Below are 57387 nucleotides of genomic sequence, written 5' to 3'. Positions count from 1 at the left end.
TTTTTTCCAAATCATCTAAGAAATCGTTTCGCCAATGGGTAAGATCAGATGTTGATAAACCCTCTATCAATTGTTGATAACGATTAATACGCTCAGCTTTAGACATTTCTAAAGCCATTTTTAAAGTATCAATCATGGCTGCTCTATCTTGCGGGTCAACAATCAGGGCCTGAGTCATCTGCTCGGCAGCACCAGCATATTTAGATAGAATAAGTACACCAGGATTCTCTGGATTTTGAGCTGCAATATATTCTTTAGCGACTAGATTCATACCATCACGTAGTGAACTAATCCAACAAATATCAGAGTGACGATAAATATGCATGAGATGATTGTGCTGAACTGGGTCATAGCAACAATCTACCGGTCTCCAATCTTCATGTGCAAATTCTTCATTAATCAATTCCAACTTGGTTTTAAAACGTTGATATAAACGTTGATACGCTGCAATATCCGTACGTGACGGTGTCGCAACTTGCAAATGTCGAACTAAACCATGATATTCGGGATTGGTTTCTAAGAAGGTGGCAAATGCATTAAAACGCTCAAGTAAACCTTTTGAATAATCAATCCGGTCTACCCCAATAATCGTTTTTTGACGAGGTATGTCTTCAAAATTAAACACGCAAGGGCTTGGGGCATCTTGTTGGGCTTGTTTTTGAATAATTTCTGGTTGAACGCCAATAGGGTACGATTTAATAAGTATTTGACGTTTTTTATAGCTAATACTGTCGCGGTGAATTTTCTGAGCTTCGAGTAAACTTAAACATGTTTGCATACACGCATTTTGATCAATCTGGGTTTGCAAGCCAATCACGTCATACTGGCTCAAGTCTTGAATTAACTCTCGAGCTACAGGAATTTTGTGCCAGATATTCAGACTAGCAAAAGGAATATGGAGAAAGAAACCAATTTTATTTTGCATGCCTAATTCACGGCAGTAACGGGCAACACTAAAAAAGTGATAATCGTGTACCCAAATGAGATCTTCAGGCTGAGCAAGCTGTTTTAACTTTTCAGCAAATAATCGATTGACCTTTTGATAGGTACTATATTCTTGGGCATCATATTCAATAAGATCTTCTCGGGCATGCATTGCTGGCCACAGAACCTTGTTGGCAAAACCACAATAATATTGCGCATATTGCTGATGAGTGAGAGGGCAGGTAATGTAGTCAATACCCTGAGAATAAGCCTGTTCAAATTCTGGTGCTTCGCTATCGGTAATCTGCTGGCCATTCCAGCCTAACCAAATACCATTGCTATCATTCAAAGCATCTTGTACAGCTACAGCAAGACCACCAGCTGAAGCTTTACCTGAAGGCATACTTATTCGATTTGATAATACGATTAATTTAGACATATTTTTTCTCCATTCTGATTTTGACTATTTTTGACATATAAGCTTTTTATTTTGTTTTGAAATAAAAAAAGAAAATTAGCGACGTTATCGATATCTTTTAATCTATATTTGGCTTGTGTTTCACCAGAACCCACTTTAATAGTGAGACCAGACTGCTGATTAATAAAAATAAAACCAGATTCATCTGTTAAATCATCTCCTATAAAAATAGGGAATACTGAAGGTAAATTAAGATGATTTAATATGGTTTGAATTGCTTTGCCCTTATCGGCTTGGTTTGGAATTAATTCAACAACAAACTTGCCTTTATTTGTTTTTAATTGGGGATAATCAGTTTTGATTTTTTGCATAATATGAATAGCGTGACTTTCTAAGTTGGGGTTTTCACGATAATGTAAAGCAATAGAATATTCTTTATCCTCAATTAGTAATTCAGGATATTTTTCACAAGATTTTATAATATCTTGTTTTAATTTTTTAAAATTAATCTGACTTAAATCTGGTCGAATATAATGATCTGAACCAAAATAAATATCTAAACCATGCAACCCAGCAATAGGAACTTCAATAGGATACAGTAGCTTACTAGCTGTCACTACATTACGGCCTGTAACAGCAATAACAGGTATATTTAATTTAATTATTTCTTTTATAGTTTCTAATGTAGTGTTTGGAATAAAACTCTGCTCAGGATTAATCTGAAATGGAGCTAGAGTTCCATCAATATCCAAAAATAAACAGTAGTTTTTATCTAAAGGTAAAGTATTTATAATATCATTGGGTGTAACAAAATATGTATCTTTTTCTCTCCCATCAGATATTATACTTTGACTGTTCATATTAGCCTGCCCAATATTTTTTGATCAATAATTAATCTTCTAACATTAAAATGAATTGATGAGTCATTTTTTTTAATAAAAAAACATAAGTATTAACATTAATTACATTGCATAATGGATTTATAGGCGAAGTGTGGAGTATGTTGTTTTTTGATTGGCTTCAATGTTTAGTTAATTAAATTTTTGTATGTTTCCTATTAATAATGCAGGTCTTATTTATCAATATATTTCAGAATATTAAATGCTCATAAACACTTGATTTTAATCTGTGGAATTTAGTTTTTAGATTGATTTTAAAAGATATTTTAAATTAATATTTATATATAAACTGTAAAAAACTGGCTTTGGACAAGCATATGAAGTTACAAAATAAAATTTTATTGATTACAGGTTGGGGTGTAGGAATTGAACCTTTGCAATCATTAAAATTGCATTTGCAACAGAAGGGTTGTGAAGTACAACTTACTAATATATTTGACATTTTGAATAATAGTGTCCAGAAACAGCTTCATTTATTAAATGATATTGATACTGTAATTGGATGGTCTTTAGGCGGGCAGTTAGCAACTCAATTAGTTGATTCTTTTTATAAGAGCACAGGCCTAACTAAAACTTTAATTACGCTCGCTTCGAATCCATGTTTTGTTGCTAATAGCACGTGGCAAACTGCAATGCCTGCTGATGTATTTGATCTATTTAAGCAATCCTTTTTGCAAAATCCCGAAGCGACCTTAAAACGCTTTTTTTATTTAATCACTCAAGGGTCAGCTCAAGCTAAACAAGATTGGCTAAATATGCAAAATATAGCAAACCCTCCTCCTTATGAGTTGTTATTACAAGGGTTAGAAATGTTAGAGCATTTAAACTTGGTAGAGAACTTAAAAAATTACTCTGGGCCACAGCTTCATTTATTTGCTGAACAAGATGGCGTCATTCCTTGCAAAATTGTAGAAAATTTTGAATATATCGCTACAGAAAAGATGAGATATAAATTACTAAATGACGCTACTCATGCTTTTCCCTACCTTCAAGTTGAACGAACAATTGAAGAAATCTGCCAATTTTTAACAATTCATCAGCAAAGTTAATAAGCTTTGATTGATATCGCAATTTTCTTTCATTCTTAACTGGTTTAACATGTGTTCAATGAAAGATTTGAACGCTGTAAAAGGGTAAATAGGATGACCGATAATTTTGATTTGGAACATATTTGGCATCCTTATACTTCAATGACCCAACCTTTACCGACATTTAAAGTTAAACGTGCGTATGGCGCGACTATTGAGTTAGATGATGGTAGGACTTTAATTGATGGTATGTCATCTTGGTGGTGTGCGATTCACGGTTATAACCACCCTGAACTCAATCAAGCAGTGACAGACCAATTACAAAACATGTCCCATATCATGTTTGGTGGGTTAACCCATGACCCTGCCATTGAGTTAGGTAAAATTCTCTTAAAAATTACGCCGCCAACTCTCGATAAAATTTTCTATGCAGACTCAGGTTCTGTTGCAGTAGAAGTTGCATTAAAAATGGCTGTGCAATTTTGGACAGCACAAGGTCAACCGCAAAAAACAAATTTTATTACAACGCGTTCTGGTTATCATGGAGATACATGGAATGCGATGTCTGTTTGTGATCCAGTCACAGGCATGCATCAGATTTTTGGTACAAGTTTACCAAACCGCATTTTTGTTGCACCACCTCAGACCAAATTTCATGAAGATTGGAATCCAGAAGATATTGCAGAGTTAGAAAATGCAATTCAGAAAAATCATCAAAATTTAGCTGCACTGATTATTGAACCGATTGTACAAGGTGCAGGGGGCATGCGCTTTTATCATCCTGAATATTTACGTCAGGCCAAAGTGCTTTGTGAACAATATAACCTGCTTTTAATTTTCGATGAAATTGCCACTGGTTTTGGCCGTACTGGTAAGCTTTTTGCGTGGGAACATGCACAAGTTGAGCCAGACATTATGTGCATAGGTAAAGGGTTAACAGGCGGCTATATGACTTTGTCTGCTACCTTAACCACAAAGAAAGTTGCAGAAACCATTAGTCGAGGTGAGGCTGGCGTCTTTATGCATGGCCCAACCTTTATGGCTAATCCATTGGCTTGTGCAGTTGCTTTAAAAAGTACTCAATTGCTAATTGAGCAAGATTGGCAAGCCAATATTGAGCGAATTGAGCAACAACTTACTCAATATTTAACACCGCTCAATCAGCTAGATTATGTTGCTGATGTGAGAGTCCTTGGTGCAATAGGTGTAGTTGAACTCACCTTTAATGTCGATATGAAAACTTTACAGAAACAGTTTGTCGATCGTGGAATCTGGATTCGTCCTTTTGGCAAGCTAGTGTATGTGATGCCTCCCTATGTAATCACGCATCAAGAGTTAAGCAATTTGCTTGAAGAGCTGGTTGAAGTTGTTAAAACGATGCAAGGAGTGCATTAAAATGTCATTGCTTGATCATTTTGCTACTCAATTGGATGAGTTAAAACAACAAGGTAACTTGAGACAATTTACTCAAAATGTGCAGCAGGACCGTTTTATTACGATTCAAAATAAAACGATGCTTAATCTGGCTTCAAACGATTATCTTGGCCTAGCTGCGGATGTAAAACTTCGTGAAGAATTTTTAGAAAGTTTTCCAGTGGAGCGTAGCTATTTTAGTTCTTCATCGTCACGTTTATTAACAGGTAATTTTGAAGAATATGAACAATTAGAAAATAGCCTAAGCCAAGCATTTGGTGGTCGGGCGGCACTATTATTTAATAGTGGCTACCACATGAATATTGGTATTTTGCCAGCTGTTGCCGACAGTAAAACTTTAATTTTGGCTGATAAGCTAGTTCATGCGAGCATGATCGACGGTATACGTTTATCTGGTGCTCAATATGTACGTTATCGTCATAACGATTTACAGCACTTAGAACAACTTCTGCAAAAATATCACGATGATGACAAGATTGAACGAATCATTGTAGTGACTGAAAGTATTTTTAGTATGGATGGGGATGAAACGGATTTAGCCGCTTTAGTCCAGCTCAAAAAACGTTTTGCTAAAACTATGTTGTATGTCGATGAAGCACATTCAATCGGTGTGCGTGGTCAGCAAGGTCTGGGATGTGCTGAACAATATAATGTCATTCAAGATATTGATTTTTTAGTTGGTACATTAGGTAAAGCATTGGCAGCAGTCGGTGGTTACATTATTTGCCATCCAATTATTAAAGACTATCTCATTAATAAAATGCGCCCGCTTATTTTTAGTACTGCACAACCGCCGATTGTTATGGCTTGGGCAAATTTTATATTCCAAAAAGTATTACAAGCTCAACCGCAACGTGAGCACTTAAAAAATATCAGCCGATATCTTCAACACGCTGTTGTACAAAAGGGTTATGTGAGCCCATCAACCAGTCATATTATTCCAATTATTGTGGGAGAGAGTCAGGCTGCTATCGATAAGGCAAAACAAGTGCAGGAAAACGGTTTTTATGCCATGCCTGTGCGCCCACCAACTGTCCCTCAAAATAGTTCTCGTTTGCGTATTTCTTTAACGTCTATGGTGCAGCAACATGAACTTGAAGAATTGGTGAGTTTTCTGTGAGTTTGAATAAAAACTTGGTTGCCCAGCGTTTTGCTAAAGCAGGGCAAAGCTATTCAGAACATGCAATTGTTCAAAAACAAATTTGCCAAAATTTAACACGGTTACTCCAGCAGTTTTGCCCGACTACGATGTCACGTGTTTTTGAAATTGGTTGTGGTTCTGGCAATTTAACTCATCTTATTGCTGCTTCTTTTCAAATTGAAGAATTGATATTAAATGACCTATATGCAGATGTGCAGCAGCATTTCACTCATCAAGAACATTTGAAATGGTTGATTGGTGATATTGAAACTTTACCGTTTCCATATCAGCTCGATATGATTGTTTCAGGTTCGGCTTTGCAATGGATGCAGGATTTACCGCGTTTGCTTGAGCGCTGTAATGAGTCTTTAGTTGATCGAGGCTGGTTATGTTTTTCAACTTTTGGACCAAAAAATTTAATCGAGATTAAAGAATTAACAGGTCAAGGTTTAAGTTATTGGTCTATTGAAAATTGGCATAGTGCCTTAACTCAGGCTGGTTTTGAGATTCTGCATTTGTCTGAGTCAGAAGCCCAGCTTTATTTCGATTCACCTAAAGCCGTATTGCAGCATTTAAAAGCAACAGGTGTGACTGCAACAGCACGTCATCGTTGGAACAAGCAGACTTTACAGCAGTTTTATCAAGATTATGAGCAGTTTAAGCATGCTGAGGGATATTCCTTAACATATCATCCAATCTATTGTATTGTCCGGAGAATTAAGTAAATGAGTGGTCAGATCTATTTTGTTAGCGGGATTGATACCGACATTGGTAAAACCTACGCTACAGGCGTTTTAGCAAAATTATGGACTGAGCAGGGTAAAAAAGTGATCACCCAAAAACTCATTCAAACGGGTAATGTTGATATTTCTGAAGATATTGAAAAGCATCGTGAAATTATGGGGCAGGGATGGTTTCAAGAAGATCATGATAAGCTCACCATGCCGGAAATTTTTAGTTATCCTGCTTCGCCTCATCTGGCAACCCGCCTCGATAACCGAGAAATTGACTTTCAAAAAATTGAAAATGCAACTCAAACATTAGCTGAGCGTTTTGAGATTGTTTTACTCGAAGGTGCTGGCGGGTTAATGGTGCCATTAACTACAAGTTTACTTACCATTGATTATATTGCTCAGCACCAGTTCCCCGTTATTTTAGTGACATCGGGACGATTAGGAAGTATTAACCATACTTTACTTAGTCTTGAAGCCCTCAAGTCTCGCGGGCTGAAATTGCAAGCCTTGGTATATAACTTAAAAGATGAGTCAAAAGATCCATTAATTTCTCAAGATACTTCAGATTATTTAAAAGATTATTTAGCAACTTATTTCCCTGAAGCTGAATGGATTGAGCTAGAAAAAATGGATTAATTTAAAATAGGCTATAAAAAAACCGCTCTTATAAGAGCGGTTTTTTTACATATTATTAAATATTTTAGAATTTCTTAGAACCACGGTTAAAACCAGTCGATTTACGTTGGTTACCCGTGTTAACAGGCGCTTCTTTTTCATCATCACGACGTTGTTGACGTAAGTAACCGCCACGACGAGCTGCCATTGGTTTTTCGGTCATACGGTCAGTACGACGTTTTGCCATACCAAATAAACCAGTACCTTGACGTGGTTTTAACTCAACAGATTTTGCTAGATTATCGATGTCAGTTTTATCGAGTTCCATCCAGCGGCCAGTACGTAATTCGCGTGGTAAAATAACTGTACCGTAGCGCGTACGCAATAAGCGACTTACTTTAAGTTCTTGTGATTCAAAAATACGACGAACCTCACGGTTACGACCTTCTTTCACCACTACTTGGTACCAGCGGTTAATACCTTCACCACCAATTTCCGAGAAAGACTCAAATTTAGCTGGGCCATCTTCAAGCTCTACGCCATTTATCATGTTTTGGCGTATTTTAGGAGTTACTTCACCCATCACTCGAACAGCATATTCACGTTCGATTTCATTTGATGGATGCATTAAACGGTTAGCAAGCTCACCATCATTTGTAAACAGTAATAAACCAGTACTGTTAATATCTAGACGACCTACCATAACCCAGCGGTCATTTGCAATTTGTGGTAAATGATCAAATACGGTTGGGCGTTTTTCAGGATCATTACGTGAACAGATTTCACCCTCAGGCTTATAGTAAATCAATACACGGCGACGAATCTCGTCTTCAATCTGAAACTGAACTTTACGGCCATCAATACGTAATTCATCGCCTGGTTCGATGCGCTCACCCACTTGGGCAACACGGCCGTTTACACTCACGCGTCCTGCGGCAATAACCTCTTCCATATATCGGCGGGAACCTAATCCGATTCGCGCTAATACTTTTTGCAATTTTTCACTCATGACAGCACAACCTTAGACATAATGATCAACAGTCCACCTCTTTATGATTTCGGTGCATTTGCATCGAGAGCCATAAAGGCTTCCTTGGCGTTCTGTAGGGGAGGCAATTGGCCTAGCGAAGCTAGACCAAAAGCATTCAGAAACTGAGGCGTTGTAATTAGCAACGCAGGTCTTCCGGGTAAATCTCTAAAACCAGCTTCTTTAATCCAGTTCCAGTCAAATAGTGTTCTAAGAATCTGACTATTATTAGACACACCACGAATTTGTTCAATATCAGCGCGGGTAACCGGTTGATGATAGGCAATAACGGCCAGTGTTTCCAGTAAAGAAGGCGACAGTTTTGTTGGTCGCTCTGGCCAAATTTGCGCAATAATACTACGATATTTAGATCTTACCTGAAAGCGAAACCCTTGCGCTGTTTCAATCAATTCAATAGATCTACCATGTTGTAATAGCGCGAGCTGTTGCAAAAGTTGACGAAGCTGTTGTTTATTATATTGATTATTAAATGCTTCTTTTAAACGGGCAATTGAAACGGGTGCTTCACTGGCAAAAATAATTGCTTCAAGTTGTAATAAAACTTCGTGATGAATGTCAGCTAATGATAAATCCGTATTATTTTGTTCAAAACTCATATTGCAGATCCTTGAATTGCTAAAGGAGCTTCAATACCAGAGGCAATAATTTTAACTCTTTGTTGTCGGGTTAATTCTAAAACAGCCATAAATGTAACAACCATTCCCATGCGACCTTGCAGAGGATTGAGTAATTCTTTAAAACTTAACACGTCACCAGACTCTAATTTCTCTTCAATATATGCAATGCGTTCTTCGAGTAATACAGGTTCTTGAGCCACGACATGAGTCACAGGTTCTGGACGGTTAAATACACAGAACAATGCATCATGTAATGCTGAGATATCATAGCCCTCATAAATAGGAGCGATATGACCTAAGCTTACATTGGCACTGAATGTATCACGCTCAAGAATTGGCATTTGACCTAAACGCTCAGCCGCTTGCTTAATACGTAAATAGGTTTCAAGTCGATCAATAAGTTCCTGTTTAGGATCTTTTTCAATACTTATAGTGGTGGGCTTTGGTAAAAGTAGGCGAGACTTTAAATCAGCTAATAAAGCTGCCATCACCATATAATCAGCTGTTAGCTCAATATTTAAGGACTTCATACTATCCATATAGGTTAAATATTGAGTTGCTATAGGAGCAATATCGACTTGAATTAAATCAAAACCGTTTTTTTGAATCAGATAAATTAAAAAATCTAGTGGACCTTCAAACTGTTCGAGCAAAATCTCAAATGCAGCTGGAGGTATATAGAGATCTTCAGGAATCTTGTCATGCCACTCATCTAAAACACGGATGTGTGGAGCGTCTTCCATGGATTGATGAAGTGATTGATTCATTACGATTATAAGCCACGCGAATTTTCAAAAGCATGAGACTTGTTATTCAAGTCAAAGAGAGCTGTAAATAGAAGAACAGCAGATAGTGGAAATCATTCTAAATGAATTGTGTCTTTTAATAAATTACTTAACGACTAAAGTGTAAAAAAAATCCAAAATAAATAAAGAGTATTTTTTTAAGTGATAATACTTTTTTTAAAACTATTGGTAAAAATGTAAGTGCTTATTCAAAAGCACTTACATCGCCAATGCCACGACGGATAATTTCAGGATGTTCACCCGATAAGTCGACAATACTTGTGCTTGTTAAAGTACCAAAACCACCGTCAATGAATACATCAATTCGTTTATCTAACTGATTTTCTATGTCATATGGGTCATCTAGAGGGTCTTCTTGACCTGGTAAAATTAATGTACTGGTGAGTAAGGGTTCACCAAGTTCTTTTAATAAAGCCTGACAAATTGGGTTACTTGGAATACGTAAGCCAATGGTTTTCTTTTTAGGATGCATTAACCTACGCGGAACTTCACTGGTGGCAGGTAAAATAAAAGTCGTAATGGCTGGGGTATTTGCTTTTAATAAACGATAAGTTGCATTATCAACTTTTGCATAAGTTGCAATATCAGATAAATCACAGCACATAATTGCATATTGGTGCTTCGGCCCTAAACCGCGAATCTGTGCAATACGTTCCATAGCATTTTTATTACCGATCTGACAGCCAATTGCGTAGGCAGCATCGGTAGGGTAAACCACAACATCTCCCGCACGAATGCGTTCAACCGCTTGGCTAATGAGGCGTTGCTGTGGATTTTCAGGATGTACATGTAAATGCATCATATTTTAGATACTCCATCACGCCAGTTTTAAAATAATTATTAGGCTTTTTAAATAACCTATGCAAGTAGTTAACGTGGTTTTATTGTCAATTAATCAAGGAGTTCACGTTTAAATTCATTTAATTGTAACGGTGTACCCGAACGTGTACATTGGCAAATCAAACCAATAAATGCTGCTGCATCGCGTGGCAACTTGGCTTCGCCTGAAAAGTAACGTTGTACTTGAGCATAAACATTATCTTTAAATATTTTGCCATCTCCGCTATCACCTGTCAGGTTATCCAGAGAGACTCTAAATTTTCTACCAAAAGACTGTGCAAACAACCATTCAATAGCCTGCGGCTTAATTTCTACTTGTTCAAATAGATTTTGCTGTTCTTGAGTACGGCCATCCGGAGCATACCAATATCCAAGATCAGGCAGTAGGCGACGTTTTTCACCCGCAATCGACCAATGACTGATTTCATGCAAGGCGCTGTTCAAAAAACCATGGGCGAATTGGATTCTAGCCGGACCCTGATTTGTTGCCGGGAAATATTCTGGTTCAAAATCTCCACGAACTAATGTCACATTATGGTGGGAAAACCAGTGATTAAAGTGTAAAATAAGCCAATCGACTTGCTCAGACTCCGATTTTGAGCTTGACCATGGTGAGAGTTGCACTATGTCAGGTACAAGAGAGTTCTGATGAGTTGAATGGGTGCAAACGAGTAATGAAGTGTTAACTTCAGGTTGCGGCTGCAACAGGTGCATTGCTTAATTTACCCCGAGTTCTGTCTAAAGAAGTGCAAAATTGTATCTTAATCTTTGACAGAGTACCGATGAATTTGTAGAATTGCCGCCTTAATTATGTCAGCAAATACCTTTCCGGCACAGATTGAGCCGTTTAAATGGGCTGAACAAGGCTTTACATGGTCAGGTCAACTGCCCTTGTCTCGCTTTGCTCGTATCGCTCGTGAAGCTGTTGGATCAATTGATAATCAATTGATTAACATAGACTGTAAGCTATCAATGGATGCATATCATCGCATTGTGTGGATGGATGGTCATATGGACACGATAGTTCCAATGGAGTGCCAACGTTGTTTGGAACCTGTTGAAATGCCTCTTGTCTTGGACTTTCATATTGCATTAATGGATGATGAGTCACTGATAGAGCGCTTGGATGAGGATGCTGATTTCATCGTTTTAGGTGAAAGTGAGTCTTCGACGAAAGGCGATTATGATACGCCCGCCTCGATTAACTTGCTCGCATTACTAGAAGATGAACTGTTATTGTTGGTGCCTTTATCTCCCAAGCATGATGCTTGTGAAAATAAACATCAACCTACCATTCAAAATGTTGTTGAAGAAAAACGGGATAATCCGTTTGATGTTTTGGCAGGTTTGAAGGGTAAACTTAACTCATAATTTGTGATATAATTGTGAGATAAGACAACTGAATTTGTTCTGATCCATTTTTTCGATCTTTGTAAGGAGCCATCATGGCCGTTCAGCAAAACCGTAAAAGTCGCTCTCGCCGTGACATGCGCCGTTCACATGACGCTTTAACCGAGAATGCATTAACAGTAGACCAAGCAACTGGTGAAACTCATCGTCGTCACCACGTGACTAAAGACGGTTTCTACCGTGGTCGTCAATTATTCGCTAAAGCAGCTGATGCTGAATAATTGTATGATATGCATTAAGCGTGATGCTTAAGTATAGAAAAAATGGGAGCGAAAGCTCCCTTTTTTTGTTGTTTTTCGCAATTATAAAAATATAAATAACATGTTAAATTTCCGCTCCAGAAATGAGTGAAAACCCAAAAAAGGATTTCTTATGTCTGCTAAACGTCTTGAACAAGTAGCTTTAGCCACAAAAACTGCGTTTGTGTTTCCGGGTCAAGGATCACAAAAAGTCGGTATGCTTGCTGAACTAGCAGAACAGTTTAGTGGGGTTGGTCAAACCTTTGCTGAAGCTTCAGATGCACTTGGATTCGATCTATGGCATATTGCGCAAAGTGGCGAAGGTCTCAACCAAACAGAAAATACCCAACCTGTGTTATTAACTGCCAGTATCGCTCTATGGCGTGTATGGCTTGATTTAGGTGGTCTGGCACCTAAATACCTTGCAGGGCATTCTCTAGGTGAATACAGCGCTTTGGTTGCTGCTGGATCTATGAGCTTGGCAGATGCAGTGAAACTCGTGAATTTGCGTGGCAAACTCATGCAAAACGCTGTTCCTCAAGGGGAAGGCGCTATGGCTGCAATCCTTGGTTTGGCCGATGAAAAAGTGGTTGAACTTTGCCAAATCGTAAATGCAGAAGGCCAAGGTTCAGTAGAAGCTGCAAACTATAATTCACAAGGTCAAGTCGTGATTGCTGGAAGTACAGCATCTGTACAACAAGTGATGGCTTTGGCAAAAGAGCAGTCTGCTAAGGCAATTGCTTTACCTGTGTCGGTTCCATCGCATTGTTCATTGATGAAACCTGCTGCTGAAAAATTTGCAGAAGCTTTGGAACAAACTGCCATTGAGCTGCCTACCATTCCTGTAATACAAAATGTCAACGCGGGAATAGCTACCGATGTTGCTCAATTGCGTCAGGCATTAACTGCTCAATTGTACCAATCTGTACAATGGACAGATACGATGCAGTTTTTACAAGACCAAGGTATTCACTACGTTGTTGAGTGTGGCCCTGGTACAGTATTGAGTAATCTCGCGAAGCGTTTACCAAATATAGAAAAAGCTTTTGCTATTGATAGCAAGAGTAAAATGGAAGATGCCCTAAATGCTGTTTTAGTGGCAGAAGGAAAAATTGCATGACACAAGAACGCAAAGTTGCATTAGTAACGGGCGCGAGTCGGGGCATTGGCGCTGCAATTGCCCAGCAACTTATTCAAGACGGTTATTTTGTTGTAGGTACTGCGACATCTGAATCTGGCGCACAAAAGTTAAGTGAAAGCTTTGGTGAGCAAGGGGCAGGTTTAGCTCTCGATGTGCGTAATCTCGAGGAGATTGAAGCAGTCGTTTCTCATATTGAACAGAACTATGGCCCTGTGCTTGTTTTGGTTAATAATGCAGGTATCACGAAAGACAATTTATTGCTACGCATGTCAGAAGATGATTGGGATGATATTCTCAACATTCACCTCAAAGCTGTATATCGTTTATCTAAACGTGTGCTTAAAGGTATGACAAAAGCGCGCTTTGGCCGCATTATTAATATTAGTTCTGTTGTTGCACACTTTGCAAACCCAGGTCAAGCGAACTACTCTGCTGCAAAAGCAGGTATTGAAGCGTTTAGCCGTAGTCTTGCAAAAGAGATGGGTAGCCGCCAAATCACTGTGAACAGTGTGGCACCAGGTTTCATTGCAACAGAAATGACAGATGCACTTAGTGAAGACATTCGCAAAAAAATGAGTGATCAAGTGGCTTTAAATCGCTTAGGTGAGCCACAAGATATCGCAAATGCGGTGAGTTTCCTTGCAAGTGATAAAGCAGGTTACATTACCGGTACGGTATTACATGTAAATGGTGGTTTATACATGGCCTAAGGCTGATGTATAAACTTTTAAAAATTTTTATATTCAATTAAACTAGTGGCAAATCAAACGCCACGAGCAATGAGGAGAATTCCTGTGAGCGATATCGAACTACGCGTTAAACAAGCGGTTGCAGAACAACTTGGTCTTAAAGCTGAAGAAATTAAAAACGAAGCATCTTTTATGGATGACTTAGGTGCTGACTCTTTAGATTTAGTTGAACTTGTAATGTCTTTCGAAAACGACTTCGACATCACTATCCCTGATGAAGATTCTAACGAAATCACTACTGTTCAATCTGCAATTGACTATGTAACTAAAAAACTTGGTTAATTCGCATATTGCTGAATAAAAAGAAGGCCACCGTAAGGTGGCTTTTTTTATTTGAGAAAAAATTAAGAGATACATATTTTTACAAGATCAACCTTAATTGATAGCAGAGGTATCACTTTTTTGAAGTATAACAATAAAGGTCAGTTTAATGACTTTACTATAAACAATAATATGAGGACTAAAAGATGGGTCTTTTTGATTTTGTAAAAGGTATTGGTAAGAAAAATACCGCACCAGCAGAACCACAACCAGCTCCAGCAACACCAGCAGAACCATCTGCACAAGAAATTGCAAATAAATTATTAGGTTTAATTAAGAGTTTAGGTCTAGGGGTAGAAGGTTTATCTGTAACCTATAACGGTTCAAATGATACTGCAATCATTAAAGGACAGGTAAAAAGCCAAGCAGACAAAGAGAAAATTATTCTTATTGTTGGGAATATTGATCATGTGGCACACGTAGATGACCAGATGACTGTTGCGACTCCTGAACCAGAAAGCAAATTTTATACAGTGAAATCTGGCGACAACCTTTCAAAAATCGCGAAAGAAGTTTATGGGGATGCAAATCAGTATCCAAAAATCTTTGAAGCAAATAAACCAATGTTAAAAGATCCTGATGAGATTTTCCCAGGACAAGTTTTACGTATTCCTCAATAATTGAGGTTAATAAAAAAGGCGCTTTGAGCGCCTTTTTTTCTTTTTAAAATCTTTTTGGTATTTTTTGCCCATTTGGTACCGGAGTCTCGGCATTTTTTAAAACCCCAAATAACCATGTTTCAGCATGCTGAACTGCAATTTTTAAAGAATCACCTAAAGCTAAACGACCAGCAATAAAACTAGCTAAAGAACATCCTGAACCGTGATACTCACCCTCTAAGCGGGGGCAACTACTACTCGCCACAAGTTCACCATTAATATATAAACTATTTTTAATATGATTTGGTGTATCTTCATGCCCACCTTTGACTAATACAGCTTTAGCACCCATTTCGAAAAGTTTTTGGGTCGCTTGTTCTAAGTTTTCGATTCCTGTTAGAGCACGTAATTCGACTGTATTTGGAGTAATAACAGTGGCTAGGGGAATAAGCTCAACGAAAGCTTTGACAAGAGTTGCTTGATCACCTAACGAACCACCACTGTTTGCCACCAACACTGGGTCGAGTACATATTGATAGTCAGGATGTGCACGAAGAAATTCCGCTAGAGCAGCAATGTTATCTGTAGTGCCGAGCATGCCTGACTTAACGCATTTAATCGGTAAATCACCTACTACGGCATTTGCTTGAGCTAATAATAGTTCTTTTGAGGTTGCTTCAAAGCCAAATACTTGTTGTGAGTTTTGAATGGTAAGCGCTGTACATGCAATTGCTGCATGAGCACCACTTTGTCCAATCGCTTCAATATCAGCTTGTAAACCTGCACCACCTGAAGGGTCTAAACCCGAGAAACAAAGTACGGTTGGACGCACGGTTATTTCCTTTTCAATTTAAATTTACGTTAGTATAAGAGAGTTTGATTAAACTCTCGACCAATTGAATTAAATACTTTACTGGGTTAGTGATTGAATGGCTATAAAACATATTTTGATTGATTTAGATGGAACCCTAACAGACCCAAAAGTAGGTATCCATACTTCAATTCGCTATGCAATGGATAAGTTGGGCTATCCATTAGCTGCTGATTTAAATATTGACTGGACAATTGGTCCCCCATTAAAAGCCTCATTAGCAAAACTTCTAGATACGCAAGATGATGCTTTAGCTGAACAAGCTTTACTTGCTTATCGTGAGCGTTTTTCAGTTACGGGCTTATTTGAAAATGAAGTATATCCATCGGTTGCCCAAACACTTAATGCATTGAAAGAAGATGGGTATCGTTTATTCGTTGCAACTGCTAAACCAACGATTTATGCAAAACGTATCCTAGATCATTTTGAATTAAGCCAATATTTTGTACATATTTATGGCAGTGAATTGACAGGTGAGCGCACCAATAAAGCTGAACTCATTCATTATATTCTTGAACATGAGCAACTAAGCTCAGAAGAATGCTTAATGGTAGGTGACCGTCAATATGATGTTTTAGGTGCACGTCATAATGGTATTGAGGCGGTAGCTGTGACTTATGGTTATGGAACAGCAGAGGAACTTGCTCAAGCACAGCCAAAAGCAATGATTAATCAATTCTCTGAACTCTTGGACTATATTGAAGAAGTGGCAGCACAAAAGAAAGTTTCTTAAATATAAGTAAGTTTTAATTTAAAGGTTTGGCTTTGATATAAAGCCAAACCTTTTTTATTTAAACACTGTGCTGTTGGCGGTATTGAACAAGTTCTTCAATGGTAATCACAGTTAAGTGATGAGTTTGCGCATAAGCCAAAACTTGAATACCTGAAGCCATAGTACCGTCTGGGTTAGTTAATTCGCATAACACGCCAGCAGGTTTAAGCCCAGCTAGTTTTGCTAGATCAATTGTTCCCTCGGTATGTCCTCGGCGAGTAAGTACTCCACCATTACGTGCACGTAAAGGAAAAACATGGCCAGGACGGTTAAGATCGCTAGGGACAGCACCATCTTTAATTGCAGTTTGAATGGTAGTAACACGGTCTTTAGCAGAAACACCTGTGGTAACACCTTGAGCTGCTTCTATTGTTACTGTGAAAGCAGTATGAAACTGGCTTGAGTTTTGAGAAACCATTGGTGGAAGTTCTAGATGATCTGCTAACTCTTCTGTAAGGCATAAACATACGATACCTGAGCCATCACGAATCATACGTGCCATTGTTTCTACTGTTAAAGTTTCGGCTGCAACAATGAGATCTGCTTCATTTTCACGGTCGAAGTCATCCATAACCAAGACAGGTTTGCCTTGACGGATATCTTCTAATGCTTGTTGAATGCGTTGTTCAGCAGGAGAGAGGGCTGAGAAAAAAAGTTCTGGTTGAATTAAGCTAGACATAATGAAACGCTCTCGTAAAAATACGGTTGAACATTTCAGGACTGATGTAAAAACAGGCTGTTACTGAAATAAAACGGATTTATCCCAGTTCGTCGTCTTCTTTCATCCGGACTATACCGTCGGCTTTGGAGTTTCACCAAATCTGCTCAAATTACACAATTTAAGCTCGTGGGCTTGTTAATTTATCAATAAAAATTAACTTTACCACCGGTGGGGAATTACACCCCGCCCTGAAGCGATGGGTTTTATTATAACGCGCTTGATAAAATTGGCTAGATGCTTTTATAGAATGCTAAGTTTCTTTAAGAATAAGTATTTTCGCAAACAGAAATAGGCTTTTTAACAAGAGCTTACTTGTTGATATGAAAATGGAATGCTATGTTTTTTATAGAAAATTATAAATAAAATAGGTGTTTCATGCAGATAAGAGATGATTATCCCCTTAGGAATACTTTATTTATTCAGCATCTCCATATTTTCAGTTATGTATTTATGGCTGTCAGTATTCTTTATTTAATTGCTGCTAACTGGTTAATGCTGCCAGACAGCATTCAGCTAGTCATCCCTCCGCTTATATTAGTTGTGACAGCATGGATCAGCGTAAAAGATACCTTAAGTGAGGGAGTTAGTCAGACTTTACATGGTGTTTGCGGTTTGATGATAGGCCTAAGTTTGGCTGTAATCGGGCAGGTTTATCAAACTGGTGCAGACAGTTATTTGCTTTTCTTACTTTGGACATTATTTTTACTACCGTGGTTATATCGCCCGAATATTGGAATTTTTGCTTTAATTTGTTTTACCAGTCAACTTACGCTCTTTTTATTTTTTAAGCAGACTTTTTGGTCAGAAAAATTTCCTTATTTATATCTATTCGCTCTAAATTTATTAAGCCTTATCGAATTTTGGGTATGTATAAAGAAGTATCGTGCTTTAAGATTTGTCTTTATCTCATGGTTTGCTGTTATTTCAATCATTGGAATGATTCAATATTTATCTAATGAAAATATTGCTTATCTCATCTCTGCTTTCTTTACAGGGTTAATTGCTTTTTATTATTTCTTCAAAAAAAATGATCAGCTATGTGCCAGTTTAATGGCTGCTGTTCTCGGGGTGACAGCTACAATATGGCTGGTAGATGGAATTAATAACTTATTCAAAGATTCTAATGAGTTCATTTTTTTATTGATTGCTGGCATTATTTTTATTTGGTTTGCGTTGATTAGCTATCTTTTAATAAAAATTTTTCGTCAAAGCCGTTTTTATATCATTCCATTGGCAATTGGTGCTTGGCTTGCAGGTTTAGCACTTGCTGCTTTTACGCTGGTATTTTGGGAGGCTATTTCTTTAGTCATTGGAATTATTTTTGTAGGATTAGCTACTGTTCTTTTAAAGAAATCACATAGCTATTTCTTTCGACAATTTGCCTATTGTTTATTTATTAGTGGACAGACTGCTTTCCTATTTCATCTTGGTACAGAAACAGATCAAATTCTATGGGTTTTAATTGCACAGATTTTTATTCTGTGTATTAGTTATTTTCTTAAACCACATTGGTTCTTTATTTTAATTCAAATGCTTGCCACATATGGCATCGCTTTTATCTATTTGCTACAACTGGATCATTCATTGTGGTCAATACATTCTAATCAAACTTATTTAAATTTAACTTTGCTCAATTATTTGGTTTTTAGTTGGGTGCTCTTACCTAAGAAGGGATCAATAGCTCTATATGAGCGTAGTGTTTTTTTATGTGTACTTGTAGTAATTCTAGTAGCTTCTTTTTTCGATACTTTTATGGGACTCGTTCCAGAAAATTCGATAGATCAACATAGGTGGGTTCTATATTTTCTGCCTAGTGTTTGGTTACTTTGCTTTAGTTCTTTTTATTTATATAAACAACTTAAAGGAGCAGCATTTTTTGCCTTTTTAACTTTTGGCATATTACTTATTGCATTGGGATATTTTGAAATTTTCATCCTGTTGATTATTTTAACGTGGGCGTTAAAAAAGAAAGACCATGTGGTTTATGGAGTTAGCTTAGCAGTATTTGTTTTTGTATTCTGGCAGCTTTATTACAATCTACAAATAAATTTTCTAGCTAAGAGCGCATCTATTTTTATTTCTGGCGTTGTTCTATTGGCTCTGTCTTGGTTACTTCACCGCGAAAATAAAAATGATCTTGTTGAAGGAGAGAAAGAATGAAGAAGTATTTTTCTCTTATTCTTGCATTGGCCACCATATTATTTTTTGCGGCGTTAGTAGTGAAGAATGAATGGCATTTGCAACATAGTAAAAGTATTTTCATTGAGCTTAAACCAGTTGACCCCCGCTCAATTTTACAAGGTGACTATATGGCACTGGCTTATGAATTAAATTTACAATCACTTAAAGCTCTTGCAGGAAGTGAGAGTAAGGCTCTAGATCAGGTAATTTTTAATCATTCTTCTGTTCCAGCAAAAGTTATTTTGGATTCGCAAAATCGAGTAGTCCGCACAATTTTAGATACTAACAATTCATTTACTGGGCAAAATTTAATTTTAAAAAATCCTGAAAATCGTTTACAGGCTTTATATCCAGCTTCAAGAAGTTTCTTATTTGCAGAAGGTCTAGCTCAATGCTATCAGAAAGCAAAATATGCTGAATTTAAGGTAAATCCTGAAGGAGAGGCGATCTTGTTTGATTTACGAGGAGAGGGGCTTCAATCATTAAATTGTGAAAAGCAAAAGAATTGGTGGGAAGGAGCTATTAAAGATTTATAAAATTATAAAAGCCCGTCAATGCGGGCTTTTTTATTCTTAGAATAAGTTACGCAACTTGGACAGGAATACAATTCGCTGTGTGGTTAACTGTATTATTTGGGTTCGCATAGACCAAACGTGGTTTATGAATATTTGCTTCAGCTTCAGTAAAATCACCAAATGTCGCAATAATCACTAAATCGCCAACGTCTGCTTGATGTGCAGCACCGCCGTTTACCGAAATAATTCCAGAGTTATCTTCACCACGAATCGCATAGGTTGTGAAGCGTTTGCCATTGGTTACATTCCAAACATGAATTTCTTCATATTCACGAATACCAGCTAAGTCCATCAATACGCCATCAATTGCACAAGAACCTTCATAGTGAAGTTCAGCATGGGTTACAACTGCACGGTGAATTTTGCATTTTAATAAACGAGATAGCATGGCTAGCGTCTCCTGAGTAGACCTAAGATTAAGATCTTATGATGAAATCTATAGCTTTTGCTGTTGGCAAAGTGGCTGATGCGCATTTTGCTCCTAAAAAAGCAAGATAGCAAGCTTGATTGTTCAACAATTTAAGTGGGTTTATATGCATTGATTTGATTCATGGCCTGTGGAACTTGACCTTGAACAAGTAGTTTCACTTTAGAAAGGGCATGATCAATTGCTGCATCCATCAGACTTTGTTCACTACTTGGTGCTTTTCCAAGTACATGACCTGAAACTCTTTCTTTTGAGCCAGGGTGTCCGATACCAATACGTAAACGATGAAAATTTGGACCAATATGAGGGACAATGTCACGTAAACCATTATGACCACCATGTCCTCCGCCTGTTTTTAGACGAATTACACCAGGATTCATATCAAGTTCATCATGAGCAATCAAAATTGCTTCGGGAGCAATTTGATAAAATTTTGCAAATGGAACTACACTTTGTCCAGAACGGTTCATAAATGTAGTGGGTAGAAGTAGGCGGACATCGTGTCCTTCTATATTACCACGTCCACTGATTCCGTGAAATTTCGGATCATTTTTTAATGTAATGCCATATTTATTAGCAAGCTGTTCAATGAACCAAAAACCTGCATTATGACGGGTTTGGGCATATTCTGAACCAGGATTGCCCAAACCAACAATTAGCGAAATATTTGACACTAATCTACGCCTTTTAACACTTATGCGCGTTTAAAGTCAGCGTGCATAGGAGTGTTTTTTGCTGGGTGACGTTGTAACGCTTGGATTTTAACGTTTTCAACTTTGTCGCCCACTTTGATTTCTACAACTTCTTCAAAGAATGCTTTGTTTTCTAAAGCTTTTACAAGCTCACGAAGTTCTAAAGTAACACTTACAGGCTCAGCTTCACCACCATAGATGATAGCTGGAATTAAAGCTTCACGACGAAGGCGGCGGCTCGCACCTTTCCCTTGCTTGTCTTCAGCACGCGCTTGAGCGTTTAATACGAAGTTTGACATGAGTAAATCCTCATTAAAGTTAAATAGACTAAACTTGCGACCAGTTTAGTGATAGAAAACCCCAGCCAAGGCCAGGGTTAAGAAAAGCTGCAATATTATAAACTATCGAACATCGCACTGATAGACTCTTCGTTATTAATACGACGAATCGTTTCAGCAACCATGCTAGCAACAGAAACCTGACGGATTTTGCCCAAGGTTAGTGCTTCTTCAGAAAGAGGAATGGTGTCAGTAACAACCAATTCATCAATAACTGAATTACGTAAGTTTTCAATAGCCTTACCTGAAAGTACAGGGTGAGTTGCGTATGCAACTACACGGCGTGCACCGAATTGCTTAAGCGCATCAGCTGCTTTACACAATGTACCAGCAGTATCCACCATGTCATCTACGATAACGCAATCACGATCTTTCACGTCACCAATTAAGTGCATAACTTGCGACTCATTGGCTTTTTGACGACGTTTATCAATGATTGCTAAATCGATGTCACCCATCTGTTTAGCAACGGCACGAGCACGTACTACGCCACCAACGTCAGGAGAAACCACCATAAGGTTATCATGCTGTTGTTGACGTAAGTCAGCAAGCAAAGCAGGAGTACCATAGATGTTGTCGACTGGAATATCGAAGAAACCCTGAATTTGGTCAGCATGTAAGTCAATCATTACGACACGATCAATACCAACAGTGGTAAGCATGTCTGCAACAACTTTAGCTGTAATCGGCACACGTGCAGAACGTGGACGACGGTCTTGGCGAGCATAACCAAAATAAGGGATAACTGCGGTAATACGACCAGCACTTGCACGACGCAAAGCATCTGCCATAACCAAGATTTCCATAAGGTTATCATTGGTAGGGGCACAAGTAGGCTGAACGATAAATACGTCTTTGCCACGAACATTTTCAGTAATTTCTACTGAAATTTCTCCATCAGAAAAGTGACCGACTGATGCAGCACCTAGAGGGATATGTAAGTGACTTACGACTTTTTGAGCGAACTGTGGATGAGCATTTCCACTAAAAACGACAAGATTGGGCATGAAGCACCCTTGGCGGTTGGTATGTAATTAAATAGATGGCAGGGGCGGCTGGATTCGAACCAACGGATGCCGAGATCAAAACCCGGTGCCTTACCACTTGGCGACGCCCCTAATGCGGCAGAACTTTAATATTTTTGCAATGCAATGTCAAGATTAATCAACAAAAAGCATAGCAATTAAGTCTGTCTTTAAAATAAGAGAATGGCAGGGGCGGCTGGATTCGAACCAACGGATGCCGAGATCAAAACCCGGTGCCTTACCACTTGGCGACGCCCCTAAATTCGATGATGTATATGATGGCAGGGGCGGCTGGATTCGAACCAACGGATGCCGAGATCAAAACCCGGTGCCTTACCACTTGGCGACGCCCCTAATATAATCATCATTACAGGTGAGGTTGGCAGGGGCGGCTGGATTCGAACCAACGGATGCCGAGATCAAAACCCGGTGCCTTACCACTTGGCGACGCCCCTAACATGTAACCTTAAAATGATTAAGAGGAGATTCTTTTAAACTATTTACCAAGTAAGATTTACATGGTGAATGCTTAAGAATTTCATCAATATTCATTTCATTCGTTACTTCAATAAAAACACAAGCACCTGTACCTGTAAGCTTTGCTCGACCAAATTGATCTAAATATTGCATCGCTTCTTCTACTTCAGGGTATAACTGTCGGGCCAATGGCTCAAAGTTATTTCCAAAATTAGAAGGTTCTAACTGATAGGCGCAAAATTTAGTGGTCTTAGAGTCTCTTGTCAATGTTTTTTGTGAAAAAAGCAATTGAGTGCTGATAAAACAATCAGGTTTTAAAATAATGAACTGTTTTTGATCTAAGTCTATGAATGATAAATGTTCACCCACACCTTCAGCCCATGCATTTTTACCATAAATAAAAATAGGAACATCGGCACCAAGCTTTACACCATAGTCCGCAAGTTGTTTTTGATTTAGTCCACATTCCCATAATTGATTTAACACAATTAGGGTTGTGGCAGCATTGGATGAGCCTCCGCCTAGACCTGCACCCATTGGAATATTCTTTTCAATTTTGATGTGTAGACCGCAGAATTTTTTTGCATGCGGTTTTAGTATTTGAGCAGCTCGATAAATCAGATTTTCTTCCGGTCTAACCTCGCTCAATCCATCAATTTCGATTTGTCCATCCAAAGTCGGTGTAAATGTCATCCAGTCATATAAATCAATAATTTGGAAGATAGTTTGTAACTCATGATAACCATTTTCACGTCGGCCTGTAATATGTAAAAACAGGTTGAGCTTAGCTGGGGAAGGAACTCGAATCATAGATTTATATAATTAGACTTAGCGGTTTTGGATGACCATTGTAATACGGTTTTCTTTATCTTCAGCAAGAGCTTGCTTTAAAACCAGTTTATTTGGCAAAGTTTGTTCACCATCATAACTGAAATTAACAGTCCAGCCGTCTTCAATGAGTTGGTTGACACGATTTTCATTATCTTTACTGATCTGAGCACTTAAAGTTGCGGGTTTAGCTAAAATCCAGCTCGTTAAATGAGTGATTGGTGCTTGCCAACCAGTTGCACGCTCTAATAGCTCTTCTGGAGAGGCAGCAGTAATTAATCCAGTTTTCGCACTATTTAACTTCACTTCACCAGGTTTACCCTGAATTTGGGTTTTTCCTACACCTAGAATGCCGCTTAATTCGATATCAAAATTATCTTGTTGTTGAACCCAAGTGAAAAAAGCACTGCCAGTTTGCTGTGGTGTGCGAACCCCGATTTTACCTTGTAAATTAAAGTGTTTTTCATCTTGAATTTGCTGGGTAACCGCAGGTTTTGGTTGAGTAAAATGCTGACAACCGGTTAGAAATAATACACTTGACCCACAGATCGCTGTGCACAGTTGGGCAAATTTGCTCATATGTTTAACTCTTTTTTGCAGATGTAGGTAAAATTAACGCATCAAGCTGTTGTAATTGTGGATCATTAGCATGTTTTTGTTTCAGTTGTTGTAACACGGCGCTAAATTGAGTTAATGATCCTTGCATATACAACGCTTTAGCATACCGAACACCAATATTTATATTGTGGCTAAGTTCATAAGCTTTACCTAAAGCTTCTGCCGCAGCTTCATAATCATTCTGTAAAAATGCAATATAGCCAAGCGTATCAAGAATTGAGGCTTGTTCTGGCGCGTATTCTAAGGCTTGCTCTGCATATTGACGTGCTTCTTTTAACCTACGGTTTTGCAGGGCTAGTGTATAAGCGTATGCATTTAGGTAAGTTGGACTATTGGGTTCAAGTTGTAATAATTGCTTTAATGTTTTGTCGAGCTTGTCGCGGTCAGTATAGGGATCAAGTAATAAAACTTCTGCGTAAATAAGTTCCGGATCATCCGGTAAATTCTTTATTGCTTCATCTAATAAATTTAATGCAGCTTTTTTATTGCCCATTTTCTTTAAAATTTCAGCTTGAGCTTGATATAAGAAACTTGCATGTTGAGGATAATTTACGCGCTCTTGAGTGAGGAACCGTAAAGCATCATGTAAATTTTCTTGTTTATCGTATATTGCAATCAGATTGCGTCTGGAAACGACGTATAAGCTGCCATCAACCAAACGATAGTAAGCTTTTGCGGTTTCATAGTGCTGTTTGCGTTCTGCATTAATGGCTAAGTAATAATAAGCTTCATTTTGATATTTTGCAGAGTTTCGTAGGTCAACAAGATATTGTTCTGCTTTGTCATATTGTTTTAAATCAATACTGGTTAAGCCTGCAATAAACAATGCTTCTTCAGCTTTGGGATTAGCCTCGATAACATTTTCAAGTTTTTCTAAGGCGAGCTGAGATTGATTAATTTGTATGAGATAGCGGATTTCAGCTAAACGAATATCTAAATTTTTCTTATATTTACGGCTGGACTTTGCATACCATTTAAGTGCACCTTCTTGATCGCTCAACGCAATGAGTAGGTTTGCTTTCATTAAAATAAAGCTCGTCACTTTAGGACGTCGACGTAAGGCCTTGTTAATGTTAGTTAAAGCAGATTGTAGTTGACCATTTTGAGCTTCTAAGTTGGCAATAAGTGCTAAAATAGAAGGGTTGTCTTTTTCTGCACTAGAACGTAAAGCTGTTAATAATACATCTCGATCTTGAGCATTTTCTGGGGCAATGCTGGCTAAAATTTCTTCTAAATCAGCAGTAGGATCTATTTTTAAAATTTTATCTAATGTTTCAGCAGCAAGCTGGTACTCATGTGTTTTTAAAGCAATATGTGACAAATAGAATAAGGCCGGTACATCTTTGGGTTCTTGGGCTACCCAATGTGTAGCAATATTTAAAGCGGCTTGAAAATCATTATATTCAAGGGCAACATCTAAAGCGCGCTGCTTAATTGAAGTAGAGTTGCTTTTAATTGCGAGTACTGTGTAATTGTGCAAAGCATTAGGAATATCATCATAGGCTAGGGCAAATTCAGCGACCATCGTCTGCTCTAATGCCTGATCAAATGAATGCACGGCATAGGTCTCTTGCACAGGACGTGCATAGACATGCGAGGACATGCTACCTAACAATAAGAATGTGGTAGAATACTGTCTTATCGAAGCACCGTTAAAATTAATACGGCTATTCATTTGACGCAATTTTTATTGATCCAAAGTAATGCTTTTTATGACACCGATGTTGCACAATAGCATAAATTTAGCGAAATGATGATCTGATATGTCTTTCTTTGCATTGGGTGTCAACCATCAAACAGCTTCTGTCGAACTCCGCGAACAAATTGCTTTCAATGCAGAGCGATTAAGTAATTTGCTTGCCGAACAAAAAAACCATCACCAAAGCTTAAAAGATTTGGTGGTCGTTTCTACGTGTAACCGTACAGAAATTTATGCCATGGCAGAAAATGCCGAAAGCCTTCTGAAATGGCTAGCCGATGCCAATAATATTGATGTAAAGAACTTAATTCATCATGTTTATCGTTACGAGAACACGCAGGCAATTACACATTTAATGCGAGTTGCAAGTGGTCTCGACTCTCTTATGCTAGGTGAACCGCAAATTTTAGGGCAAGTCAAAAGTGCTTTGGCACTGTCTAAAGAAGCTCAAACGGTCTCTCCTGAATTAAACAGTGTTTTTGAATATGCTTTTTATGCTGCTAAACGGGTACGTTCTGAAACTGCGGTAGGTAGCCATGCTGTTTCGATGGGGTATGCGGTTGCACAATTAGCTTTACAAGTTTTTAGTAAACCCGAAAAACTTACTGTGATGGTCGTTGCTGCAGGTGAAATGAATAGCTTGGTTGCTAAACATTTGGCTGAAATGGGCGTCGCCAAAATTATTATTTGTAATCGTAGCCGTGAGCGTGCTGACCAATTAGCTCAAGAAATTTCACATCAGGTTGAAGTTGAAATTATTGATTTTGCAGCCTTGGCTGAAAACTTGTATCGTGCTGATGTTGTGTCGAGCTGTACCGGTAGTTTATATCAAGTTATTGCTTATCCAGATGTTAAGGCCGCATTAAAGAAACGTCGCTATCAACAAATGTTAATGGTTGATTTGGCTGTACCTCGTGATATAGATCCTAAAGTTGAAGCACTTGATGGCGTCTATTTGTATGGTGTTGATGATTTACAAAGTGTGATTGATGAGAACCTTGCTCAACGACGTCAGGCAGCTGTTGAAGCAGAGGTAATGGTTAATCAGTTGGCTACTCAGCTTATTACTCATCAAAAAGTTAAAGAGGCTGGCAGCACAATTCATGCTTACCGCCAACATAGTGAAGAAATTAGTCAACAAGAGCTTACGCACGCATTAGAGGCTTTGCATCACGGTGAAAATGTCGAACAGGTATTGCAGCAATTCGCGCATCGTTTGACACAAAAGCTTATGCATCCTACATCTATCTTGTTGCGCGAAGCTGCCAAGGCAGAAAATCCTGATTATTTCGAATGGTTGCAACAGCATTTACAGCATGTGTTTGATCATGAGCGTAAGCCAAAACACTAAGACAACAGTCTTAAGCTAATTTGTTTTGTTAATTCATTGAGTTGTTGTCTTAGATTTCTTGATTCAATCAGAGAAATTGGTGATTTAAGCTTTTGACGTAAATATCTTTCTTTTAAGCCTAAAGCATATTCTTTGGCCAATTTGTCAGCGACTTCAGGCGCCTGTGTTAATGCCTGTATATTCGTTCTCTGCATAATATCGGCAATTTCATGACAATAACTACTACAAGCGCCAAGCACATAATAAGTTGCTAACTCTTGGTCATCCGGTAAATCATCAAAAATACGATTTAAAATAGCTAGAACTTTTGCCAATAATTCATCTTGCTGAATATAGGCACGTAACCCTTCAAAATGAATATAAAGAAAAGGATGATGCATTAAAATTGCAATCGCAAAGTCTTCATCTTTAGTATGAATATTAAATGAGAGCGAGGCATCATGGCTGATTTGCGGGGTAAAACGTTTACCCAGTCCAAGTTTTTCACGAAAAGACTGATTAAGTAAATAACGGAAAGAGCCCTGTTTGGGTAATAGGTCAGTCAGTTCTCTGAGTTCACCCATGACCAAGCTTTTGCCTTCTGGGGTGCTAATGTCGTGTTGTCCTGTTAAATGGGCAAAGACAAAATCAGACAAAAGAGGGGCCTGTTGTAATAGTTTTTGGAAATTTTCAAGCCCTTCACGACGGATAAGAGAGTCTGGGTCATGGTCATTCGGTAGAACAAAAAATTTGAGTTCGCGCCCATCATTAAGAAGTGGTAAAGCAATTTCTAATGTTCTGCGTGCTGCTTTTTGACCCGCAGCATCGCCATCAAAAGCAATGGTAATACGGCTATTTTGTTTAAATAAAATATTAAGATGTTCTGTATTACTTGCAGTTCCTAAAGTTGCGACGGCTCCTGTAATGCCATATTGCTGAAGCGCAATGACATCCATGTAGCCTTCAACCATTAACCAGTCGCTAGACTTAAGTTTTCTACCTTCATAAAGCCCGTAAAGCAGCTGATTTTTATGAAAGACCTCTGAGTCTGGTGAGTTAATGTATTTAGGTTTAATTTCATCATTTAAGGCACGACCACCAAAACCAACGACACGGCCTTTAGGGTCTCGAATTGGGAAAATGACCCGGTCACGTAATAAGTCAAAATCACGACCACTATCACTTGAACGGATAAGTCCAAGTTGCTTTAAACCATCAATGTCATAAGGAAAAGCTTTTTCTAAGTGTTGCCAATCTTCTGGTGCATAGCCTAAGCGCCAAAATTGAATCGTCTGATTGGTTAAGCCACGTTGTTTAAAGTAGTTTTTTGCCTTTTGACTATTAGGTAACTGATGTTCATAGAACTGGGCAACATTTTCGAGTAAGTCATATAAATTACCTTCTTGAACTGGCTCATCAAAGCTAAAAGGCTGCTCAAACTGAGCAAACGGGTCATCAAAAAATACAGGTTCAAGCGTGTTGTAACTTTCATCTGTTGGCTGTTGCGAAGTCGGATTTACAGGCTCCGCCGTATTTGCTTTAGCAACTGGTGGCTTGGTAACCTGACGGGTATAAGACAGCTTTTTATTTTCAGTATTATCTTTGGGTAATTCGACTCCAGCACTACTCGATAACTCTTTCATGACATCGATAAAGTTTCGATTATCAATATCCATCAGAAAACGGATCGCGTTCCCGTTAGCCTGACAACCAAAGCAGTGATAATACTGCTTGTCTCGATAGACATGGAACGATGGAGATTTTTCTTGATGAAAAGGGCAACAGCCGGAATATGTACGTCCCGTCTTTTTCAATTTCACACGCTGACCAATCAGATCGACAATATCTGTGCGATCTAAAATCTGATCAATCGTATGTTGTGGAATTGCCATAATTCAGATAACCGTATTAAAACTGATGAGAGAATGAGTCAGAATATTCTGACATGATGAAGCAAGATCTACACAATAAATATTTTAATATTTTATAAAAACAAACAGGCAAGTGGTATCACTTGCCTGTTTATTGGTGCTTTTTAAAGTTTGTAACTTATTGAGCAGCGTCGCTAGTACCTTCTGTTGCATCATCTGATTGAGAATCAGTTGATCCATCTGTAGAACTAACAGCTGGAGCAACAGTTGTATTTTCTGCTGGTTGTGGCTCAGGTTTATCTAATAAACCGAAGCTTAAACGATTTGTCCAACTACGTTCTGACTTTGGAGCTTCAACGGTTGTTTTTTCTGGTTGTTCAGCTTCTTCTTTATCTGAATTACCAATTAAACCAAAGCTTACGCGATTGAGGAAACCACGTTTTGGAGCTTCTGCTTCAGCTGTGCTTTCTGGAGTTGCAGCCGTAGATTCTCGACCGAAAATACCCAGAGTCGCACGGTTAATCCAGTTACCTTCTTTACGAGCAGCACGCATGTTAACTGTGCCGTCTTTTTTCACCAAGTTAGGGTAATTAAGCTTTAAAACTTCAATATATTGTTGTGAAGTCGCTTTATCACCTAATTGGTTATAGCTATATGCCAAAGTCGCTAATGCTTCTGGAACTTGAGGAGTTTGTGGGTAGTGTTCAATTACCCATTGTGAACGTTCGGCAGCTGCGATCCAAGCTTTACGTTTAACGTTAAAACGCGCAGCAGTCATTTCATTTTCAGCAAGTTCTTGCCCAATGAACTTCATACGCTGAGCAGCATCAACAGAATATTGACTACTTGGGAAACGACGAATTAAATCAACAAAGTTCTGATAAGCAACTTTTAAATAACTCACATCACGATGAGATTGTTGCAAAGATGTATAGCGCATCAAACTGTCGTAGTTTTGCTCCATATTCGATACAGCACGAACATAGTAAGCATAATCTACATTTGGGTGTTGAGGATTTAAACGAATAAAACGTTCTGCTAAGGCAATCGCGCCTTCATAATCTTTTTGTTTAAATTTCGAATATAGAAGTTCAAGTTGTGCTTGTTGTGCGTATTGTCCAGTCGGATAATAAGTATCGATTGCTTCTAAAGACTTGGTCGCATCAAGATATTGACCACGGTCAAGCGACTTTTGGGCCTTTTCGAAGTAAGCTTGTTCACTAGATTGTGGGCCACTATCGACCACTTCTTTTTTACTTGGATTGCTGCTACAGCCCACAAATGCAGACGCTACACCTAAAGATAAGGCAAGCATCGTAATTTTATAACGTGGTAGCGACATAAAAACTCCTCTGTTATGTTGGGCAATGAGCTACAATTGCGCTATTAAACCACTTTTATCTCAATGATCAAATGACTTCAGCACAATCTTCAAACACAAACTTATCTGAAACCGACTTCAATTTACTTGAAGATTCTGAGGATGCAGATAACCATACTTCTGATGCAACTGCAACACGTTTATCGTTGCAAGTTCAGTTAGATGAAACCTATCTGGGACAACGTATCGATCAGGTAGCAGCCTTGGTGTGGAATGAGTTTTCACGTGAAAAGCTTAAACAATGGTTGAAGGATGGCCATCTGTTGGTGAATGGTAACATTGTCAAGCCTAAGCACCGTTGTGAAGGCACAGAGCTACTTACACTCGAAGTTGAGCTCGAAGCACAGACCACAAGTCAACCTGAAAATATTCCACTTAATATTGTTTATGAAGATGACGACATTTTAGTCATTAATAAACCAGTTGGCATGGTCGTGCATCCAGGGGCTGGTAATAGTTCTGGAACTTTAGTGAATGCCTTGCTTTATCACTTCCCAAAATTGTCGGAACTTTCTCGCGCTGGTTTAGTACATCGTATTGATAAAGATACAAGCGGTTTGTTAGTTGTTGCCAAGAGCCTTGAAGCACAATTTTCTTTAAGTAAACAGTTGGCAAACAAATCGGTTTACCGTGTATATGACCTAGTTGTTTATGGAAATATTATTGCTGGCGGTACTATTGATGAACCTATTAAACGTCATCCTGTTGACCGTGTGAAAATGGCGATTTTACCGGGCGGACGAGATGCGGTGACCCATTACAATGTAAAAGAACGCTTTAAAGATTTTACTCGTGTACAAGCTCGTCTTGAAACAGGTCGAACTCATCAGATTCGTATCCATTTTAGTTATATCGGCTATGGACTGATCGGTGATCAGATCTATATGAACCGTGTACGTGTACCAGCAGGAGCGTCTGAATTACTCATTGATACTTTGCGTGGTTTTAAGCGCCAAGCATTGCATGCAGCTAAATTGGGCTTAAAACACCCTCGTACTGGTGAAGAAATGCTATTTGAAGCGCCGTGGCCTGAAGATTTTACGCATTTAGTGGATGTGTTACGTTCAGAAAACGCTGCATATTAAGGACGCGTATATGGAATTTGTTCAAGGTTTACCTCAAGGCGTATGTGTAGGACAGACACGTGTTCAACACCCTTTAGCATTAGCAACAGATCAACATGAGCTGTCTGGCTTTAATCTGGCTTTACATGTTAATGATGAGACACAACGTGTTCAGCAACATCGCATGATATTGCTAGATGAGTTTGCTAAGTTCGGTGTTAAAAAAATGACATGGATGACTCAAACACATAGTACGATTTGCCATACTGTAAATGAACAAATTCCTTTTAAGGCTTTAATTGGTGATGGTTTGGTCACTCAAACCAAAGGTCATGCTTTAATGATGATGACCGCTGATTGCTTACCTGTCGTGTTAGGTAATGCCGAAGGTACCGAGGTCGCAAACTTGCATGCGGGTTGGCGTGGTTTAGCGGGTGGGATTGTTGAAAATACGGTTGCCGCTATGCAGACCCCTCCAACTTGGGCATGGCTAGGAGCTGCGATTAGCCAACCTTGTTTTGAAATCGGGGCTGAAGTAAAGGCTGCTTTTTGTGACAAGTATCCTGAGTTGGAAACAGCTTTTGTGGAGGGAGCAGCTCCAAATAAATTTCATGCAGATTTATATGCAATTGCACGTTTTATTTTACAAAATCTAGGCGTGAAACAGATTTTAGGCGGAGACCAGTGTTCTTATAAACAAAATGATGAATATTTTTCTTATCGTCGCGATGCTAAGACTGGACGTATGGCCACCTTCGTTTTTATATAAGTTATAAAATCGATGTAATTCACTCTCTTATTTTGTAGTAATTAAATAAAGTAAGAGAGTTTTTATTTAATTTGAAAATATTTCTATAGTAAGTAGTAGGGCAAACCTTATATTTCATATTTATAGATGTAGGTTTAGCAAGCACTAATAAAATGATAAAATAGAAAAAATCGCTCAAAATTTTAATCTTATGTCTTTGCCTGAAAAACATCTCTCTATTGTCTACCACAGTCCCTATGGTCATACGGCCAAGGTGGCCTCTGCTATTGCTGCTGGTGCAGAGGTGATGGGGGTGAAAGTACACTTAATGAATATTGAGCATATTGATTGGGATGCGCTTGATGCATCACAAGGCATTATTTTCGGATCGCCTACCTATATGGGAAGTATGACTGCTGACTTTAAAAAGTTTATGGATAGTACTTCTAAACGTTGGAAAGAACGTATGTGGCAAGGCAAGCTTGCGGCTGGCTTTGCAAATTCAGGTGGACTGAGTGGCGATAAATTAGCAGTATTACAACAATTAAATATTTTTGCCATGCAACATGGCATGCTTTGGTCTGGTTTACCGTTAATGACGACAGGGCATAGTGAAAAAGATTTAAACCGATTATCGAGTTGTTTAGGTTTAATGACACAATCGGATAATGCGCCTGTTGAAGTTACTCCTCCACAAGGTGACTTGGATACAGCTAAATGGTTTGGCGAATATATTGCTGGACTTTTATATAGATTAAACTAATGAAATTCACGACGTAAAAAAGCCTCTGAAAAGAGGCTTTTATTTTATTACTTATGAAATATACGAGCTTTATCGCGTTGCCAGTCCCGGTCTTTTTCAGTTGCACGTTTGTCATGAAGCTGTTTACCCTTCACAAGCGCAATTTCTAGTTTGACTAAATGACCTTTCCAGTAACATGCTAAAGGAACGCATGAGTAACCTTTCTGGTTAACTGCACCCATCAGGTGTTCAAGCTGACGTCGGGAGAGCAATAACTTACGGGTACGTGTTGCTTCAGGTACAACATGGGTCGAAGCCGATAATAAAGGCTGAATTTGTGAGCCAAGTAAAAATGCTTCGCCATTTTTGAAAATCACATAACTTTCCGTCAAAGTCATACGCCCAGCGCGTAAGGATTTTACTTCCCAACCTTGAAGTGACATGCCTGCTTCAAATTTTTCTTCGATAAAATAATCATGACGGGCACGTTTATTTTGTGCGATTGTTCCGCCATTGTTTTTTTTCACTACTGTTGCTTTCGCCATAATTCAAACTTCCACAATTATGTCTATTGTGCCGTAAACTGATGCTAAGGTGAAGTTTTTCCTGCACATGAATATTTCGCCTCATGTATAACTTTTGCTAAAATAGGTTCACAATACAATTAGAGTACTAGCGGATGTCTAAAACGCGTGTAATTTATCCTGGAACATTTGACCCCATCACGAATGGACACGTTGATTTAGTTACTAGAGCATCAAGAATGTTTGATGAGGTTGTTGTAGCAATTGCAATTGGACATCATAAAAACCCTTTATTCAGTTTAGAAGAAAGAGTTGAACTGGCTCAAAAATCACTAAGCCATCTATCAAATGTTGAATTTGTCGGCTTTGATGGTTTACTGGTTAATTTTTTCAGAGAGCAAAAGGCAACAGCAGTACTTCGTGGTTTAAGAGCGGTTTCTGATTTTGAATATGAATTTCAACTTGCCAATATGAACCGTCAACTTGACCCACATTTTGAAGCGGTGTTTTTAACACCATCTGAGCAGTATTCATTTATTTCTTCGACATTGATTCGGGAAATTGCTCGTTTAAAAGGGGATGTAACCAAGTTTGTTCCGCAAGCTGTGGTTGAGGCTTTTGAACGTAAACATCAACAAGGTTGGTAACGTGTCGTTATATATCACCGATGAATGCATAAACTGTGATGTTTGTGAACCAGTTTGCCCCAATGAAGCAATTTTCATGGGTGAAGTGATTTATGAAATTCATCCAGATTTATGCACTGAGTGCGTTGGTCATCATGACCAACCGCAATGTCAGTTATTTTGTCCTGTAGATTGTATTCCTAAAGATCCACAGCATGAAGAAACGGAAGAGCAGCTCTTGGACAAATATAAAAAATTAATTGCTCAAAAAAGCACGAGCAATTAGTAAATAAATTTGTTAATATGCGCCCCTGAGGTGAGCTGGATGGTCGCTGCTGTGGAGGTCTTCGTGACTGAAGCAGGGGAGGAAAGTCCGGGCTTCATAGGGCAGGGTGCCAGGTAACGCCTGGGCGGTGAAAGCCGACGGAAAGTGCAGCAGAGAGTAGACCGCCTCATTCGTGAGGTAAGGGTGAAAGGGTGCGGTAAGAGCGCACCGCGTGTCTGGTAACAGTTCACGGCATGGTAAACCCCACCAGAAGCAAGACCAAATAGGAATCCTGAGGTACGGCCCGTACTGGATTCGGGTAGGTCGCTTGAGCGTATGAGTGATTGTACGCCTAGAGGAATGACCATCCTCGACAGAACCCGGCTTATAGGCTCACTTCACCTAATTTATTTAAAAAATTTTCTTGACGTGCATTAAAGAAACTAAGATAATGCGCGCACAGTTTTCGGCTATGTAGCTCAGTTGGTTAGAGCACCGCACTCATAATGCGGGGGTCACAAGTTCAAGTCTCGTCATAGCCACCATTTTATAGACCACGCTCCTGCGTGGTCTTTTTTTATACTCATTTTTTGATTAAACACAGTTTGTAAAGACCGACTTCATAGTTATGGCATTGTTTGTCTAGCCCAATTTCTTCATGTTCTTATAACACTTAACAAGGATGTTGAAGACATGAAAAGGTCATTATTATTTTTAGGAATTTTAAGTTTAACTGCGGGAGTAGAAGTTTCTGCGGCTGATTTGAGCTGGGGGGATCCAACTTTAGATTCGGGGCAATTTAAAGTTTCTGGCGCCGTGCGCTCCCGTTATTTGCATAAGGATTATGTAGTTGATGCAAATGAGGGTTCTCAAAATGATGACTGGCGTTTAACTGACATTAAATTAGTATTAGGTTATGAAAATCCAGATTGGATTGCAGGTGTCGACGCACGTTGTTATCAATATGATCGTTTGTGTGATGCGATTTTCCTAAAAAAAGCATGGGTAGGTTATAAGTTATCTGACCAGCAAAGAATCACGGCAGGTTTGCAGCCCATTGATTTTGGCTTTGGCGAATTTTGGGGATCTAGTTATTACGAGACGCTTTTAAATACAGTCGGTTTAGAAGATATAGATAATTTAGGCATCAAATATAAATTTGCAGATGATAAATATAATTTAACCTTAGGATTCTATCCTACTGATGGAGGGAACTATAAGGGAACCTCAAAGGACTCAAGCAGATACAGTGGTAATTTTGTTGAAGCTGATGATTTAACCACAGGTACTAATATTGAAGAAAAGAATATGTGGATTGCTCGAGCGTCTAGAAAATTTGAGCTTGATAAGGCTCAAAATTTTTCGACCGAGTTAGGTGGGTCAGTTTGGTATTCTGATTTAGAAAATAAAAGAACAGATGAAGATGGTCATCGTAAATCATGGAACGTTTTTGCTCAAACGCAATATCAAGCATGGCAATGGATGTTTTTAGCTGGTAAGCAAGATGTGACAAATGGCGATAATTTATTTCCTCATAGTTCAACTATTGGAGCATTTGATTATCCATATCAAGTCGCCAATAAAGGTAAATATTTGGTCAATGAAATTAACTATACTTTTGCTAAACCATTCCATCAGATTGAAAACATTAAACCTTATATCTCCCATAGCCGCTTTTTTAAAGATGAGGATGGCTATAAAGACTCTGAACGTTTAATTGCAGGGGTTTATTTTAATTACAAAGCCATTGGTATTCAAGGTGAATATATTATGAGTAAAAATGACCCAATGGTGGGAGGTGGAGCGAATGGTCTGGCACAAGGTAGCAGTAATGATTGGGATAAATTGTTTTATCTCTCAATTGGATATTATTTCTAAAATTTAAAAGCAATCTAATGCCCTAAGTGAATACGCTTCTCTTAGGGCATTTTTTATAGAAAGACTTTTTCAGGTGGTGGCTCTCGTTTAACTGCCGGAGAAATGAGTTGTCCTCGGTTTAGGTTTTGAACGTGCTGTAAACGATTAAGTAATTCATTTTGAATGAACAAAATACAGGTTTGCAGTTTGGAAGAGCTTTTGAGTCGTGATGGATAAACGGCCCAGATGTCTGCATCTTGCCAGTACTCAGGCAAAATATGCTGAAGTTGGCCGGTAATCAATTCATCTGCAACATCCCAAATTGACCGGAAAATAATACCGTGACCTTCTATGGCAAGCTGATGAATAATCTCGCCGTTATTTGAAACAAAGCGGGGTTTAATGTGTACTGAGACATCTTCAGAAGCATGTCTAAATTTCCAGAGTACTGAGGATTGATCGCGTTCGCTAATTGTTAAGCAATCATGTGATTGCAAGTCTTCAATGCTGTCTGGTACGCCGTGTTTAAGTAAATAACTCGGTGCTGCACATAAAATTCGAAAGTTAGAAGCTAACTTCTTTGCAATCATGTTTGGTGCAATTTCATTACCAATTCTAATGTCCAAATCAATACTGTGTTGAATCAGGTCTTTGGTATTGTCGATGGTGTCAAAATGAATCTGGAGCTTTGGATAAAGCATCATTAATTTAGACAAAATTGGTGCGATATGCTTTCTGCCAAAACCAAAGCTACTAATAATATCCATACGACCCGTAGGTGTACTCAGCGGATTATTGACCAGTTCACAGACTTCATCAAATTCTTCAAGAATATTCGAAACTCTCTCAAGAATGAGTTTGCCATCCTCGGTCAGACTAACGTGACGTGTGCTGCGATGAAAAAGTTTGCAACTTAAGGTGTTTTCTAAAATATTAATTCGCTTGCTAATAAAAGCTGGCGACGTCCCAAGTTCCTCAGCAGATTCGACAAAACTTTTTAGTTTGGCGACTGTGCAAAAAACCTTTAAATCCGATAGGTTAGGTAGATTATTCACGATCCGTGTCCATTGGAGTGATAGTTCCGTTATTGATCATTTTCGCTTAAAACATCATGTTTAAGCCATACAAGGATATTAGTCGAAGGTGTGAAGGAAGCTTATGGCAAAAAAATATAAAGTTGCCACGATTGCAGGCGATGGCATTGGTTTAGAAGTTCTACCAGAAGGCATTAAGGTTGTAAAGGCAGCAGCAGAGAAGTACGGTATCGAGCTTCAGTTAGATGCATTTGATTGGGCAAGCTGCGATTACTACCTTGAGCATGGCAAAATGATGCCAGATGACTGGTTTGAAACGTTGCAAGGCTATGATGCAATTTATTTTGGCGCTGTAGGCTGGCCAGATAAAGTGCCTGATCATATTTCACTTTGGGGTTCACTGCTCCAGTTCCGTCGTGGTTTTGACCAATATGTGAATTTACGCCCAGTGCGCTTAATGCCAGGTGTGAAATGTCCATTAGTAGGTAAAAAACCGGGCGACATCGATTTTTACGTAGTTCGTGAAAACAGTGAAGGTGAATACTCAGCCATTGGTGGTAAAGCTTTTGAAGGAACAGACCGAGAGTTTGTGCTTCAAGAGGCAGTATTTACACGTCATGGCGTAGATCGCATTTTGCGTTATGCATTTGAGTTTGCAAATCAACGTGAAGCGAAAAAAATTACCGCAGCGACCAAATCAAATGGTATTGCCGTTAGCATGCCGTACTGGGATGAACGCGTTGATGCGATGGCGAAACAATATCCTCAAATTCAGGCTGATAAACAGCACGTCGATATTTTAGCGGCTCGTTTTGTTTTGCAACCTGAGCGTTTTGATGTGGTTGTGGCATCGAACTTATTTGGCGACATCCTTTCTGATTTGGGACCAGCATGTACTGGAACCATTGGTTTAGCCGCGTCGGCAAATTTAAACCCTGAAAGAAAATTCCCATCATTGTTTGAACCTGTACATGGTTCAGCACCAGATATTTACGGTAAACAAATTGCCAATCCAATTGCTGCGATTTGGTCGGGTGCCATGATGTTCGAATTCTTTGGTGAGGATGATGAACGCTGCATTCAAGCGGGTCAGGATATTATGCAGGCCATTGAGAATGTATTAATTAATGGACCAAAAACAGCTGATATTGGTGGTGAGGCAAAAACTTATGAGGTAGGAGATGCAATTGCATCATGTGTAGCCGAAACTAAAATGGACGTATTCGCTATGGAATAACGCCATCCAAAAATGGATGTATGGATATGGATAATCAAAACTCAAAAATTTATACGGATAAAGTTCTTGCCGTAATTAGCTTACTGTTTGTATTTACTTCAGTTGCTGGTTTGGCGATTTATTCGCAAGAGTCGATCAAGATTGCTGCAACATGGATGCAGTGGACGACATCGGTATTTACAACTCCAGTATTACTTTTTGCTTTTTTAGCTATCATTTTTACTTTTGGTCTAGCCTTTAGTAAATACGGCAAAATTAAGCTTGGTGAGGGAAAGCCTCAATACAGCACAATGTCATGGATTTTTATGTTCATCTTGTCAGGGATTGGGTCTTCTACGCTGTACTGGGGGTTTTTGGACTGGGCCTATTATTATCAAACTCCAGGTTTGAGCTTACCGCCTGAGTCAGCAGAAGCATTGAAATATAGCGTGGCTTACTCGTTTTTTCATTCAGGCTTAAGTGCTTGGGCAATTTATGCTTTGGCATCAATTTCTTTGTGCTATAGCTACCATGTGAGAAAAAACAAAGGATTAAGTCTGGCTTCCGTGATCGAGGCTGTAACAGGTTTTAAATCAACTGGCGTGGTTGGACGTTTAGTCGACTTAATGTTTTTGCTTTGCATGTTTGGTGCATTGACGATTTCGTTAGTACTTACCGCTGTGACATTTACCAATATTTTGTCTCAGCTCACAGGTATCCCAAATACCTTTATGACTAAAGTCATCATTATTTTGGGCGTTTCCGTTGTGTTTGCACTGAGTTCTTACGTTGGTATGGATAAAGGTATGCAGCGTTTAAGCCATTTAGTGTGTTTGGGCGTCGTGTTGTTTGCAATCTATGTGCTGTGTTTTGGTCCAACTCAATTCATTTTGAATAATTCATTAATGAGTTTTGGATTAATGGCAACCAACTTTGTTGATATGAGCTTGTTTACCGACCCAATGGGTGATGGCAAATTTACCCGTGAATGGACTGTATTTTACTGGTTGTGGTGGATTTCATATGCACCAGGTGTAGCACTGTTCGTAACGCGTGTTTCTAAAGGTCGTACCATTAAAGAAGTGATCTTTGCCATGGTGATTGGTGGCAGCGTTGGTCTTTGGTTTATCTTCGGCGTATTTGAAAACTACAGCGTTTATAGCTTTATTCATGGAGCTGTAAATGTACCGCAAATTTTAAGCCAACAAGGTGGTGAGGTTGCAATTGGTCAATTGCTTAGCCTGTTACCTGCCGGAAAGCTGATGATGTGGATTTTCCTTGGCATTATGGTGGTGTTCTTGGCAGCACACATGGATGCAGTAGGCTATGCGGTTTCAGCAACATGCACACGTGGTTTAAGTGAAGGGCAAGACCCATCGCCAAATGCTCGTCTGTTCTGGTGTGTCATGCTGACTTTAGTTCCAATTGCCATGATCTTTAGTAAAGCACCTTTGGACACAATGAAAACAGCAACTATTGTGACGGCTTTACCATTCATCGTGATTATTCTGATTCAAACCTATGGCTTAGTGAAATGGTTGATTCAGGATTATGCCAAAGTCCCATCGCATTTAATTGAGCAACAAGGTTATGATGATTCGGAAATTGGTTTAAACCAGTCTCAAGATGAACATGCAAAAAGGATGCAGCTTGAGCTTGCAAGCTCAATCAAACTGGACAGAAAAACCAGCTAGAGGGAACGGTAATGACTACATGTGAACAGACCACTTATGCCTTAAGTGAAGAAATGCAAAGCCTAGTGTATTGGAGCAGCATTTACTCACCAGCAGATGCAGATATTCACTCAGTCCGTGCGGCCTATGACGCGATGTGTCGACATTACACTTTGCCACGTGATGGCAAGATCGAAGTAGAAGATCGAGTTGTTACAAATGCAGAGCATCCTGTACCTGTTCGCATCTATTCACCAAAAACTGATCGACCTGAAGCTGGTTGGCCGTGTGTGTTGTATTTACATGGCGGCGGTTGGATGGTTGGTGGGCTTGATTCACATGAGTTTATTACCAGTTATTTGTGTCAGGACTTAAATGCAGTTGTCATTGGTGTGGATTACCGCATGGCACCAGAGCATCGCTTTCCAGCAGCTTTTGAAGATTGTTTAGTAGTCTATCAATGGCTTAAAGAGCATGGTTCTGACTGGCAGATCGACAGCGAAAATATCGTTCTAGCCGGCGATAGCGCAGGTGGTAACTTGGCAGCCGCCCTTGCAGTGGATCTACAACATAGTGGTTTGCAAGCTCAAGGGTTGGCTTTGATTTATCCATGCTTGAGTACTGCATTTAACACATCCTCTGCACAAAAGCATGCCCATGCGCCGTTATTAACAACGGAAGATATGCATTTTTATTTAAAGGAATATGCACCGAACTCACAAGATTGGCAGGATTTACGTCTAGCGCCTTTATTGGCAACTGATTTTTCAGATATGCCTATGAGTTTTGTAGCAGTGGCTGAGTATGACCCTTTAAGTGATGACGGTTATCTCTTTACCCAAAAATTGGAACAAGCAGGTATCCCGAGCGAGTTCTATTTAGGCAAAGGTTTATTACATGGCAGTTTACGTCTCATGCGTGATTGTCCTGAAGTTCAACAGTTATATCAAAACATGCTAAGTGCGATACGTCGTATGTTTGGCAGTGTCGAAAAGACATCAATTTAATATCGAGTCATTTGGACGAAAAGAATTTAATGGAGTAATAACATGAATGCAGTTGAAAAATTACCTGAAGATTTTTGTGCAAACCCAGATGTTGCATGGACTTTTCCTAAAGTTTTCTATACTTCATCGCAAGTTTTTGAGCATGAGAAAGAAGCAATCTTTGCTAAAAGTTGGATTTGTGTTGCACATGGCAGTGAGTTGGCGCAGCCGAACGACTATATTACCCGTAAAGTAATTGGTGAAAATATTGTCATCATTCGCGGTAAAGATAGTGTTTTACGTGCGTTTTATAATGTGTGTCCACACCGTGGCCATGAGCTTTTAAGTGGTAGTGGTAAAGCAAAAAATGTAATTACTTGCCCATACCATGCTTGGACTTTCAAGCTAGACGGTAGCTTAGCTTTGGCACGTAACTGTGACCATGTTGAATCTTTCGACAAAGAAAACTCAAGCATGGTACCTTTAAAAGTTGAAGAATATGCAGGTTTTGTTTTCATTAACATGGATGAAAATGCGACTTGTGTAGAAGACCAACTTCCGGAATTTGCTGAGCGTTTAAATCAAGCATGTAGCGTAATTAAAGATTTGAAACTGGCGGCACGTTTTGTGACAGAAACGCCGGCAAACTGGAAAGTGATTGTTGATAACTATTTAGAATGTTACCACTGTGGGCCTGCACATCCCGGTTTTGCTGATTCTGTTCAAGTTGATAAATATTGGCACACAACACATCAAAACTGGACTTTACAGTATGGTTTTGCGCGTTCATCTGAGAAGTCATTTAAGCTTGATCCATCAATAACAGATCCTGAGTTTCATGGTTTCTGGACTTGGCCTTGTACCATGTTTAACGTGCCACCAGGTAGCAACTTCATGACTGTGATCTATGAGTTCCCAGTTGATGCAGAAACAACTTTGCAGCATTACGATATTTACTTCACGAACGAAGAACTTACTCAAGATCAGAAAGATTTGATTGAGTGGTATCGCAATGTATTCCGTCCTGAAGATTTGAACTTGGTCGAAAGCGTACAACGTGGTTTGAAATCACGTGGTTATCGTGGTCAAGGCCGTATTATGACTGACAAGCAACGCTCAGGAATTAGTGAACATGGTATTGCTTACTTCCAACATTTAGTGGCGCAGCATCACAAGTAAAACAAATGGATTTATTCAGGTGTAAAGATGACTTACACCTGATTCTTCAGTTAGGAAGATGATATGTCGAGTTTACAAAGCACTGAATTATTTCAGCAACAAGCCTATATTAACGGGCAATGGCAAGCTGCACAGTCGAATGCGATGGTTCCGGTAATTAACCCTGCGACAGGCGAAGAAATTGGCACAATTCCAAATATGGGAGCGGCCGAGGCTACGCAAGCAGTCGAGGCTGCTTATACTGCTTTACAAAGTTGGAAAGCTTTAACTGCTCAAAACCGTGCAGATATTTTATTGGCTTGGTACAAACTGGTTCTCGATCATACCGACGAACTTGCTTTGATTATGACCATTGAACAAGGAAAACCTTTAGCAGAAGCGAAAGGTGAGGTGCGTTATGCGGCATCATTTATTCAATGGTTTGCCGAAGAAGGCAAACGTATTTATGGTGATGTCATTCCAACCGTAAATAACCAACAACGCTTTATTATTAGTAAAGAACCTGTTGGAGTAGTAGCTGCTATTACGCCGTGGAATTTCCCAATCGCCATGATTACCCGTAAAGCAGCACCAGCTTTAGCAGCTGGAAGTACGATAGTGATTAAGCCAGCAAATGAAACGCCTTATTGTGCTTTAGCGATTGCGAAGCTTGCAGAAAAAGCAGGTATTCCAGCTGGTGTAATTAACGTCGTCACAGGTAAATCACAAGAAATCGGCTCGGTATTTACTTCGCATGAAAAAGTGAAGAAATTGACTTTTACTGGCTCAACTCCAGTGGGACGCCTACTGATGCAGCAGTGTTCAAGCACCATTAAAAAATTGGCGCTTGAGTTAGGTGGGAATGCTCCTCTGATTGTATTTGACGACGCCGATTTGGATAAAGCTGTACAAGGTGCGATTTTTGCCAAGTTTCGTAATGCAGGCCAGACTTGCGTTTGTGCAAACCGCATTTATGTACATGACAATATTTATCAAGCTTTTGCTGAGAAGTTTGTACAAGAAGTACAAAACTTTAAAGTGGGTAATGGACTTGAAGATGGTGTGCAAATTGGCCCATTAATTAATGAAAAAGCAGTTTTAAAAGCACAGCAGTTGATTGATGATGCGGTGAGTAAAGGTGCTAAAGTTGCTTGTGGCGGCAAACAGCATGCTTTAGGGCAAACCTTTTATGAGCCATCAGTTTTAACTAACGTTGACCGTACAATGGAAATTGTCCAAGAAGAAATTTTTGGTCCAGTTGCGCCGCTCATTCGTTTTACAGATGAAGCAGATGTCGTTGCTCAAGCAAATGACACCATCTTTGGTTTGGCTGCTTATGTGTATAGCGAAAATATTTCGCGGTTATGGCGAGTGTCAGAACAACTTGAATATGGAATGGTTGGAATGAATGCCACAGCAATTTCAAATGAAGTTGTACCATTTGGCGGTGTGAAACAATCAGGTGTTGGGCGTGAAGGCTCAAAGTATGGTCTTGAAGAATTCATGACCATTAAATACATGTGTTTAGGGCTTTAAGGATAAGCCCTAACAACAAGAATATGCGGTAAAAGAAGGATTCTAATATGGCTAGTCATTATGAAATGTTCCCGGCAGTTGTTACTCATGTGGAACAGCTAACCCCTTTAATCAAACGGTTTACGTTCAAGCGTCAAGATGGACAGAACTTTCCTCGATTTAGTGGGGGAAGCCATATTATTGTCAAAATGAATGAGCAGCTTTCTAATGCCTACTCGCTGATGAGTTGTACGCAAGACCTATCAACTTACCAAGTCTGTGTTCGTAAGGATGTGGAGGGTAAGGGGGGTTCAGTGTTTATGCATGATCAGTGCAATGAAGGCTGTGAAATTCAGATTTCAGAACCAAAAAATTTATTTCCATTAGCTGAAACAGGCAATAAACATATTTTAATTGCAGGTGGAATTGGCATTACACCATTCTTGCCTCAAATGGATGAGCTTGCAGCGCGTGGTGCTGAGTATGAGCTACATTATGCTTATCGTTCTCCTGAGCACGCAGCTTTACTTGATGAGCTTAAGCAGAAACATGCAGAACATGTATTTAGTTATGTTGATTCAGAGGGTTGCACATTAAATCTGGATGAACTGATTTCATCACAACCTAAAGGCACACACGTGTATGTCTGTGGGCCGAAACCCATGATTGATGCTGTGATTGATTGTTGTAATAAGCATCGTTACCGTGACGAATACATCCATTGGGAACAATTTGCTTCAACAGTTCCAGAAGATGGTGAAGCGTTTACGGTCGTACTTGCGAAGTCTAATCAGGAAATTGAAGTACAAAGTAATCAGACAATTTTACAAGCCATCGAAACCTTAAATATTGATGTGGAATGTTTATGCCGAGAAGGGGTTTGCGGTACGTGTGAAACTGCTATTTTAGAAGGTGAAGCAGAGCATTTTGATCAATATCTCAGTGATGCAGAAAAAGCTTCACAGAAGAGCATGATGATTTGTGTATCAAGAGCAAAAGGTAAAAAACTGGTATTAGATCTTTAATATATTTCTGTGGCTGATCAAATATTTAAAACATAAATTTGCTAAAAAATGAACAAATAAAGGTGATCTGAATCTTATTTGTTCATTTGGTAGGATTTAATAGTTTTGAACTCTTGACCTGCTATACAGAACTATAGATAATGCGCACACAGTTTACGGCTATGTAGCTCAGTTGGTTAGAGCACCGCACTCATAATGCGGGGGTCACAAGTTCAAGTCTCGTCATAGCCACCATTTTAAAAACCATGCTCATGCATGGTTTCTTTTTGTCTTTTTTTACTCGTTAAAATGTTTTTCAATAATATCGAGTGTTTTTGAGCTTTGATAAAAAGGAGCTAAAATCGCTTGAAGTAACGGTTCTAAAATACCGTGTTCATTAAAGGCATTCATAACTTTCGGATAGAAACGTAAAGCTTCTATTTGTAAATCGGTTTCAGTTAAACCAATCTCACTTAATACTTCAAATAAACTTTGGTCTTTATAAAAGTCATAAAAAACTTCTACGCCATACAAAATAAGATCTTGCATAAATTGTGATTGACGTAATTCTTTCCAGTATTCGTAAATTAAAACAAAGAACTCTTCCACATCAAGAGGAGTGAGTTGTTTCATAAACTCATACATTTTTTTATGTCTAAGATCTTCCCAGACGTGTCGTATAAGACTTTCTAAGTCTTCGGTCGACAAAAGACTTAATTCTGTAAGTTGCTCGTGAATAAAACTGGCAATCCATGTTTCAAGCTTATGCTCAAGACGTTGCTGCTGTAAAAAAGAGAATTTTTTGAGTTTATGTTGCCATTCAAAATGATAGTCATCTACTTTAGATGCATTTAAAAATTTTGGTATTTTCTGTTCTAAGGTTGAGGTCGCAATATATTGGCAAAGCTGCTGTACAGAAGGACTAGTTCTTAAAAATTGATTAAGATAATGGGGAATATGCTCCATTTCCAAAAATTTGGAGAGCCACATTTCAAATTGGTGGTCAGATACCAAGTCTTGTAGCTGAATCGGAGATTTCATAGCAGATAGATAAATACGCTGTGCGATTTCCCCAATAAACTCAAGTAAACCTGCACCTAGCTGCATTTCAAAAGCATAGCGTTTCACAACGGCTTGGAGTTGCTCTAAATCAACAACTTCATGAAGTTTGATTTCATCAGCATGTTGCATGAACAGTTGAATAAACTGCCGAAAATAAATAGGTGAGTTTTCTATAGATAATTGTTTTTTGAAAAATTCCACCTGCTCAAGCAAAAGTGCTTGAGCAAGTGTTGTAGTTTTTGATGAGTTTTTCTGCTCAGTCATTCGCTGTCCAACCGTTGACAATCGGATAACGTCGTTCGCGACTAAATGCACGAGAAGTAATTCTCGGACCAATCGCACCTTGACGACGTTTGTATTCATTACGATCAACTAAACGGATGACTTTTTCAACAACTTCTTTATCAAAACCTTTGGCAATAATATCAGCCTGACCTAAATCTTCTTCAATATATGCATAAAGGATGGCATCCAATACATCATATGCTGGTAAAGAGTCTTGGTCTTTTTGATCTGGACGAAGTTCTGCTGAAGGTGGACGAGTAATAACACGCTCAGGAATAACAGGAGTTTCACTTAAGCTATTACGGTATTTCGCTAATTCAAATACGATAGTTTTATAAACATCTTTTAGAACAGCAAAACCACCCACCATATCACCATAAAGTGTACAGTAGCCGACTGAAAGCTCAGATTTGTTGCCAGTAGCGAGTACTAAATTACCAAACTTGTTTGATAAGCCCATAAGCAAAGTACCACGAGCACGCGCTTGTAAATTTTCTTCGGTTGCATCTGCTGGTGAGTTGCCAAAGAAAGGGTACAAGGTTTGCATGAAGCTGTTTACAACTGAATGTATTTCAGCAATACCGAAAGTCACACCCATACGACGAGCTTGTTCTGCCGCATCTTCAACACTAATTTGAGACGTGTAAGTGTAAGGCATCATTACGGCTTGCACTTTTTCTGCACCGATTGCATCAACAGCAATAGCAAGTGTAAGGGCAGAGTCAATACCGCCAGATAAACCTAAGATGACACCTGGGAAACCTGAACGCTCTACATAGTCACGTGTTGCCAGAACTAAACCTTGATAGATCTCTGCGAATGTTTCTAAAGCTGGAGCTGATTCTGTGACTTTAAATGCTTTATTTTTTGGGTCAAATTCAGCGATGTAGAGGTCTTCTTTAAAGCTTGGTGCTTGTAAAGCAATTCCACCATCTTTATTGCTGACAAAACTTGTGCCATCAAAAATTAAATCATCTTGTCCGCCCACTTGGTTAACGTACACAATGTTCAGATGAAGTTGTTTTGCAAGTTCACTTAAGGTTTGTGTGCGGTGCTGTGGTTTACCGACTTCATATGGTGATGCATTTAATACAAGAACAGTATCAACATTTAATTGGCTTAACTGTTTTACGGTATTAATTGACCAGATATCTTCGCAAATTAACACGCCAAACTTATGTCCAAGATATTCAAACACCAAATGTTGATGGCCTTTTTGGAAATAACGTTTTTCATCAAAGACGCCATAGTTTGGTAAATTATGCTTATTAAACACACCCAAAACTTGGCCGTCTTTCATGACCGCAGCAGAATTATAGCGTTGACCATCTTCTGTCTGGTTCACAAAACCGAAAACCATGACAATATCTTTAACTTCGGCAAGTTGAGCAAAAGCCTTTTGCATACGTTTATTTAAATTTGGACGTAGCAGTAAGTCTTCAGCCGGATAACCAATAACAGAAAGCTCGGGAAAAATAATCAGGTCAGCATCTTGTTTTTTCGCCTGATTTACTTGCTCAATCATCTTTTTGGTGTTTGAGTCAATATTGCCAATATGCGGAGAAAACTGAGCAAGGGCAACTTTAAAACTTTTCATTCAAACCTAATCCTAGATCATAACGAATATAGATACACACAGTGTTGATTTTTATAGATATAATTTTTCAACGATGTGTATGATACGATAGTAAACAATTAAAATAGTTAACAAAAATGTCAAGATCAATAATATATACCAATCACATATTTTCTGCGTAAAAATAACGAGATTTTCTGTATAGAATAGAAACAGGCTTCATTATTTTTATTGTTTGTATACTGCCTTATCGCAAGCCAATTTGGAATAAGCGCGTTATATTTTTTTCAATAATTTGAATTAAGTAAGAGAAATTTTCTTGTTTAGGTAAGTATTTCTGATTTATAAGAATTATCATTTACATTAAGCAAAAAATGTTACGTTCAAAGAAAAACTGATTATTTGGTTACAAATGAAGTTGAGGTGAACAGATAATATTCGGGATTTTTCCAGAGCAAATGTCGCGGGCAATTTCACCTTGTTGCTCAATGTTATAAGAGCTAAATGCCTTGTGTGGTGAGTAGGTATATTTATAGGGATTGTAATTTTTAAAGCTAAGATAATAAGCTGATTGCAGCAACGCACCTTTCAGTAGTACATGAATGCCTTTTTGATACTGCATGACATGAGTGAGTTCATGAATAAAAATACCCTGCATAAATTTAGATTCTAGAGCGTAATTTTCACTGTAATCGGAAAGATTGACATAAATATTCCCATTTGGCGCCATAAAAATACCGCAAGACTGCCAAGGAAGGTAACGAGTAGCAATAATTTTAGGCTGCTCACAATTGAGCATGTCACCGAAAACAAGTTGTGCTAGTAGTTTTTCTTGAGTGGTTAAATATCTGATGGGATAGTTTTTTAAGTGACGGAAAATAAAAAGCGTAAGAAGAATAAATTGTGTATGGATTAAGCGTTTAAGGGCAGTAAAGGTTAGCATAGCTTTGCCATTAAATGAGTTCATCTATTTCTTTAGGATAGTATAGGTTACTTATAAGTAAATAAAGGGTCAGAATTATTCATTTGGTATAACTTTTAGAGTGTATTAATTTTATAATTTCGCTGGGACAAAGGTAAATATATAAATAATTCTGCGAGTTTTTAGGATTTAACTCAAAAGTAATGACTCAGAAAAGCAAAAGCCCCAGTTAAAACTGAGGCTTTACGACAACTAAAATCACTACAGCAAATAAAATTAAGGTTGGCATTTCATTAAAGAAGCGCCAGAACTTATGTGATTTATAGTGAGCATTTCCGATAAGTTTTTTACGATAGTAGCCACATGCCAAATGGTAGATGACTAATAAAGCCACTAAAGCGACTTTAAGATAAAACCATGTTGCCTGATGATAATGTCGAGTTGCATCGCCCCAATCTACAAGGAAGTGGGCAGTAATTAAGGTGGCAATCAGAGAAGGCCACATAATTCCGCGATACAACTTACGTTCCATTATCTCAAAGCGTTGATGACTAGCTGCATCTTCACTCATGGCATGATAAACATATAGGCGTGGTAAGTAGAACAAAGCAGCGAACCAACAAACCACAGCAATAATATGTAATGCTTTTACCCACAAAAAAGCATCAGAAGGTGCATCCATCGATAATCCTACGTGGGATTATGCATCCCACTTCTTGAAAATAAGGCAAGCGTTAACGCCGCCAAAACCAAAACTGTTACTCATTACAGTATTCAATTTTGCATCACGTTTTTCAAGTACGATATCAAAAGGTTTTGCACCTTCATCTAGTTCAGTCACGTTGATGTTTGGTGCAATAAAGTCATTTTGCATCATGAGAACTGAGTAAATAGCTTCTTGTACACCAGCTGCGCCCAAGCTATGACCTGTCATAGATTTGGTTGAGCTAAGAGGTGGTACATTGCCTTCGCCAAATGCACGTTCCATCGCTTTAAGTTCTGTAATGTCACCAGCAGGAGTAGAAGTACCATGTGTATTTACATAGTCAATTTTGTCTACGCCATGTTGTTTAGCTTCTTCAAGTGCCATTAATACGCAACGTGTAGCACCTTCACCGCTTGGAGCAACCATGTCTGCGCCATCGCTGTTTGCAGCATAACCAACGACTTCAGCTAAAATGTTGGCACCACGTGCTTGAGCGTGTTCAAGTGATTCAAGTACAACAAAACCACCACCGCCAGCAATAACGAAACCGTCACGGTCTGCTGAATATGGGCGAGATGCTGTTTCTGGAGTGTCGTTATATTTTGAGCAAAGCGCGCCCATTGCATCAAACAATAAACTTTGAGACCAATGATCTTCTTCACCACCACCAGCAAGCATAAGGTCTTGTTTGCCGAGTTGAATAAGATTGTACGCATAACCGATTGCGTCAGCAGAAGTTGCGCAAGCACTTGTAATCGTATGAGCAATACCTTGCAGTTTGAATGCAACACCTACGTTTGCAGTAATCGTATTTGACATGTTGCGTGGTACAAAGAAAGGTCCTACTTTACGTGCACCTTTAGTTTCTAAAAGCTCTGTCATTTCAACAACAGATGCAGTTGAACCACCACCTGAACCGCCTGCGATACCGTAACGTGGATTACCACCAATTTGCTCAGCCGTAAGACCTGCATGTTCAACAGCAGCTACAGCAGCATTGTAAGCGTACATTGCACATACGCCCATAAAGCGTTTTAACTTACGGTCAATATGATCAAAATCTTGTTCTGCAGCAGCGCTCACATGACTTTTAAAATTGAGTTCAGCATAAGTTGGGTTAAAACGTGTCCCGGAGATTCCATTTTGAAGTGAATGAGTAACTGCTTCTAAAGAGTTACCGATACATGAGTTAATACCCATACCAGTGATTACAACACGTTTCATCTACAGGTCCCTTTATGGTGATATTAAGAGTCTATCGTCATCAACAGCTATGAAAGTAACTAGGAGAATATAGCTGTAAGAAAATAAGACTCATGTTTTTTCGTTGTTAACATGATAGCAGAAAGGATTTTCATTTCTTATGGCAAATCTTTATGACAATTTTACATTTAAAAAAAATAACCAAATACATAGTATGTTGCATTTAGGGTTAACTAAAATACACACATTCAAGTTGAGATAAATCCACATTCCACCTAGTATTTATGTCTAATTAGATAAATTAAAAAATCGAGGTACTTGATGACAAAATTTAATAATAATCAATCTGACAATTTGTTTTCTCAGGTCTTCGGAGTGGCTAAAAAGCTCAGTTCTACAGGATTGAGTATCTTGCAACATAACCAATCAGGTGATGTGAGTAAGGTTATTGAACCAATCCCAGCTGATAAAACGGTTGAAGGTAAATCGAGAACAAAAAGCCCATTTGAAGTTGAGCAATATGAAAGTCCTCAACAAATGCTACGAGAACAGTTACCGAAAGTAACTCGTCAGGTCTTTGGGCGACATTTTACAAAAGTAAATGGTGTGGCTACATTTCTTTCCCCAGATTGGGATGAAAAAATTTCAGGCTATTTATTTGATTGGCTCAATGACTTTAGTTCAAAAAGCACATTAACTGAAAAAATTTTGGAAGAGGCGGGTGCTAAAGATTTATTTGAACTCACTAAGGATACGGGCCGTTCTCAACGTTTAAGTCAGGCGCTAATAGAACAAAATAAATTAATTGCGACCATACAAGGGGCAATCACAGGCGTGTCAGGTGTAGTTGGTGCGGCTGTAGATATTCCTGTTTCACTCGTTCTGGTTTTAAGAACGATTTATCAGACTGGAAGATCACATGGCTTTGATCTTCTAGAAGTTACAGACCAAGATGTTGTCGAATTTATCTTTAAAGAAGTTGATATTAGTCTAATTGCTGAAAAACAAACGCTATTGATAGCTTTAAAAACATTACGAAATATGTTGGAAACGCAAGACATCCATCAATTTCAGCAGGTATTAGGTTCAACTACTGATATAGATACTTTAAAGAACTGGTTAGTTGATGAAGATGGGGAGTTTAAATGGGGATGGTTAAATCGTATTCCAAAACTCTCAGCCTTTGGTAAAGTTACACCAGTTGCTGGTGCTGTTTTAAGCGCGGTATATAGTTGGAAGCTACAAGAAGATGTAGGTCATAAAGCACAGGCTATTTTTGGAGCTGCAAGACATTATTTAAATGAACATCCAAGTGAGCATTTATCTCCGCTACAGGCTTATTATGCTGCGGTTACGCTTATTCAGAAAGCCAGTCCACGTCTTTTAAATGTTGGTGAAGATGGTCATACTCACGTTGCACATCATCATAAAGTAGAAAATCATGATGTAATTTCAAAAGTATCTATTGTTTTAAAACCAACTGAAAATAAAAAGAGTGAAGAGAAAATTCAGGAAAATGTTCATCAGGGTCTCGAGCAACTTGCCGATAAACATGTAGAGGAACATGAGCACACTGAGCAAAAACCGGCTTTAACTCCTGAGGAAGATGAAGAGGAACTGGATGATAAAAAATACTCTTAACACTATGCTTACAAATAAGAGGTTTAAAAATAGAATTTGAACTCTATTTAAATTTGTAAGTTATCCTGTCAAAGATTGATATGGTCAACATTTGGTAAGTATTGCCATGTTGACCATTTTTGCATCTTAGCTTACAATTATGTGCCCTTAAAAAGAGGTATTTTCTTTTTAAGGTTTTTTAATAACGGGAGAATTGCCATATGGCAACAACGAATCAGTTGATCCGTAAGGGTCGTACGACTTTGGTTGAAAAATCCAAAGTTCCTGCGTTGAAGGCTTGTCCACAACGTCGTGGTGTTTGTACACGTGTTTATACAACTACACCTAAAAAACCTAACTCAGCTATGCGTAAGGTTTGCCGTGTTCGCTTAACTTCAGGTTTTGAAGTATCTAGCTATATCGGTGGTGAAGGTCATAACTTACAAGAGCACAGTGTTGTTCTTATCCGTGGTGGTCGTGTTAAAGACTTACCAGGTGTACGTTACCATACCGTTCGTGGTTCATTAGACTGTGCTGGTGTTAAAGATCGTAATCAATCACGTTCTAAATACGGTACTAAGCGTCCTAAGAAGTAATTCTAAGAAAGCAGTCCAATAAGCCCTTTAGCGTTTCGCTTGTTTGAATTCTTCATAGATTTGTAATTCAAGCGACGTATAGTAAGGCCAGCGTCGTGTACATGACACTTGTACAAACTGCTGGATTATCCTGAAGTGTCATATTATTAGGTGTATTAAAATGCCAAGACGTCGCGTAGTCGCTGCTCGTGAGATCCTTCCAGATCCAAAATTTAGCAGCCAAACAATCGCTAAATTCATGAACCACGTAATGCAAGATGGTAAAAAATCTGTTGCTGAAGGTATCGTTTACGGTGCTTTAGAACGTGTTCAAGAAAAAAACAAAGTAGACCCAGTTGAATTTTTCGAGACTACTCTTGAAAAAGTTCGTCCTATGGTTGAAGTAAAAGCACGCCGTGTTGGTGGTGCTACTTATCAAGTACCTATGGAAGTACGCCCATCCCGTCGTACTGCCTTAGCAATGCGTTGGTTAGTAGATGCTGCTGCTAAGCGTTCTGAAAAAACGATGGCTCTACGTCTTGCTGGTGAGTTGCTTGATGCAGCTGAAGGTAAAGGTGCAGCAATCAAAAAACGTGAAGACGTGCATCGTATGGCTGAAGCCAACAAAGCCTTCTCTCACTACCGTTTCTAAGCGGATAAAACAGTCCCTAATCAGGAGAATATTCATGCGTACAGCTGCTCGATTCAACATTGCTCTTTATCAAAGTGGGAGCTTTGCGGGTATTTAAGTTGCCTGCTTGGATATTTGTACGCATCAATTTAATTGATGCGTCCTGTTTTAAATATAACATTTAGGAATGTAGAAATCATGGCTCGCCAAACCCCAATTAGTAATTACCGTAACATCGGTATTTCTGCGCACATTGACGCAGGTAAAACAACTACAACAGAACGTATTTTGTTCTACACAGGTGTATCTCACAAAATTGGTGAAGTACACGATGGTGCAGCAACAATGGACTGGATGGAACAAGAGCAAGAGCGCGGTATTACAATTACCTCGGCTGCTACAACTTGTTTCTGGTCTGGTATGGGTAACCAATTCCAACAACACCGTATCAACGTAATTGACACCCCGGGACACGTAGACTTCACAATCGAAGTTGAACGTTCTATGCGTGTTCTTGACGGTGCGTGCATGGTTTACTGTGCAGTTGGTGGCGTACAACCTCAGTCTGAAACTGTATGGCGTCAAGCAAACAAATATAAAGTGCCTCGTTTAGCATTCGTGAACAAGATGGACCGTACTGGTGCAAACTTCTTCCGTGCTGTTGAGCAAGTTAAAACTCGTTTAGGTGGTAATCCTGTACCTATCGTTGTGCCAATCGGTGCAGAAGATACGTTTGCAGGTGTTGTTGACCTTATCGAGATGAAAGCGATTATCTGGGATGAAGCATCTCAAGGTATGAAGTTTGAATATGCTGATATCCCAGCTGACCTTGTTGATACGTCTAACGAATGGCGTACCAAAATGGTTGAAGCTGCGGCTGAAGCTTCTGAAGAGTTAATGGACAAGTACCTTGAAGAAGGTGATCTTTCTAAAGAAGAGATCATTGCAGGTTTACGTGCTCGTACATTAGCTTCTGAAATTCAAGTAATGCTTTGTGGTTCTGCGTTCAAAAACAAAGGTGTTCAACGTATGTTGGATGCTGTGATTGAATTCTTACCATCACCTACAGAAGTTAAAGCGATCGAAGGTATCCTTGACGACAAAGACGAAACTAAAGCGTCTCGTGAAGCATCTGACGAAGCTCCGTTCTCTGCGTTAGCGTTCAAAATCATGAACGACAAATTCGTAGGTAACTTAACATTCGTACGTGTTTACTCTGGTGTTCTTAAACAAGGTGATCCGGTTTATAACCCAGTTAAAGCTAAGCGTGAACGTATCGGTCGTATCGTGCAAATGCATGCGAACGAACGTCAAGATCTTGATGAAATCCGTGCAGGTGATATCGCAGCGTGTGTAGGTCTTAAAGACGTTACTACTGGTGATACATTATGTGATGAGAAAAACATCATTACACTTGAGCGTATGGAATTCCCAGAGCCAGTAATTTCATTGGCTGTTGAACCAAAAACTAAAGCTGACCAAGAAAAAATGTCAATTGCTTTAGGTCGTTTGGCTAAAGAAGATCCATCGTTCCGCGTTCGTACAGACGAAGAATCTGGTCAAACAATTATTGCTGGTATGGGTGAGCTTCACCTTGACATCATCGTTGACCGTATGAAACGTGAATTCGGTGTTGAAGCGAACATTGGTAAACCAATGGTTGCTTACCGTGAAACGATCAAAAAGTCTGTTGAACAAGAAGGTAAGTTTGTTCGTCAAACAGGTGGTAAAGGTAAATTCGGTCATGTATATGTTCGTTTAGAGCCTATGGATGTTGAAGAAGCTGGTAAAGAATACCTATTCGCTGAAGAAGTTGTCGGCGGTACAGTACCTAAAGAATTCTTTGGTGCGGTTGACAAAGGTATTCAAGAACGTATGAAGAATGGTGTATTGGCTGGTTACCCTGTTGTGGGTATCAAAGCGACATTATTCGATGGTTCTTACCATGATGTCGACTCTGATGAATTGTCGTTCAAAATGGCTGGTTCGTACGCTTTCCGTGACGGTTTCATGAAAGCAGATCCTATCCTTCTTGAACCAATCATGAAAGTTGAAGTAGAAACTCCAGAAGACTACATGGGCGATATCATGGGTGACTTAAACCGTCGTCGTGGTATGGTTCAAGGTATGGATGATCTTCCTGGTGGAACTAAAGCAATTAAAGCAGAAGTTCCATTGGCTGAGATGTTTGGTTACGCGACTCAAATGCGTTCTATGTCTCAAGGTCGTGCGACTTATTCTATGGAATTCGCTAAATACGCTGAAACTCCACGTAACGTGGCTGAAGGCATCATCGCTAAGTTCCAGACTGGCGGTAAAAAAGGTGACGACGAGTAATCTTTCGATTACTATAAGCCCAAACTAATTCTTAGTTAAAAACCAAGCGCTCGTGCAGTGACCCTGCATGAGCAGTTTATAAAGGAAGATCATCATGGCTAAAGCCAAGTTTGAACGTAATAAGCCACACGTAAACGTGGGCACAATCGGTCACGTTGACCATGGTAAAACAACTTTAACTGCTGCGATTGCAACTATTTGTGCAAAAACTTACGGCGGTGAAGCGAAAGATTACTCACAAATCGACTCAGCACCTGAAGAAAAAGCACGTGGTATTACAATTAATACTTCACACGTAGAATACGATTCTCCAATCCGTCACTACGCGCACGTAGACTGCCCAGGTCACGCCGATTACGTTAAAAACATGATTACTGGTGCTGCTCAGATGGACGGCGCGATCCTTGTGTGTGCTGCGACTGACGGTCCAATGCCACAAACGCGTGAACACATCCTTCTTTCTCGTCAGGTTGGTGTACCTTACATCATCGTATTCTTGAACAAGTGTGACCTTGTTGATGATGAAGAATTACTTGAATTAGTAGAAATGGAAGTTCGTGAACTTCTTTCTACTTATGACTTCCCAGGTGATGACACTCCAGTTATCCGTGGTTCTGCGCTTAAAGCATTGGAAGGCGATGCTGGTCAATATGGTGAGTCTTCAGTTCTTGCTCTTGTTGAAGCGCTTGACTCTTACATTCCAGAACCAGAACGTGCTATCGACAAAGCATTCTTAATGCCAATCGAAGACGTATTCTCTATCTCAGGCCGTGGTACAGTAGTAACTGGTCGTGTAGAAGCTGGTATCGTTAAAGTTGGTGAAGAAGTAGAGATCGTTGGTATTAAAGATACAGTTAAAACAACTGTAACTGGCGTAGAAATGTTCCGTAAGCTTCTTGACGAAGGTCGTGCAGGCGAGAACTGTGGTGTATTACTTCGTGGTACTAAGCGTGAAGACGTACAACGTGGTCAAGTACTTGCTAAACCAGGTACAATCAAGCCGCACACTAAATTCGATGCAGAAGTATACGTACTTTCTAAAGAAGAAGGTGGTCGTCATACTCCATTCCTTAACGGCTACCGTCCACAGTTCTACTTCCGTACAACTGACGTAACTGGGCAATCCAATTACAAGACGGCGTTGAAATGGTTATGCCAGGCGACAACGTTGAAATGTCAGTAGAATTAATCCACCCAATCGCAATGGACCCAGGTCTACGTTTTGCGATCCGTGAAGGTGGTCGTACTGTAGGTGCTGGTGTTGTTGCGAAAGTAACTGCATAATCACT

Annotated in this window: 56 protein-coding genes, 6 tRNA genes, 1 other RNA gene, 1 pseudogene and 1 riboswitch (1 of these 65 only partly in view); of the genes and pseudogenes, 35 read left to right on the top strand and 29 right to left on the bottom strand. The window is 39.1% G+C overall.

Annotated elements, in window-relative coordinates; genetic code table 11:
* On the bottom strand, positions 1 to 1363 hold the 5' portion of the coding sequence (locus ACINWC141_RS18675) for an alpha,alpha-trehalose-phosphate synthase (UDP-forming) (RefSeq protein WP_009393862.1). 71 nt of this gene lie to the left of the window's left edge; the window shows 1363 of its 1434 coding nt (coding positions 1-1363); the start codon lies at positions 1361 to 1363; the stop codon falls past the left edge of the window.
* A complete protein-coding gene (gene otsB, locus ACINWC141_RS18670) occupies positions 1351 to 2202 on the bottom strand; it encodes a trehalose-phosphatase (protein WP_009393809.1) in 852 nt (283 codons plus the stop codon). Before otsB ends, ACINWC141_RS18675 begins: the two co-directional genes overlap by 13 nt.
* Positions 2203 to 2558: 356 nt before the next feature.
* Between otsB and ACINWC141_RS18665 the strand changes: the two genes are divergently transcribed.
* The 5 genes from ACINWC141_RS18665 to bioD all read left to right on the top strand — a co-directional run bounded on the left by ACINWC141_RS18665 (position 2559) and on the right by bioD (position 7214).
* Complete coding sequence (locus tag ACINWC141_RS18665) at positions 2559 to 3290, top strand: alpha/beta hydrolase family protein (RefSeq protein ID WP_009393962.1); 732 nt, start codon at positions 2559 to 2561, stop codon at positions 3288 to 3290.
* Between the two features lie 93 nt (positions 3291 to 3383).
* A complete protein-coding gene (gene bioA, locus ACINWC141_RS18660; protein WP_009393948.1) occupies positions 3384 to 4664 on the top strand; it encodes an adenosylmethionine--8-amino-7-oxononanoate transaminase in 1281 nt (426 codons plus the stop codon).
* 1 nt (position 4665) lies between these two features.
* Positions 4666 to 5823: an 8-amino-7-oxononanoate synthase gene (locus ACINWC141_RS18655; protein ID WP_009393795.1), complete on the top strand. Its 1158-nt coding sequence runs from the start codon at positions 4666 to 4668 to the stop codon at positions 5821 to 5823.
* Entirely contained in the window at positions 5820 to 6569 is a 750-nt protein-coding gene (bioC, locus tag ACINWC141_RS18650; protein ID WP_009393970.1) for a malonyl-ACP O-methyltransferase BioC, read from the top strand. Before ACINWC141_RS18655 ends, bioC begins: the two co-directional genes overlap by 4 nt.
* On the top strand, positions 6570 to 7214 hold the full coding sequence (gene bioD, locus ACINWC141_RS18645) for a dethiobiotin synthase (protein ID WP_009393819.1): 645 nt from the start codon (positions 6570 to 6572) through the stop codon (positions 7212 to 7214).
* Positions 7215 to 7278: 64 nt separating this feature from the next.
* Here the strand turns inward: bioD and rluB are convergent, their stop codons facing one another.
* From rluB to ACINWC141_RS18620, 5 genes are all read right to left on the bottom strand, one after another.
* Positions 7279 to 8202 carry a 23S rRNA pseudouridine(2605) synthase RluB gene (gene rluB / locus ACINWC141_RS18640; protein WP_009393918.1) on the bottom strand — a complete coding sequence of 308 codons (924 nt, stop codon included), beginning with the start codon at positions 8200 to 8202 and terminating at the stop codon, positions 7279 to 7281.
* A 41-nt stretch (positions 8203 to 8243) separates the two neighbouring features.
* Complete coding sequence (gene scpB / locus ACINWC141_RS18635; protein WP_004794223.1) at positions 8244 to 8837, bottom strand: SMC-Scp complex subunit ScpB; 594 nt, start codon at positions 8835 to 8837, stop codon at positions 8244 to 8246.
* Positions 8834 to 9625: a segregation and condensation protein A gene (locus ACINWC141_RS18630; RefSeq protein ID WP_009393917.1), complete on the bottom strand. Its 792-nt coding sequence runs from the start codon at positions 9623 to 9625 to the stop codon at positions 8834 to 8836. Before ACINWC141_RS18630 ends, scpB begins: the two co-directional genes overlap by 4 nt.
* A gap of 223 nt (positions 9626 to 9848) precedes the next feature.
* Positions 9849 to 10466, bottom strand: coding sequence for an L-threonylcarbamoyladenylate synthase (locus tag ACINWC141_RS18625; protein ID WP_003653356.1), 618 nt, complete (start codon positions 10464 to 10466; stop codon positions 9849 to 9851).
* A gap of 89 nt (positions 10467 to 10555) precedes the next feature.
* Positions 10556 to 11218: an elongation factor P hydroxylase gene (locus ACINWC141_RS18620; RefSeq protein WP_009393859.1), complete on the bottom strand. Its 663-nt coding sequence runs from the start codon at positions 11216 to 11218 to the stop codon at positions 10556 to 10558.
* Positions 11219 to 11314: 96 nt separating this feature from the next.
* On the opposite strand from ACINWC141_RS18620, the gene ACINWC141_RS18615 reads away from it, so the two are divergent.
* From ACINWC141_RS18615 to lysM, 6 genes are all read left to right on the top strand, one after another.
* A complete protein-coding gene (locus tag ACINWC141_RS18615; protein ID WP_009393966.1) occupies positions 11315 to 11875 on the top strand; it encodes a YceD family protein in 561 nt (186 codons plus the stop codon).
* A gap of 74 nt (positions 11876 to 11949) precedes the next feature.
* Entirely contained in the window at positions 11950 to 12135 is a 186-nt protein-coding gene (gene rpmF, locus ACINWC141_RS18610; protein WP_000290730.1) for a 50S ribosomal protein L32, read from the top strand.
* A gap of 151 nt (positions 12136 to 12286) precedes the next feature.
* Complete coding sequence (gene fabD, locus ACINWC141_RS18605) at positions 12287 to 13273, top strand: ACP S-malonyltransferase (RefSeq protein WP_009393944.1); 987 nt, start codon at positions 12287 to 12289, stop codon at positions 13271 to 13273.
* Positions 13270 to 14004 carry a 3-oxoacyl-ACP reductase FabG gene (gene fabG, locus ACINWC141_RS18600; RefSeq protein ID WP_009393915.1) on the top strand — a complete coding sequence of 245 codons (735 nt, stop codon included), beginning with the start codon at positions 13270 to 13272 and terminating at the stop codon, positions 14002 to 14004. Before fabD ends, fabG begins: the two co-directional genes overlap by 4 nt.
* Positions 14005 to 14088: 84 nt before the next feature.
* Positions 14089 to 14325, top strand: coding sequence for an acyl carrier protein (gene acpP / locus ACINWC141_RS18595; protein ID WP_004641570.1), 237 nt, complete (start codon positions 14089 to 14091; stop codon positions 14323 to 14325).
* A 185-nt stretch (positions 14326 to 14510) separates the two neighbouring features.
* Positions 14511 to 14984 carry a peptidoglycan-binding protein LysM gene (gene lysM, locus ACINWC141_RS18590; protein ID WP_009393958.1) on the top strand — a complete coding sequence of 158 codons (474 nt, stop codon included), beginning with the start codon at positions 14511 to 14513 and terminating at the stop codon, positions 14982 to 14984.
* Between the two features lie 43 nt (positions 14985 to 15027).
* Here lysM and ACINWC141_RS18585 read toward each other — a convergent pair whose 3' ends face one another.
* Positions 15028 to 15795: a hydroxymethylpyrimidine/phosphomethylpyrimidine kinase gene (locus tag ACINWC141_RS18585; protein WP_009393923.1), complete on the bottom strand. Its 768-nt coding sequence runs from the start codon at positions 15793 to 15795 to the stop codon at positions 15028 to 15030.
* 97 nt (positions 15796 to 15892) lie between these two features.
* Between ACINWC141_RS18585 and ACINWC141_RS18580 the strand changes: the two genes are divergently transcribed.
* A complete protein-coding gene (locus ACINWC141_RS18580; protein WP_009393880.1) occupies positions 15893 to 16567 on the top strand; it encodes an HAD-IA family hydrolase in 675 nt (224 codons plus the stop codon).
* A 58-nt stretch (positions 16568 to 16625) separates the two neighbouring features.
* Here ACINWC141_RS18580 and ribB read toward each other — a convergent pair whose 3' ends face one another.
* A complete protein-coding gene (gene ribB / locus ACINWC141_RS18575) occupies positions 16626 to 17285 on the bottom strand; it encodes a 3,4-dihydroxy-2-butanone-4-phosphate synthase (RefSeq protein ID WP_009393748.1) in 660 nt (219 codons plus the stop codon).
* Between the two features lie 90 nt (positions 17286 to 17375).
* A riboswitch (FMN riboswitch) is annotated at positions 17376 to 17526 on the bottom strand.
* A gap of 176 nt (positions 17527 to 17702) precedes the next feature.
* Between ribB and ACINWC141_RS18570 the strand changes: the two genes are divergently transcribed.
* Both ACINWC141_RS18570 and ACINWC141_RS18565 read left to right on the top strand, forming a co-directional pair.
* Positions 17703 to 19487 (top strand): DUF2157 domain-containing protein, encoded by a 1785-nt coding sequence (locus tag ACINWC141_RS18570; RefSeq protein ID WP_034679173.1) that lies wholly within the window; start codon positions 17703 to 17705, stop codon positions 19485 to 19487.
* A complete protein-coding gene (locus ACINWC141_RS18565) occupies positions 19484 to 20044 on the top strand; it encodes a GDYXXLXY domain-containing protein (RefSeq protein WP_009393827.1) in 561 nt (186 codons plus the stop codon). Before ACINWC141_RS18570 ends, ACINWC141_RS18565 begins: the two co-directional genes overlap by 4 nt.
* A gap of 46 nt (positions 20045 to 20090) precedes the next feature.
* Here ACINWC141_RS18565 and panD read toward each other — a convergent pair whose 3' ends face one another.
* The 11 genes from panD to ACINWC141_RS18510 form a co-directional block, all read right to left on the bottom strand.
* Positions 20091 to 20471, bottom strand: coding sequence for an aspartate 1-decarboxylase (panD, locus tag ACINWC141_RS18560; RefSeq protein WP_002120296.1), 381 nt, complete (start codon positions 20469 to 20471; stop codon positions 20091 to 20093).
* Between the two features lie 131 nt (positions 20472 to 20602).
* Positions 20603 to 21184, bottom strand: a complete 582-nt coding sequence (pth, locus tag ACINWC141_RS18555; RefSeq protein WP_003653332.1) for an aminoacyl-tRNA hydrolase — start codon at positions 21182 to 21184, stop codon at positions 20603 to 20605.
* Positions 21185 to 21204: 20 nt separating this feature from the next.
* On the bottom strand, positions 21205 to 21501 hold the full coding sequence (rplY, locus tag ACINWC141_RS18550) for a 50S ribosomal protein L25 (RefSeq protein ID WP_009393890.1): 297 nt from the start codon (positions 21499 to 21501) through the stop codon (positions 21205 to 21207).
* Positions 21502 to 21596: 95 nt separating this feature from the next.
* Entirely contained in the window at positions 21597 to 22547 is a 951-nt protein-coding gene (locus ACINWC141_RS18545; RefSeq protein ID WP_002120445.1) for a ribose-phosphate pyrophosphokinase, read from the bottom strand.
* A 36-nt stretch (positions 22548 to 22583) separates the two neighbouring features.
* Positions 22584 to 22658, bottom strand: a tRNA-Gln gene (locus ACINWC141_RS18540).
* Positions 22659 to 22749: 91 nt separating this feature from the next.
* Positions 22750 to 22824, bottom strand: a tRNA-Gln gene (locus ACINWC141_RS18535).
* A 20-nt stretch (positions 22825 to 22844) separates the two neighbouring features.
* Positions 22845 to 22919, bottom strand: a tRNA-Gln gene (locus tag ACINWC141_RS18530).
* 26 nt (positions 22920 to 22945) lie between these two features.
* A tRNA-Gln gene (locus tag ACINWC141_RS18525) sits at positions 22946 to 23020 on the bottom strand.
* Positions 23019 to 23852, bottom strand: coding sequence for a 4-(cytidine 5'-diphospho)-2-C-methyl-D-erythritol kinase (ispE, locus tag ACINWC141_RS18520; protein WP_034679170.1), 834 nt, complete (start codon positions 23850 to 23852; stop codon positions 23019 to 23021). Before ispE ends, ACINWC141_RS18525 begins: the two co-directional genes overlap by 2 nt.
* 18 nt (positions 23853 to 23870) lie before the next feature.
* On the bottom strand, positions 23871 to 24449 hold the full coding sequence (gene lolB, locus ACINWC141_RS18515; protein ID WP_009393830.1) for a lipoprotein insertase outer membrane protein LolB: 579 nt from the start codon (positions 24447 to 24449) through the stop codon (positions 23871 to 23873).
* 4 nt (positions 24450 to 24453) lie between these two features.
* On the bottom strand, positions 24454 to 26163 hold the full coding sequence (locus ACINWC141_RS18510) for a tetratricopeptide repeat protein (RefSeq protein ID WP_204389625.1): 1710 nt from the start codon (positions 26161 to 26163) through the stop codon (positions 24454 to 24456).
* A gap of 88 nt (positions 26164 to 26251) precedes the next feature.
* Here ACINWC141_RS18510 and hemA point away from each other — a divergent pair, with 88 nt between their 5' ends.
* A complete protein-coding gene (gene hemA, locus ACINWC141_RS18505) occupies positions 26252 to 27538 on the top strand; it encodes a glutamyl-tRNA reductase (RefSeq protein ID WP_009393803.1) in 1287 nt (428 codons plus the stop codon).
* Here the strand turns inward: hemA and ACINWC141_RS18500 are convergent.
* A complete protein-coding gene (locus tag ACINWC141_RS18500; RefSeq protein WP_009393824.1) occupies positions 27535 to 29409 on the bottom strand; it encodes a DNA primase in 1875 nt (624 codons plus the stop codon). The genes hemA and ACINWC141_RS18500 overlap by 4 nt on opposite strands.
* Before the next feature lie 157 nt (positions 29410 to 29566).
* Positions 29567 to 30730 carry an outer membrane protein assembly factor BamD gene (locus tag ACINWC141_RS18495; protein WP_009393888.1) on the bottom strand — a complete coding sequence of 388 codons (1164 nt, stop codon included), beginning with the start codon at positions 30728 to 30730 and terminating at the stop codon, positions 29567 to 29569.
* 71 nt (positions 30731 to 30801) lie between these two features.
* On the opposite strand from ACINWC141_RS18495, the gene rluD reads away from it, so the two are divergent.
* The 3 genes from rluD (at position 30802) to ACINWC141_RS18480 (ending at position 33344) form a co-directional block, all read left to right on the top strand.
* Positions 30802 to 31854: a 23S rRNA pseudouridine(1911/1915/1917) synthase RluD gene (rluD, locus tag ACINWC141_RS18490; protein ID WP_009393913.1), complete on the top strand. Its 1053-nt coding sequence runs from the start codon at positions 30802 to 30804 to the stop codon at positions 31852 to 31854.
* A 10-nt stretch (positions 31855 to 31864) separates the two neighbouring features.
* Positions 31865 to 32602, top strand: a complete 738-nt coding sequence (gene pgeF / locus ACINWC141_RS18485; protein WP_009393905.1) for a peptidoglycan editing factor PgeF — start codon at positions 31865 to 31867, stop codon at positions 32600 to 32602.
* 190 nt (positions 32603 to 32792) lie between these two features.
* The gene (locus ACINWC141_RS18480; RefSeq protein ID WP_034679165.1) at positions 32793 to 33344 is read left to right on the top strand and encodes a flavodoxin family protein; all 552 of its coding nucleotides are present in this window, start codon (positions 32793 to 32795) and stop codon (positions 33342 to 33344) included.
* Positions 33345 to 33391: 47 nt separating this feature from the next.
* On the opposite strand, the gene smpB is transcribed toward ACINWC141_RS18480, so the two are convergent.
* A complete protein-coding gene (smpB, locus tag ACINWC141_RS18475; RefSeq protein ID WP_009393793.1) occupies positions 33392 to 33868 on the bottom strand; it encodes an SsrA-binding protein SmpB in 477 nt (158 codons plus the stop codon).
* Positions 33869 to 34002: 134 nt separating this feature from the next.
* Here smpB and coaD point away from each other — a divergent pair, with 134 nt between their 5' ends.
* The 5 genes from coaD to ACINWC141_RS18455 all read left to right on the top strand — a co-directional run bounded on the left by coaD (position 34003) and on the right by ACINWC141_RS18455 (position 36616).
* Entirely contained in the window at positions 34003 to 34494 is a 492-nt protein-coding gene (gene coaD, locus ACINWC141_RS18470; protein WP_023274310.1) for a pantetheine-phosphate adenylyltransferase, read from the top strand.
* Between the two features lies 1 nt (position 34495).
* Positions 34496 to 34759, top strand: a complete 264-nt coding sequence (locus ACINWC141_RS18465) for a YfhL family 4Fe-4S dicluster ferredoxin (protein ID WP_034679161.1) — start codon at positions 34496 to 34498, stop codon at positions 34757 to 34759.
* Positions 34760 to 34786: 27 nt separating this feature from the next.
* An RNA gene (rnpB, locus tag ACINWC141_RS19125) (RNase P RNA component class A) lies at positions 34787 to 35142 on the top strand.
* Between the two features lie 64 nt (positions 35143 to 35206).
* Positions 35207 to 35283 (top strand) — tRNA-Met (locus ACINWC141_RS18460).
* 148 nt (positions 35284 to 35431) lie between these two features.
* Positions 35432 to 36616 (top strand): porin, encoded by a 1185-nt coding sequence (locus tag ACINWC141_RS18455; protein ID WP_009393834.1) that lies wholly within the window; start codon positions 35432 to 35434, stop codon positions 36614 to 36616.
* Positions 36617 to 36669: 53 nt separating this feature from the next.
* Here the strand turns inward: ACINWC141_RS18455 and ACINWC141_RS18450 are convergent, their stop codons facing one another.
* The gene (locus tag ACINWC141_RS18450; protein ID WP_009393747.1) at positions 36670 to 37650 is read right to left on the bottom strand and encodes a LysR family transcriptional regulator; all 981 of its coding nucleotides are present in this window, start codon (positions 37648 to 37650) and stop codon (positions 36670 to 36672) included.
* A gap of 103 nt (positions 37651 to 37753) precedes the next feature.
* Between ACINWC141_RS18450 and ACINWC141_RS18445 the strand changes: the two genes are divergently transcribed.
* From ACINWC141_RS18445 to ACINWC141_RS18415, 7 genes are all read left to right on the top strand, one after another.
* On the top strand, positions 37754 to 38866 hold the full coding sequence (locus ACINWC141_RS18445; protein ID WP_009393931.1) for a tartrate dehydrogenase: 1113 nt from the start codon (positions 37754 to 37756) through the stop codon (positions 38864 to 38866).
* A 20-nt stretch (positions 38867 to 38886) separates the two neighbouring features.
* Complete coding sequence (locus ACINWC141_RS18440) at positions 38887 to 40539, top strand: BCCT family carnitine transporter (protein ID WP_009393752.1); 1653 nt, start codon at positions 38887 to 38889, stop codon at positions 40537 to 40539.
* Positions 40540 to 40550: 11 nt separating this feature from the next.
* Positions 40551 to 41525 (top strand): alpha/beta hydrolase, encoded by a 975-nt coding sequence (locus tag ACINWC141_RS18435; protein WP_009393785.1) that lies wholly within the window; start codon positions 40551 to 40553, stop codon positions 41523 to 41525.
* A gap of 42 nt (positions 41526 to 41567) precedes the next feature.
* Complete coding sequence (gene cntA / locus ACINWC141_RS18430) at positions 41568 to 42683, top strand: carnitine monooxygenase subunit alpha (RefSeq protein ID WP_005303109.1); 1116 nt, start codon at positions 41568 to 41570, stop codon at positions 42681 to 42683.
* Positions 42684 to 42746: 63 nt separating this feature from the next.
* The gene (locus ACINWC141_RS18425; RefSeq protein ID WP_009393892.1) at positions 42747 to 44198 is read left to right on the top strand and encodes an NAD-dependent succinate-semialdehyde dehydrogenase; all 1452 of its coding nucleotides are present in this window, start codon (positions 42747 to 42749) and stop codon (positions 44196 to 44198) included.
* Between the two features lie 47 nt (positions 44199 to 44245).
* Positions 44246 to 45202, top strand: coding sequence for a carnitine monooxygenase, reductase subunit CntB (cntB, locus tag ACINWC141_RS18420; protein WP_009393972.1), 957 nt, complete (start codon positions 44246 to 44248; stop codon positions 45200 to 45202).
* Between the two features lie 157 nt (positions 45203 to 45359).
* A tRNA-Met gene (locus ACINWC141_RS18415) sits at positions 45360 to 45436 on the top strand.
* A gap of 42 nt (positions 45437 to 45478) precedes the next feature.
* Here the strand turns inward: ACINWC141_RS18415 and ACINWC141_RS18410 are convergent.
* From ACINWC141_RS18410 to ACINWC141_RS18390, 5 genes are all read right to left on the bottom strand, one after another.
* Positions 45479 to 46507 carry a hypothetical protein gene (locus ACINWC141_RS18410; protein ID WP_009393807.1) on the bottom strand — a complete coding sequence of 343 codons (1029 nt, stop codon included), beginning with the start codon at positions 46505 to 46507 and terminating at the stop codon, positions 45479 to 45481.
* A complete protein-coding gene (locus ACINWC141_RS18405) occupies positions 46500 to 48125 on the bottom strand; it encodes an NAD+ synthase (RefSeq protein WP_009393936.1) in 1626 nt (541 codons plus the stop codon). Before ACINWC141_RS18405 ends, ACINWC141_RS18410 begins: the two co-directional genes overlap by 8 nt.
* Before the next feature lie 385 nt (positions 48126 to 48510).
* A complete protein-coding gene (locus ACINWC141_RS18400) occupies positions 48511 to 49071 on the bottom strand; it encodes a hypothetical protein (protein WP_009393882.1) in 561 nt (186 codons plus the stop codon).
* Positions 49072 to 49255: 184 nt separating this feature from the next.
* Positions 49256 to 49708, bottom strand: a complete 453-nt coding sequence (gene hemJ, locus ACINWC141_RS18395) for a protoporphyrinogen oxidase HemJ (protein ID WP_009393745.1) — start codon at positions 49706 to 49708, stop codon at positions 49256 to 49258.
* Between the two features lie 18 nt (positions 49709 to 49726).
* Positions 49727 to 50956, bottom strand: coding sequence for a beta-ketoacyl synthase N-terminal-like domain-containing protein (locus tag ACINWC141_RS18390; protein WP_009393968.1), 1230 nt, complete (start codon positions 50954 to 50956; stop codon positions 49727 to 49729).
* Between the two features lie 300 nt (positions 50957 to 51256).
* On the opposite strand from ACINWC141_RS18390, the gene ACINWC141_RS18385 reads away from it, so the two are divergent.
* From ACINWC141_RS18385 to tuf, 5 genes and pseudogenes are all read left to right on the top strand, one after another.
* Positions 51257 to 52576 (top strand): EcsC family protein, encoded by a 1320-nt coding sequence (locus ACINWC141_RS18385; RefSeq protein ID WP_009393838.1) that lies wholly within the window; start codon positions 51257 to 51259, stop codon positions 52574 to 52576.
* 200 nt (positions 52577 to 52776) lie between these two features.
* Positions 52777 to 53151, top strand: a complete 375-nt coding sequence (rpsL, locus tag ACINWC141_RS18380; RefSeq protein WP_002050319.1) for a 30S ribosomal protein S12 — start codon at positions 52777 to 52779, stop codon at positions 53149 to 53151.
* Positions 53152 to 53311: 160 nt separating this feature from the next.
* Positions 53312 to 53782, top strand: coding sequence for a 30S ribosomal protein S7 (rpsG, locus tag ACINWC141_RS18375; protein ID WP_004638185.1), 471 nt, complete (start codon positions 53312 to 53314; stop codon positions 53780 to 53782).
* A gap of 177 nt (positions 53783 to 53959) precedes the next feature.
* Positions 53960 to 56098, top strand: a complete 2139-nt coding sequence (fusA, locus tag ACINWC141_RS18370; RefSeq protein WP_009393817.1) for an elongation factor G — start codon at positions 53960 to 53962, stop codon at positions 56096 to 56098.
* A 94-nt stretch (positions 56099 to 56192) separates the two neighbouring features.
* A pseudogene (tuf, locus tag ACINWC141_RS18365) lies at positions 56193 to 57382 on the top strand (elongation factor Tu).
* Positions 57383 to 57387 lie beyond the last annotated feature (5 nt).

This window comes from Acinetobacter sp. WC-141 (assembly GCF_000313935.1).
GTDB lineage: Bacteria > Pseudomonadota > Gammaproteobacteria > Pseudomonadales > Moraxellaceae > Acinetobacter.
Note: the sequence above shows the minus strand (reverse complement) of the source record. Positions and strands in the feature narration are given on the sequence as shown.

Bases quoted from the DNA above. Each gene is read 5' to 3' on its own strand.
- otsB (WP_009393809.1), bottom strand. From the start codon at position 2,202: ATGAACAGTCAAAGTATAATATCTGATGGGAGAGAAAAAGATACATAT.
- ACINWC141_RS18665 (WP_009393962.1), top strand. From the start codon at position 2,559: ATGAAGTTACAAAATAAAATTTTATTGATTACAGGTTGGGGTGTAGGA.
- bioA (WP_009393948.1), top strand. From the start codon at position 3,384: ATGACCGATAATTTTGATTTGGAACATATTTGGCATCCTTATACTTCA.
- ACINWC141_RS18655 (WP_009393795.1), top strand. From the start codon at position 4,666: ATGTCATTGCTTGATCATTTTGCTACTCAATTGGATGAGTTAAAACAA.
- bioD (WP_009393819.1), top strand. From the start codon at position 6,570: ATGAGTGGTCAGATCTATTTTGTTAGCGGGATTGATACCGACATTGGT.
- rluB (WP_009393918.1), bottom strand. From the start codon at position 8,202: ATGAGTGAAAAATTGCAAAAAGTATTAGCGCGAATCGGATTAGGTTCC.
- scpB (WP_004794223.1), bottom strand. From the start codon at position 8,837: ATGAGTTTTGAACAAAATAATACGGATTTATCATTAGCTGACATTCAT.
- ACINWC141_RS18630 (WP_009393917.1), bottom strand. From the start codon at position 9,625: ATGAATCAATCACTTCATCAATCCATGGAAGACGCTCCACACATCCGT.
- ACINWC141_RS18625 (WP_003653356.1), bottom strand. From the start codon at position 10,466: ATGATGCATTTACATGTACATCCTGAAAATCCACAGCAACGCCTCATT.
- ACINWC141_RS18620 (WP_009393859.1), bottom strand. From the start codon at position 11,218: ATGCACCTGTTGCAGCCGCAACCTGAAGTTAACACTTCATTACTCGTT.
- ACINWC141_RS18615 (WP_009393966.1), top strand. From the start codon at position 11,315: ATGTCAGCAAATACCTTTCCGGCACAGATTGAGCCGTTTAAATGGGCT.
- rpmF (WP_000290730.1), top strand. From the start codon at position 11,950: ATGGCCGTTCAGCAAAACCGTAAAAGTCGCTCTCGCCGTGACATGCGC.
- fabD (WP_009393944.1), top strand. From the start codon at position 12,287: ATGTCTGCTAAACGTCTTGAACAAGTAGCTTTAGCCACAAAAACTGCG.
- fabG (WP_009393915.1), top strand. From the start codon at position 13,270: ATGACACAAGAACGCAAAGTTGCATTAGTAACGGGCGCGAGTCGGGGC.
- lysM (WP_009393958.1), top strand. From the start codon at position 14,511: ATGGGTCTTTTTGATTTTGTAAAAGGTATTGGTAAGAAAAATACCGCA.
- ACINWC141_RS18580 (WP_009393880.1), top strand. From the start codon at position 15,893: ATGGCTATAAAACATATTTTGATTGATTTAGATGGAACCCTAACAGAC.
- ribB (WP_009393748.1), bottom strand. From the start codon at position 17,285: ATGTCTAGCTTAATTCAACCAGAACTTTTTTTCTCAGCCCTCTCTCCT.
- ACINWC141_RS18570 (WP_034679173.1), top strand. From the start codon at position 17,703: ATGCAGATAAGAGATGATTATCCCCTTAGGAATACTTTATTTATTCAG.
- ACINWC141_RS18565 (WP_009393827.1), top strand. From the start codon at position 19,484: ATGAAGAAGTATTTTTCTCTTATTCTTGCATTGGCCACCATATTATTT.
- panD (WP_002120296.1), bottom strand. From the start codon at position 20,471: ATGCTATCTCGTTTATTAAAATGCAAAATTCACCGTGCAGTTGTAACC.
- rplY (WP_009393890.1), bottom strand. From the start codon at position 21,501: ATGTCAAACTTCGTATTAAACGCTCAAGCGCGTGCTGAAGACAAGCAA.
- ACINWC141_RS18545 (WP_002120445.1), bottom strand. From the start codon at position 22,547: ATGCCCAATCTTGTCGTTTTTAGTGGAAATGCTCATCCACAGTTCGCT.
- ispE (WP_034679170.1), bottom strand. From the start codon at position 23,852: ATGATTCGAGTTCCTTCCCCAGCTAAGCTCAACCTGTTTTTACATATT.
- lolB (WP_009393830.1), bottom strand. From the start codon at position 24,449: ATGAGCAAATTTGCCCAACTGTGCACAGCGATCTGTGGGTCAAGTGTA.
- ACINWC141_RS18510 (WP_204389625.1), bottom strand. From the start codon at position 26,163: ATGAATAGCCGTATTAATTTTAACGGTGCTTCGATAAGACAGTATTCT.
- hemA (WP_009393803.1), top strand. From the start codon at position 26,252: ATGTCTTTCTTTGCATTGGGTGTCAACCATCAAACAGCTTCTGTCGAA.
- ACINWC141_RS18500 (WP_009393824.1), bottom strand. From the start codon at position 29,409: ATGGCAATTCCACAACATACGATTGATCAGATTTTAGATCGCACAGAT.
- ACINWC141_RS18495 (WP_009393888.1), bottom strand. From the start codon at position 30,730: ATGTCGCTACCACGTTATAAAATTACGATGCTTGCCTTATCTTTAGGT.
- rluD (WP_009393913.1), top strand. From the start codon at position 30,802: ATGACTTCAGCACAATCTTCAAACACAAACTTATCTGAAACCGACTTC.
- pgeF (WP_009393905.1), top strand. From the start codon at position 31,865: ATGGAATTTGTTCAAGGTTTACCTCAAGGCGTATGTGTAGGACAGACA.
- ACINWC141_RS18480 (WP_034679165.1), top strand. From the start codon at position 32,793: ATGTCTTTGCCTGAAAAACATCTCTCTATTGTCTACCACAGTCCCTAT.
- smpB (WP_009393793.1), bottom strand. From the start codon at position 33,868: ATGGCGAAAGCAACAGTAGTGAAAAAAAACAATGGCGGAACAATCGCA.
- coaD (WP_023274310.1), top strand. From the start codon at position 34,003: ATGTCTAAAACGCGTGTAATTTATCCTGGAACATTTGACCCCATCACG.
- ACINWC141_RS18455 (WP_009393834.1), top strand. From the start codon at position 35,432: ATGAAAAGGTCATTATTATTTTTAGGAATTTTAAGTTTAACTGCGGGA.
- ACINWC141_RS18445 (WP_009393931.1), top strand. From the start codon at position 37,754: ATGGCAAAAAAATATAAAGTTGCCACGATTGCAGGCGATGGCATTGGT.
- ACINWC141_RS18440 (WP_009393752.1), top strand. From the start codon at position 38,887: ATGGATATGGATAATCAAAACTCAAAAATTTATACGGATAAAGTTCTT.
- ACINWC141_RS18435 (WP_009393785.1), top strand. From the start codon at position 40,551: ATGACTACATGTGAACAGACCACTTATGCCTTAAGTGAAGAAATGCAA.
- cntA (WP_005303109.1), top strand. From the start codon at position 41,568: ATGAATGCAGTTGAAAAATTACCTGAAGATTTTTGTGCAAACCCAGAT.
- ACINWC141_RS18425 (WP_009393892.1), top strand. From the start codon at position 42,747: ATGTCGAGTTTACAAAGCACTGAATTATTTCAGCAACAAGCCTATATT.
- cntB (WP_009393972.1), top strand. From the start codon at position 44,246: ATGGCTAGTCATTATGAAATGTTCCCGGCAGTTGTTACTCATGTGGAA.
- ACINWC141_RS18410 (WP_009393807.1), bottom strand. From the start codon at position 46,507: ATGACTGAGCAGAAAAACTCATCAAAAACTACAACACTTGCTCAAGCA.
- ACINWC141_RS18405 (WP_009393936.1), bottom strand. From the start codon at position 48,125: ATGAAAAGTTTTAAAGTTGCCCTTGCTCAGTTTTCTCCGCATATTGGC.
- ACINWC141_RS18400 (WP_009393882.1), bottom strand. From the start codon at position 49,071: ATGAACTCATTTAATGGCAAAGCTATGCTAACCTTTACTGCCCTTAAA.
- hemJ (WP_009393745.1), bottom strand. From the start codon at position 49,708: ATGGATGCACCTTCTGATGCTTTTTTGTGGGTAAAAGCATTACATATT.
- ACINWC141_RS18390 (WP_009393968.1), bottom strand. From the start codon at position 50,956: ATGAAACGTGTTGTAATCACTGGTATGGGTATTAACTCATGTATCGGT.
- ACINWC141_RS18385 (WP_009393838.1), top strand. From the start codon at position 51,257: ATGACAAAATTTAATAATAATCAATCTGACAATTTGTTTTCTCAGGTC.
- rpsL (WP_002050319.1), top strand. From the start codon at position 52,777: ATGGCAACAACGAATCAGTTGATCCGTAAGGGTCGTACGACTTTGGTT.
- rpsG (WP_004638185.1), top strand. From the start codon at position 53,312: ATGCCAAGACGTCGCGTAGTCGCTGCTCGTGAGATCCTTCCAGATCCA.
- fusA (WP_009393817.1), top strand. From the start codon at position 53,960: ATGGCTCGCCAAACCCCAATTAGTAATTACCGTAACATCGGTATTTCT.